The organism is Kaistella chaponensis (assembly GCF_900156725.1).
Classification (GTDB): Bacteria; Bacteroidota; Bacteroidia; order Flavobacteriales; family Weeksellaceae; genus Kaistella; species Kaistella chaponensis.
Genome location: NZ_FTOI01000004.1, coordinates 230,687 through 278,231, shown reverse-complemented (window position 1 = coordinate 278,231; position 47,545 = coordinate 230,687). Strand labels below are relative to the sequence as shown.

Genomic DNA, 47,545 nt, shown 5'->3' with positions numbered 1-47,545 from the left:
TTTTAATGAAAGGAAGAGCATTTAATTCTGAATCAAGCCTTGAGTTTTACTCTGAGCGGAACATAGTTTAATTAAATGCTTTTCTCTTTCTAAATTTAATAATTTTATCGATTACAAATCTAAAGGAACGGAGCTCTTTTTGCCTGGCTGAATTTTCTTGTCGAAAACTACACTTCGAAGGCAAAAAAGCGGGAGTGGAAGGCGGTCCCGATAATCCCGAAAGCTTTCGGGATCGGGATTGGCGCCCAAAAAAGACGCTAAATACGCTGCAAAATCATTTGTGCGGAAAGAAGCATCGCAACCACTGAAATCCCGATGATCCAATATTTTTGTTGAAATTGTAGGAATTTTGATAGGAAAAACAATACAGCAATAACCAATATAACGACGGTAATCTGGCCCAATTCTAAGCCGATATTGAATCCTAAAAGTGGTACTGTGATATTTTGTTCAGAAGCCATCGCCATTCTCGCGGTATTGGCAAATCCCATCCCATGAATTAAGCCAAAAAAAAGGGCCAAAACGTAATTGATTTTCATGAGCTTGTTTTGATTTTTGCGTAACAAAATATTATCAACTGCAGTGAGTATTATGGTCACAGGAATTAGAATTTCGACCAAGGTTGAAGAAAGCCTGAAAACATCGAGAACACTCAAAGCCAGCGTAAAAGAGTGACCGAGGGTAAAAGCAGTAATTAACAGCAAAATTTTCTGCCAATCACGATAAAAATAAACCGCGACTAAAACCAATATAAATAACTGATGATCGAGCGCGTCTAATGAAATAATATGTTCCCAACCGAGGTTTAGGTAAAAGAGGAAATCTTGCATGGTAATCAAATTTTAAGAGGAGCGATAATACAAAATTTATTTTAACTTTGTTTAAAATTGACAAGATGAATCTTACGATAGAAATAGAAAATAAAGAAGATTTGCCCTTCATTACAAAACTTCTGGAAAGTTTGAAAGGAGTGAAAATTTTGGATAAAAATTATTCTACTGATATTGATGATTCCCTTCCTAAGAATGTTCAGGAAGCGCTGGAAAAATATGCCGCAAACTTAACTGAAGAGGATTGCATTTCAAAAGAGGAATTTTTTCAATTCATTGATGATGAGATATGCAAGTTAGACTCTCAAAAATAGCAAAAAGCACACTTCAACATCAGATCAACTTTCTGGAAATGATCTGGACGCAAAAAGAAATTATCGTTTTTCTAAAAGATGTTAAACGTGTAATTAGTGACTTAGAAAACGAAAAACACAGGCAATACCCGAAGTCTTTTCTAAATACGAGAAGCGCTTTAATTGGAAAAAATCATGTAAGAATGTATTTCAGAAAAGAAAATAAAGATTTAATTACCATTCTACTTTTCTTTGATATGCGACAAGACCCCCAAAAAATTATTGATTTATTGAAATGAAAAAATTAATTTATATCCTATTTCTTTGCTCCTTTTTCTTTGCTCTTTGCTCCTTCAAAATCCACCCATATCATGTTGGTTCTGTAGAGTTTAACTACAATTCAAAATCGAAAACTTTTGAAATTTCGGGGAAGTTTTTTTTGGATGATCTGGAGAATGCTTTAAAAGAAAAATTTGGAAAAGCCGTTCATTTTAATGATCCAAAATATAAAACGGAGATCAATGAACTTTTAAGAAAATATGCGGAAGATTATCTGAAAATGAAATCGGACAACAAATTTCTGAAAATTAATTTCGTCGGTTTTGAAGAAGACAGCGAAGCGGTGAATATTTATCTGGAATCCGAGTCTGTAAATGCGCCAAAAAAGGTGGAAGTTGCAGTAAGTTTTCTCTATAATTTATTTGATGATCAAATGAATATCATTCACCTCATCGTAGATGGGAAAAGACAAAGCGACCGGTTAAATTATCCAAATCGGTATTTGTACAAAAATTTCTAAAACCGCTTACTCACTTCTTTTACGTGATGATAAAGATCTGGAAAGAACGAATCGAAATACTGTTTCAACTGTGGCTTATTATTCAGAAAAATGGTAAAAACAGCAAGATCTTTTTCTAAATATTTCGCTTTATTTAAAACGTTTTGCATGGAATATTTAATTCCAAAATCTTCCTTATAGTTATAGAGCCAATTGTCTTTTTCCATTGAATTGACCATTCGCAGGAGTTTTTCGGGGAGAAATTCTTCGTATTTCCTGAGGACTATATATACTTTTTCTGCGTGATTTCTTAAAACATCCTCAGACAAAGAATTCGCGAGAAAATAATCCATCGAAACATCAACAAAAGCGCCAGAATACAATCTTACAAGCGGACTGAAAATCTTTTTTGCTGCCTGAATTTCTGGATGAGCATCGGTAAAAGTGTCCACTTCACGATGCAAAGTGATTCCTTGTTGCATTCCTTCTGGAAAGGAAAACCGGTCTCTGTTTGGAATAACATCTTCTAAAAACTGACCGACAATTTGTTCCTCTGAAAAAGCAAGATAAGAATGCGCTAAATAATTCATAGAAATTTAGTGTAAATCATTCAATTCAAGAATAATTTTAAGATTTGTTTTCAAGGTAGAAATCTGATTATCAGTAATTTTTCCTATTTTTTTAATCAATCTTTTATTATCAATAGCACGAATTTGATCAATTAAAATATCAGAAATTTTGTCCAACTGATTCACTTCAGAATTCAATCGCAAACGCAGTAATTGTGAGTTTTGAAGATTTGTAGTAATTGGACAAATAATTGTTGACGGATGACCAATCTCGTTGAGAATATCGGTTTGCAAAATTACAACAGGACGAATTTTTCCTGTTTCTGCACCAATTTGAGGATTCAGATCTGCAAACCATATTTCATATTGGTAAATCATCTTCAAATGCTTCAAATTCTTTTAAAACCTTCATAGATTCTTCTCTTACAAGCAGTGATTCTTTTTGCAATTGTTTCTTTAAAGCCTCTCTCTGCTGCATTTTATTATAGAAATCAATCGCTTCGTTAATGTAACGATTTCTTGCTTTTTTCTTTGTCTTAATGATATTTTCCGTGTCTTGAAAAATAGCATCATCTATTTTTAATGAGATTGTTTTCATATTCAAGAAGTATATACTACAAAGATATACAAAATTAAAATGTATTATCAAAACAAACATTCATGAAAATCCTCGATTTTGCTCACTTCTACAATTACAATTCCGTATTTTTTCTTCGGGATTTTATTCAGATTGGAAACAAAAATCTTTTCGTAACCCAATTTTTCGGCTTCAGAAATCCTTTGTTCAATTTGTGGAATCGGACGAATTTCTCCGCTCAAACCAATTTCTCCCGCAAAACAAAAATGTTCAGAAATGGCAATATCTTCATTCGAGGACAAAATTGATGCAACCACCGCTAAATCCAAAGCAGGATCGCCTGTTTTTATTCCGCCCGTAATATTCAGGAAAACGTCTTTTGCACCTAATTGAAATCCGGCTCTTTTTTCTAAAACCGCCAAAAGCATATTCAGCCTTTTCGAATCGAAACCGGTGCAACTTCTTTGCGGCGTTCCATAAACGGCAGAACTTACCAAAGCTTGAATTTCGATCAACATCGGGCGGTTTCCTTCTAAAGTTACGGCCACAGAATTCCCGGAAAGTTCCTCGAATTTTTTGGTGATCAGGATTTCGGATGGGTTTTTAATTTCTTTCAAACCTTGCGAAACCATCTCATAAATACCAATTTCTGCCGTGGAACCAAAACGGTTTTTACTGGCTCTCAACAATCGAAAAAGATGATTTCGGTCGCCATCAAAATTTAAAACCACATCGACCATGTGTTCCAAAATTTTTGGTCCTGCAATTTGTCCGTCCTTCGTAATGTGACCGACCAAAAAAACGGGCGTATTGGTTTCTTTTGCGTATTTAATGATTTCATTGGAACATTCCCGAATCTGAGAAACTGTTCCCGGTGAACTTTCTATCAGTTGACTTTGCAGCGTTTGAATGGAATCAACAATTAAAAAATCAGGCTGTAATTTTTTGGCTTCGTGAAGGATTTTTTCCACGGAAGTTTCGGTAAAAAGAAAACAGTTGGGATTTTGAAGTTCTGTCAATCGATCGGCGCGCATTTTTATCTGCGAAGCACTTTCCTCGCCCGAAACATAAAGAATTTTCTTCTTCATTTTCAAAGCCAATTGCAATAAAAGGGTAGATTTTCCAATTCCTGGTTCGCCGCCGATTAAAGTCACGGAACCTAAAACAATTCCACCGCCAAGAACTCGGTTTAATTCTTCGGAAGGACTTACAATTCGTGGTTCTTCGAAGGTTTCAACCTCGATAATATTGATGATATGCTGCTTGGATTTGTCGGTATAACTTTTCGTGGGAGATTTTTCTACAATTTCCTCCACCAAAGTATTCCATTCCCCACAATTTTTGCACTGACCGAGCCACTGCGGATATTGCGACCCACAGTTTTGACAGAAATATGCCGTTTTCACTTTTGCCATGCTGCGAATTTCCTGAAAAAAATTGATAATTGGTCAATCAATTTACATCAAAATCCTCAAAATGACTTTTTAAATCAAGGTAAATTTTTTCAGCCTCTTTGTTTCCTTCTTTTGCGAGTTTCTTCACGTTCTCAAAATAAGCTCTGGATTGTCTGTACAAACTTTCATTTAAAACCAATTTCATATCTTCAAGTGATTGTAATATTTTAGGAATTTTAAGTTTTAAGTTTTGAAATAATTCAATTTCTTCCGGAGATTTAATGGGTTTATGACTTAATTCTTCTACAAAATTGCAAATCTGTATAAAATTCGTTTCCAATTTTTGACGATCTTCGGGTTTAAAATTTCTAATTTTCTTGAGGGTTTCTTGGAACTTTTCTTCAAACTCTCGGGTAAATTTGTCATCGTAATTCATCTTTTTGTTTTTTGTTAAAATAAATTTAGGAATATTTTAAATACTATTTATACATAATTAAAAAAAATGATAAGATTTAAACTTCATTGGATTGTAAGTTTTGTCTAAAGTGAAATCTCATTCAAAGTTTCAAATTTCTCAAACATTCAAACTTTTCAATTCAAAAAAACTCAAATACTCAAGAACTCAAACACTCAAATACTCAAAAACTCAAACTCATTGGAGATTTGATCGAAATTTTTTTTCTAAGCGGAATCTTCTAGCCCTGATTGCAGCGGCATCCTTTTTTGACGAGGAACGAGGAGAAAAAGATATAGCGGAAAGCAGGTTCCCGGCTCCTAAAAATATTTGACCAATCAATTGTTGCCTTGTCTTACAAAATCCATTAACTTTGCACAAACCTAAACTAATGAGTAAAAAGAACACGAAATACATCTTCGTAACCGGCGGTGTAACATCTTCTTTAGGCAAAGGAATTGTCTCGGCTTCATTGGGCTTACTGCTCAAATCGAGAGGATTTAATGTCACCATCCAAAAACTTGACCCTTACATTAATATTGATCCGGGAACGCTAAATCCTTATGAACACGGCGAATGTTACGTGACAGAAGATGGCGCAGAAACGGATTTGGATTTGGGACATTACGAAAGATTTCTGGATTCTAAGACTTCCCAAAATAATAATGTAACGACCGGTAAAATTTACCAAACGGTTATTGAAAAAGAAAGAAAGGGAGATTTCTTGGGGAAAACCGTACAGGTAATTCCGCACATCACCAACGAAATTAAGCGCAGAATAAAAATTCTGGCAAAACAAAACTACGATATCATCATCACCGAAATTGGTGGAACCGTAGGAGATATTGAATCGCTTCCTTATATAGAAAGCGTGCGACAATTGAAATGGGAACTCGGCGAACATAACTCGATGGTGATTCATCTAACCTTGCTTCCTTATTTGGCTTCGAGTGGAGAATTGAAAACGAAACCTTCTCAACATTCAGTTCGTCAATTGATGGAAAGTGGAATTCAAGCCGATGTTTTGGTTTGCAGAACGGAGCATCACATTCCAAAAGAGCAGCGTGTAAAACTAGCGCAGTTCTGTAATGTGGCTTTAGAAAATGTGATTGAATGTAAAGATTTGGAAACGATTTATGAAGTTCCGCTTTATTTGCAAAAACAGGATTTCGATGATGTGGTTTTGAAAACATTAAACCTGAAATCAGACAAAGAAGCCGATTTAAAAGACTGGAAAAGTTTCCTTAAAAAATACAAGAACCCGAAGAAATCCGTAGAAATCGCATTGGTTGGGAAATATGTTTCGCTTCAGGATTCCTACAAATCTATTGCAGAAGCCTTTATTCATGCAGGTGCAGATCTGGAAACCGAAGTGAAAGTTCGTTGGGTTTATAGTGGCGACCTCGATGCAACTACGATCGGAGAAACGCTGAGTGGTATCGACGGAATTTTAATCGCTCCTGGATTTGGCGATCGCGGAATCGAAGGGAAAATTGAAGCTGCAAAATACGCGCGTGAAAACAAGATTCCATTATTGGGAATTTGTCTTGGTATGCAGATCATGACGATCGAATTTGCAAGAAATGTATTAGGTTATAAAAAAGCCAACTCCATGGAATTCGACACTTCCACGCCGGCTCCTGTGATTTCTTTGATGGAGGATCAGAAAAATGTGGTTGAAAAAGGTGGAACAATGCGATTAGGTGCCTGGAAATGCACTTTGAAAACAGGGTCGAAACTCAATGAAATTTATGGCACCAAAAATATTTCAGAAAGACACCGTCACCGATACGAATTTAATTCAGAGTTCAGAGATGAATTCGAGAAAAACGGCTTGATTCCAACCGGTTTCAATCCCGAAACGGAATTGGTAGAAACTTTAGAATTAAAAGACCATCCGCTTTATATCGGCGTTCAATATCATCCGGAATACAAAAGCACTGTAGCATCGCCTCATCCGCTGTTTAAAGCTTTAATTAAAGCTTGTTCCCAAAAGTAAAATAAAAAGAGATAAAAGACCCCGTGTTTTTTATCTCTTTCATTTTAAAAGGATTGCGAAATAATTCTTCATTGCGAAAAAAATCTGTATTTTTGCACCCAAAATTAAAAGGATAAAAACCAATAAATTCGGATCCTTAAATTTTAAAATAATTTAAAAATGCAGCAAAATAACGGTTTAGATAAAAATCAATTGATCAGTTTCGCCCTTTTCTCTATGATTCTGATTGGCGCAATGTTTTATTTCCAAAACAAACAAGCCAAAGAACAACAGTTGAAAGACGCCCAAAACAAAACCGCTGTTAGTCAGAAAGTTGCGGCAAACAATGCAAAACCTGCGATTGTTACCAATTTGAATGACAGTGTAAAAACAGCATCGATTCAGCAAATTGAGTTGAAAAACAAAGAGTTGACGTTAGGAATCTCTACGTTGGGTGGTCAAATTTCTAAAGTTCAGTTGAATGAATATAAAGCGTACAACAAAAAAACAGATGTTAATGACAAACCACTTTTGGTTTTTGATAAAAACAATTCCAGTTATGGTTTTCAATTTAAAGACAAAACGGGGAAGATTTTTAATACCAAAGATCTAGTTTTTTCTCCAGTGCAAAACGGGAATTCTGTTACCATGCAGACTTCTGTTAATGGAGCTGTTATTCAGTTTATTTATACTTTGCTGAACAAATACACTGTTGATTTTAATGTAAAAACACAAGGTTTAAGTCAGTTGGTTGCTGATCAGAAAGCTGAATTTGTTTGGGATTATAATGTTCGCGGAATGGAAAAAGGCCGCTCCCAAGAACAAACCCATTCCGAATTCAACTATGCTTTTGATGATTACAACAGCTTTGATTACGACGGAAGAACCACGATGGAAGAACCAAAGGAAAAGCTGAACTGGCTTGCTGTAAAACAGCAGTTTTTCACGGCAGTCATTGAGCCACAGAAAGGTTTCAAAAACTCAAAAGGTTCGCAGGACATGATTGAAGAAGGCGAATTTTTGAAAAAATTTAATTTTAATGGTCAAGTTGATTTAGCCAACAATGAACTCAATGAAGATTTCAAATGGTATTTTATGCCTTTGGATTTACCCATGTTGAAATCATATGATAAAAATTTCGATGAATTATTGCCTTTAGGTTGGTCATTTATTGGTTCACTTAACAGATGGTTTTTCATCCCGATGTACAACTTAATCACAAGTTGGGGATTAGCTGCAGGTTGGGTAATTTTCTTAATGACAATTATCGTAAAAATTATTTTGTCGCCAGTAATGTTCAAGCAACATAAATTAAGTGCGATGATGAAGGTAATTCGCCCGGAAATTGATGCAGTCAACGAAAAATACAAAGGCGCAGATGCCATGAAAAAACAGCAAGAAACAATGGCTGTTTATCGAAAAGCAGGAGTAAATCAGATGGCGGGTTGTTTACCAGGATTAATTCAGGTTCCAATTTTCTATGCACTTTTCCGCTTCTTCCCCAATATGATTGATTTGAGAGGCAAGAGTTTTTGGTTTGCAAAAGATTTAACTGCTTATGATGATGTGATCAAACTTCCATTTAATGTTCCTTTTTTAGGAGAACACTTGAGTATTTTCGCGATTGCATGTACCGTGGTGATTCTTATCTACACCGTGATGACTGCCGGAAATATGCAGCAACCAACGCAAGAAGGAATGCCAAATATGAAAGTATTGATGTACATCTTCCCGATTACGTTCCTGTTTTTCTTGAATACTTCAGCTTCGGGACTTTCTTGGTATTATTTTGTTTCGAATGCGATTAATATTTTGATCATCCTCGTCATCAAATACTGGATTTTGGATGAGAAGAAAATTCACGCTCAAATTCAACAGAATAAAACCAAAGGCCCAAAACCTGAAGGTAAATTCCAAAAGAGAATGCGCGAGATGATGGAAAAAGCGCAAGAACAACAAAAAGTTCAAAATGCAGGCAAAAAGAAATAAAAATTTTTTATTCAAATAAATGAAAAAACGGAAGCTAGTCTTCCGTTTTTTTATGGGTTTATTTCAATACATCTATTGAACACGAAATTTTTTGCAGCAAAGCAGAATCACCGATAAAATGGATGTTGTAGCCATTTTATAAATCTTAACTAGATCGCTTCATTTTAGATCTCAGTATATTTTTAATAAGAAAACGCTTTTAAGATGAAAGATAAAATACAAACCATAACAACGTTAAATATTAAGTTTAGTTAACACAATTTTTTTAATTTTTTCACGATAATATGCCAATGAACCGTTTTACTGATTATACGAACAATCTTCTGAATTGATAGAAATCCCATAATCTACACTTTATGTTACAAGCTGACTATCATAGAGTTTAAAATAAAGAACAGACTTTTTGTTATTTAATTTGTCAATGACACAGATACGGTTTCCTGCATCAGGATGGAAGGGAATTTCTTTGTTTAGATTAATAAAACGTCGCACTTTTGCGCTCATGAAAAAATTTAATTTGTTATAAAGAAATTAACAACAAGCGTATTGGCTGTGGTTTTGAGTTCAACATTTGCATTAGTAAGTGCGCAACAAAAAACAGATACAGTGAAAACCAAAAATATCGAAGAGGTCATTATTACTGGCGCACTGGGTATTAAAAGAAAAGCTGATGCAGTTACTAATGCACAGCAAGTTGTAGGTGCTAAAGAACTTACCCAAGCTTCGTCTCCGAATGCTGTACAGGAGATTACCTGAAAAGTTTCGGGTTTACAAATCTCGCAAACTGATAATAGTGTTGGTGCAAGTAGCAGAATCGTTATCAGAGGTAATAAATCGATCTCTAGTAATAATCAGGCTTTAGTTGTAATCGACAATGTTATTTCAACAGCGGATATTCTGACCCAGATTCCACCAGAAATCATTGAAAATGTAAATGTTATTAAAGGTTTACAGGGATCTGCACTTTATGGGCAACAAGGAGCGAATGGAGTTATTTTAGTCACCACTAAACGAGGATCAAAATCGGAAAAAACTCAATTTACCTTAACATCATCGGTGGAGGTAACTGAGGCATTTAAATTCCCATTGATTCAGAAGAGATATGGTAAAGGTTATCCTGGTGAACCAGGCTTTACTGCGGGTGACGTAGATTACAATGGTACCACTTATGTTCCTTTTGAAAATACTTCATGGGGACCTGATTACAACGATCCACTTATTTCTGGACAATATGTTCCGTCTGGATTGCCACAAGCTAATAATGTTCCGTTATTTGAAAAGTATGCACCGGTAAAAGATCATTTTTCTAAATTTTTCAAGAATGGTGTTGTTTATCAAAATGGTTTAACAGTTAATTCCGGTGGAAGCGATTCTTATGCTTTACTATCCATAAACAGATTGGAAAATAATTTTGTAATCCAAGATGATAAATTAACACAAAACAGTTTCTTGATTAAAGCCGGTAAGAAATTAAATAATTTAAGAATTGACGGACAAATAAACTACATCAGTAGAATTACAAGTGAAACCGATTCTAATTTATATGATGACATGCTGCAAAAGCCGTCATCTAATGATATTAGAGTATATAAAAACTCTGGAATCGAGGGTTTTTTATCAGCTTTCAGTATCAATCCTTATTATACTGTTGATCACACACGATTTGAGACCAACAATGACTACTTATCTGGAATACTTTCTTTACAATATGATTTCAACAAGCATATTAACTTGTCTTACACAGGAAATCTGAGTATTAAAAATACGCGTTCAGACAATCATAATGATGGATTTGTTGCAAAACAAGTATATACTGATAGTGGTGAAACAGTAGATGGTGGAACTTTACAAGATTATAGTGGTACAGCTAATTTCGATTCTTACTACATCAATTGAATCATCAACACCCGAAATTATTACGGTGATTTGTTGTTAAACTTTGATTATGATCTTACGGAAGACATCAATTTCAAATTAAATTTGGGTAATAACATTCAAGATAGCTACAGAACTGCAAGATCTATGGGATGTTCAGGATTAGCTGTTCCAGGATGGTATGACATTCGGAATGTATCAAATGTCATTCAGGCGAGTAACACCAATGGAGCACAATTGTATGATAATTTAGGATTTGAAAACAACACCATTAGACAAAGATCTATTGCTGGATTTGCTAATTTAGATTTATCCTTTAGAGATTATCTTTATTTAAATTCAAGCTTTAGAATCGAGGAAAGTTCGGTTTTATCTACCACCTTCGACGGGGAAGTCCACAATAAATCTTACCCTTATTATTCTATAGGAGTATCATTTATACCAACAAAAGCTTTTAGTTTTTTTAATGATACTTTCGTTAATTTCATAAAAATTGCACCGAGTTACACCAGAGGAGGAAACACTTCGGCTATTTCGCCTTATGAAACCTCTGAGGTAGGAATTATTCCTTCAGGATATCCGTACAACACCATTTCTGGATATGGAATTAACCCTTCGCAGACCAATAGAAATATTAAACCAGAATTTGTTAGCACAGCTGATCTCAATGTACAGCTTGGATTCTTGAAGGATAGAATTACTTTGGAAGGATTTGTTTATCAATCTGATACCGAAAATTTAATTACCAATGCAAATGTATCTAATACTTCGGGTTTAAATACCTTGAGAGACAATGTTGGTAAAACGAGAATGAGAGGATTTGAAGTTGATTTGGGTCTTACACCTATTAAATCTGCAGGCATTGTTTGGAACATCCGAGCATCTTACGCGATGTCTCGATCCAAAGTGTTAGAATTACCAGAAGGAGTCGCTGAAGTAAATATTTATACACCATACACCAATCGTGGAATTGGAGTATATGCAGTTTTAGGTGAAGATTTTCCGATTTTAAAAGGAACTACTTTTCAAAGAGATGATCAGGGAAGAATTATAGTTGATTCGAATGGAACCCCACTTTTAAGCACAGAACTTACTAATTTGGGCAGAGTAACACCTGATTATACTTTAACATTGAATACCTCAGTGAAATTCAAAGGATTCACACTTTCTGGTTCAATGGACTACCGAAAAGGAGGTGTATTTTCCACTCTTACCAAATCCCTTCTTACCTTTACAGGTGCTGCAGAAGAAACAGGAGATTTCGATAGAAGCCAAGGCTACATCGTACCGAATTCTGTTCAATTGGTCAACGGAGGTTATGTTACCAACTCAACACCAGTGGGTGGATCTGCAAGTTACGCGAATGTTGCCAATTATTTCACCTCTTCAACATTGCAGTCTTTGGGAGAACCAACGGTTATCGATGCTACTGCTTTTAAAGTAAGAGAAATTTCATTATCCTACGATATTCCTAAAAATGTTTTAGCAACAACTTTTGTTAACAGCTTAACAATCGGATTATATTCCAGAAATCCATTCATCGTATATGCGAAGGAAAACAGAAATTATTCTGATCCTGAAACCGCATTAAGTAATGGTAATGGATTCGGTATTGCGGGAACGGGACAATATCCTACTCAAAGATCTTTTGGAGTAAATCTAAAAGCTAGTTTTTAATTTTAAATTATTAATATTATGAAAAACAGAACAATAAAAAATGTTTTTTTAACACTGATTGTATTTGGTTCGGCAATATCTTGTAATGATTATCTAGATATTAATTCAGACCCTATAATATAAGTATCAATAATGTTAATCCAAATGAACTTCTCCCAGTAGGTATTACTGCTAATTATAGAGTTCAGGCACGAGATGTAAATCAGTTTGCCAATGTGATAATGAACATGACTGCAGGTAATTCCATCGTTTATGGTGGACCTTTTACCGACTATTATGTACCCAATATCAACAATACATTTTTTAATGGAATTTGGGATGGTTTGTACAGAGCTACCGCAAATCTCGATAAAATTGTAACCTACAATGACCCTACGAATAAATATGTAAAACAAAAAGCAATTGCCAAGATTGTAAAAGCAAATTACATTCAAATCTTAACGGATTTTTATGGAGACATGCCCCATTCGGAAGCCTTTAAAGGACAAAACAATTTGGCACCAAAATATGATAAAGGCGAAGACATTTATAAAGCTTCCTACGCAGAACTAGAAAATGCGAAAGCATTGATCGATTCAGGTGCAAGAGACGAAGTAGGCGCTGTAGACATTGTTTTTGGTGGAGATAGGGCTAAATGGAAAGCTTTTGCAAATACGCTACAACTAAGATATTTGCTAAGAATGAGCAATGTTACCGGAGATATGGCTACTTTCAGAGACCAAAAATTAGCCTTATTGAGTGGTGCAACTTTCATCGATGAAGACGTCCTAGAAAATCCTGGTTATTCTTCAAACAATGATGCTCAGCAAAATCCTTACACCAACTATTATTTGTATACCGGTTCAGGATCTAGAGGTTCTGCTTACGCAATTAACGTAGCATCCGAAAATGCTGCAATTATTTTAAACGGTAATCCTGATGGCGATACCAGAGGTGCTTACCAAAAATTTAACAATATTGTGGATTTGAGAAGACCAAGAATGTTTACTTTGATCGGTGGGAAAGTTTCGGGGATCAGACAAGGAAATACTCCAGGACAACCGGGAGTTCCTAGTGCCGCAAGTAGATTTACCTTTGGAATCAATATTGGGAAAGGTACTCCAACTTCAACTGAAGAATACATTGATTTAGCCTCCGCAAAATCTGGCTGTATCATGACAAGAGCAGAATCGAAATTTTTGCAAGCTGAAGCAGCATTAAGATATCCATCCTTATTTTCCAGTGCGTTATCTAATTTTAATGAGGGTATTGCGGCATCATTTGACACGTACGGATCAGCTCCAAACCTTGCAGACCAATACATTGCTACAATTGCAGCAGTTCCTGGTTTAGGATTTGCAGGTTCTACCACCAATAAGATTGATGCAATCATGACTCAAAAATGGATCGCTTTAGCAGGTAGAAATCCTGAACAATCATTTTTCGACTATTCCAGAACCGGATTTCCGGTAACCTTGTCAGCGACAACAGCATCAAAACCAAAGCCTAACCGACTAATGTATCCGTTGTCTGAAATTATTGCGAATTCAGGAAATGTTCCTAAAATCGGTACAGAAGATGTGTTTTCAAAAAATCAATACACGCCATTCTGGAACAGAAATTAATTTAATTTTTCTTCAATCTTAAAAACCACTCTTCTGAGTGGTTTTTTTATGCTTAAAACGGAGAAATATTTTAATGAAAGCAAATCACTGCCGACGAATGAACTTTAGCTTTAAGATCTATCAAGCTTCTTCATCTAAAAAATTAGGTATAGAATAATCAAGCCTAAAAGAACGCCTGTGATGAATGGTTGGTCCAACCGTATTCAGAGCCTCGCGATGCTTTTTGGTTGCATATCCCATATTTTTGTTCCACCCATATTCCGGGAAATCTTCATGCAAATCAATCATCAGTTGATCTCTGTAATTTTTTGCCAAAATAGAAGCACAAGCAATAGAAAGCACTTTTGAATCTCCTTTAATGATGCATTCATGAGGAATCGAGTGATATGGATGAAACTTATTTCCATCCACCAGAATCAATTCTGGGCGAACAGTCAATTTATCAATGGCAGCGTGCATTGCATAAATACTTGCATTCAAAATATTGTGCTCATCAATAAAAGACGGGGATTTTTCAGCAATAGCAAATTCTTTAACATTAGTCCTAATATACTGATCCAAATCCATGCGAGTCTTAAATGTTAATTTTTTGGAATCATTAACCAAATTTTGCTTAAAATTCTCGTCGAGAATCACAGCTGCCGCGACTACTGGACCACACAAACATCCTCTGCCAACTTCGTCGCAACCTACCTCTATGTAGCGCTTGGACCAACTTTTAATTAATGTCATTTCGGTAAACTTATGAAGAGCACGTTAATTTTTCTGCTTCAAAATTATAAATTATTTAAGAATTATTTAACAAAAAGTTTGGTTATATAAAGAAAGTTTTGCACTTTTGTGACATTGAAAAAATTTAATTTGATATGAAGAAACTAACAACAACTGTTTTAGCAGTAGTTTTGACCTCATCATTTGCTTTGGTAAATGCACAAAAGAGAGACACTGCTAGAACACAGGATATCGAAGGCGTAGTAGTAACTGCCCTTGGTATTAAAAGAGAGAAAAAATCTCTGGGTTACGCAACTCAAGAGGTAAAAGGGGAAGACATTAATAAAAACCCTACCACTAACTTTTTGAATAACTTATCGGGGCAGGTATCTGGTTTGGACATTAGACAAAGTACCAACTTTGGAGGTTCAATCAATATTACTTCCCGGGGATTTAAATCTTTAACAGGAAATAACCAAATGTTATTCGTAGTTGATGGGATTCCTATTGTTAACACTAATGTTAATGGAGGAAATCAGCTAAGCGGTGGATATGGTTATGACTATGGAAATGCCGCATCTGACATTGATCCAAATAATATTGAAAATATTAACATTTTGAAAGGTGCCGCGGCTGCAGCGCTATACGGATCAAGAGGACAAAATGGTGTGATTCTTATTACCACTAAAAAAGGTAAAAAAAATAAGAAAGGTTTAGGAATTGAGTTTTCAAGTTCAGTTACCGTTAGTTCAATTGACAAATCTACATTTGCAGAATATCAAAGTGAATACGGTCAAGGTTACAATGGTGAAAATAGTTTTAACGGTTACGGTCAAGTTAACGGCGGGTTATCGGCGCCTTTTGGTGATGACGCATCGTACGGACCCCGATATGACCCCAATCTATTGGTATATCAATGGAGCTCCGCTATTCCTGAATCGTCTAATTATAAAAAGGCAACACCTTGGGTAAAAGCGAAAAATGGTCCCCTTGCATTTTTTAATACTGCATTTAATTATACAAATAGTATTTCATTGAGTGGAGGAAACGAGAACGGCACATTTAGACTGAACTATACTAATAATGACGCAACCGATATTTTACCAAATAGTTCATTGATTAAAAATAGTTTCAGTGGTAATGCATCCTATAAGTTAACTGATAAAGTAACGGCTAATTTTTCCGCAAACTACACTACCCAAAAAACTGTTGGTAGAAACGGTACGGGTTACAATGGTAATATTGTTTCTAATTTTAGACAATGGTGGCCTACCAATGTAGATCTTTTAGAATTAAGAGACATTTATAATCAAACGCAGAAAAATTATACATGGAATTTGCGCAGCGCTACGAACACAGCTCCCGCATTTTGGAATAATCCATATTTTGAAAGATACAGAAATTATCAAAACGATAATAGAGACCATTTCAGCGGAATTGCAAGTGTAAATTATGAAGCGACCAAAGATTTAAACTTTCTTGTTAGAGCTGGATTTGATAACTATGTGTTAACCACAGAAGAGCGGGTTGCAAACGGATCTTACCCGGCACGAATAGGATTGGCAACAACGGCTAATCAATCATCAGGTTATGCTGTAAGTAACTATAAAGTTGGAGAAAATAATTTAGACCTTATCGCAACATATAAAAAAGACATTAGTGATAAATTTAATGTTACTGCTTTGCTTGGTACAAACTTAAATTATCAAACTCTTTATCAAATTTCCCAATCCACTTCAGGAGGCTTAAAAATCCCTAACCTATTTACCATATCCAATTCTGTTGCAGCTCCCGCATTACCGATAATGTTTGATACTTCTAAGCAAACAGTGGGAATATTCGGACAAGCATCTTTGGGTTATGATGATACATTTTTTATAGATGGAACAATACGACGAGATCAATCAACAGCGTTACGAGATGATCGAAACAGTTACTATTATCCGTCTGTTTCCGCCAGTGTTGTATTCTCCAATTTACTAAAGCAGGATTGGTTAAGTTTTGGTAAAATCCGCGCGGCTTATTCCAGGGTTGGCTCTGACACAGGACCAAATAACCTTCTAAATCAGTATAATGCAGGGGTACCTTTCGGAGCAAATACAACTTACTCCTACAATACAGGGGCGAAAAATGATGAAATCACTCCTCAATTTCTAAAAAGCACAGAATTTGGCCTTGAGACAATGTTTTTTAAAAGAAGACTTGGGCTTGATGCAACCTGGTTTAGAAATGATGCGTATAACCAAATTTTACCTTTGCCTGTTTCAAGTACTTCAGGAGTTTTAACTAAGCTTAGTAATGCCGGAAACCTAAGAACAGAAGGTTTTGAGTTAACAGCAACCCTAGTACCAATTAAAACCGGTAATTTTTCTTGGACAATGAACGCAAACTGGTCTAATCCAATTTCTAAAATTACTGAGATAAGTGAAAAGACAAATAATATTCTTCTTGCGTCATTACAGGGGAATGTAAGTATTAACGCACCACTTGGCGAAAAATATGGTCAGATTTGGGGATCTGATTATGTTTACGCACCGGACGGTCAAAAAATAATTGATGAGACTACGGGGGCTTATAAGGTTTCTACAACTTTCACGAATAATTTAGGAAGCTATCAAGCGGACTGGTTTGGAGGTTTAAAGAACACTTTTACCTACAAGGATCTTAGCCTTAGTTTCTTAATTGACGTCAAACAAGGTGGGAAAATATTTTCGCTTGATCAGTTTTACGGATCCGGAACAGGACTATATCCTGATTCAGTAGGTTTAAATGATTTAGGTAATCCAATACGAAACGCGGTGTATAATACCCCCGGAGACCCCACTTCAGGAACAGTTTCAACACCTCTTGGGGGTGTAATTTTACCAGGGGTTATTCAAGGTCCAGGTGGAACGTATATTGCAAATAATGTAAGATTAGACAAATCCAATTCTAGCCAAATTCTGAGCACTGATCTTCCTACTTCAGCATTCATCTACGATGCGAGTTATGTCAAATTAAGAGAAGCATCCATTACATACAACCTTCCAAAAGATTTATTAGGTTTAGATTTTATTCAGGGAATGTCTGTAAGCGTAATTGGTAGCAATCTTTGGATTATTCATAAAAATTTACCATTTGCTGATCCAGAAGCTGGTTTGTCTTCAGGAAACGTTCAAGGTTATCAAACGGGGCCTATGCCTACAACAAGAAACATTTCTTTTAATGTTAAAGTAAATTTCTAAATTTCAAAAAAATGAAAAAAATATTTTTACCGATCCTAGCCGGTCTGCTAGTGATAGGGTGCACAAGGGACAATATTAATACTGACAGCAATTCAGCATACACTACAATTCCTTCAACATTAATTCCCTTTGCACAGAAACAATTGAGCGATTACATTAATACTCCAAATGTAAATCGAAATAATTCAAGATTATTAATGCAGTATTGGACTGAAACAATCTACACTCAAGAAAGTAATTACGATTATGCGTCGAGAAGCGTTTCCGATCAAATTTATTCAAATAATTATGTGTCGGTTCTAAACAATCTTGTAAAAGCAAAAGGATTAATTAATCAATACGATCCAACTCTTGCTGAGGCTGCCAACTGGCCGAAAATTAAAGCAAATCAGCTTGCGATTATTGACATAATGATGGTTTATACTTTTCAAAATTTAGTTGATACTTTTGGAAACATCCCATATTCTGAGGCACTTAAACTTGATGAAACGTTAACTCCGAAATATGATGATGCAGCAACGATTTATGCAGACCTTATATCACGTTTAGATACTGATGTAAACACATTAACAGTTATTCCCGGTCTAAGTGCTACAACGTCTTCAGGTTCTGGTGCATCAGGTTTTGGTGCAGCAGACTTATACTATTTGGGAAATGTTACCAAATGGAAAAAATTCGGAGCGTCGGTAATGTTAAAAGCCGGAATAGCCTTAGCTGATAGTAACCCAACTTTGGCTCAAACTACAGTTAATAAAGCTATCGGGTATGGTGTTATAACTGCTGCTGCAGATAACTGTCAACTGGTTTATTTAGCTTCACCAAATTATAATCCTTTATATACGGAATTGGTCGCAAGTGGACGGACAGATTTTGTTGCAGGTAGTCCATTTATGGATTTCTTGAAAGCAAATAATGATACCAGAATCACTAAATTCTACCAGCCAAATGCTGATGGTGTGTACTTATCATCACCAATCGGTGCACCCGCTTCACAGACACCTGGAGGATTAGATGCGCTATCATTGCCTGGAACTTTCGCAATGACTACTACGACTCCAGGTGTATTGTTAAATGTTACAGAAGTTAACTTTTATTTAGCTGAAGCCGCGGCAAGATGGAATATTGGAACAGCTGCCACTTATTACAATGCAGCCATTACGTCCTCGTTTACCGAATGGGGATTACCAGGTGATGCAGCTGCATATATCGCTGCGCATCCATATAATCCTGCCAATTGGAAAAAATCGATTGGTGAGCAGGCTTGGGTTGCGATGTATAATCAACCACTTACTTCATGGAATTTTTATAGAAGATTGGATTACCCAGTTTTAACTCCAGCGATTTACGCCGTTCCCGCTTCAGATGGTAAAGTGCCGGTAAGAATGGTATATTCCAATAGAGAAATATCTACCAATAGTGCAAATGTTGCCGCAGCAGCAGCAGCAATAGGAGGAGATAAAATGTCAACCAAACTATTCTGGGATAAATTCTAAGAATAATTCAAAGAATTAATCTAAACCACTCTTCGGAGTGGTTTTTTTATTTCCGTATATTTGTCATTCAAAACAATACAATGAATATTAAGGATATCATCGAAAGTAAAGTTTCGGAAATCATTCAGTCTCTCTATCAGATCAATGATGTAAATCAAACCAATAATATACACCTTGAAGTACAGCAAAACAAAACCGGTTTCGAAGGTGATTTTACCATCGTGACTTTTCCTTTGGTTAAAATCCTGAAAAAAAGCCCGGATTTAATTGCAGTTGAATTGGGAGATGCACTTTCAACACAGTCCGACTTTGTCGAAAGCTATAAAGTCGTGAAGGGATTTCTTAATCTGACCATCAAAGATAACTTCTTCCTAGAAAATTTTTATTCCGTACAAGAAAATTTTGAATTAATAGAACCAAAAAATGAAACGGTAATGGTGGAATATTCCTCCCCAAACACCAACAAACCTCTTCATTTAGGCCATATCAGAAATAATTTACTCGGGTTTTCTGTTGCTCAAATATTAAAGGAAGACGGTTTCGATGTTATCAAAACCCAAATTATCAACGACCGTGGAATTCACATCTGCAAATCAATGCTTGCATGGCAGAAATCAGGAAAAAACGAAACACCGGAATCCACCAATTTAAAAGGAGATAAACTCGTAGGAAACTATTACGTAGCCTTCGATAAAGAATATAAAAAAGAAATTGCAGAACTTGTTGCACAAGGTTCGGAAGAAGAAACTGCAAAAAAACAAGCACCCATTATTTTAGAAGCTCAGAAAATACTCCTCGATTGGGAAAAAGGCGATGAAACAGTAAGAAATCTTTGGGCAGAAATGAACACTTGGGTTTATACCGGATTTGCAGAAACGTACAAACGATTAGGTGTAGATTTCGATCAGGTTCAGTATGAAAGCAACACTTATCTTCTTGGAAAAGACTTAATTCAGCAGGGTTTAATCGGTGGGATTCTGTACAGAAAAGAAGACGGATCCGTATGGTGCGATTTAACCGAAGAAGGTTTAGACCAAAAATTACTGCTCCGCGGAGACGGAACTTCAGTTTATATGACGCAGGATTTGGGAACAGCAGTACAGAGATTTCAAGAAAATAAGATCCAGAAGTTAATTTACACCGTTGGAAATGAACAAGATTATCACTTCGAAGTTTTAATCAAAATTCTCCGAAAATTAGGGTATTCTTGGGCAGAAAATCTCTACCATCTTTCTTATGGCATGGTTGAGCTTCCAGAGGGTAAAATGAAATCACGAGAAGGAACTGTAGTCGATGCCGATGATCTCATGCAGGAAATGTACGAAACCGCAAAAGACAAAGCGCAGGAACTTGGTAAACTTGAAACCCTCTCCGAAGAAGATAAAGAAAAATCATACGAAACAGTTGGGATTGGAGCATTAAAATATTTTATGCTCAAAGTAGATCCACGCAAAAAAATGCTTTTCAACCCTGCAGAAAGTATTGATTTTTCTGGCAATACAGGACCATTTATTCAATACACGTACGCCAGAATCCAGTCTCTTTTAAATAAAGCCACCAATACCGCCGAAAAAGTTTCAGCATACGAAATCAACGCGTCGGAAAAAGAATTGGTGATGAACCTTTCTAATTTCAAAGCAGTTATTTCACGAGCTGCAGAAACACTTTCACCGGCTTTGATCGCGAATTATATTTACGAAGTAGTGAAATCTTACAACTCTTTTTACCAAAATAATCCTATTTTGAATCAAGAGGATGAAAACGCGAAAAATTTCCGATTAGAACTTTCTGAACTTACGGGTAAAACGATTAAAAAAGGCTTACTCTTATTAGGAATTGGAACCGTTGACAGAATGTAATGAATATTGATTTTTCTAAAGACCTCTCTATTAAATCACTTTTTCCTCAAACTGAATTTGAAGAAAAAGTGATTTCTTTTTTAAAGGAATGGTATTCGGACTCTAAAACAGTTTCCGTACAGACTTCCGGCTCTACAGGAACGCCAAAAATTTTCGAAATCGAAAAAGATAGAATGTTGCATTCCGCAAAAATGACGTGCGATATTTTACGACTTCAAAAAGGCGATTCTGCCCTACTCTGTCTTCCTATCGAATACATTTCCGGAAAAATGATGGTGGTAAGAGCAATCGAAAGAAGTTTAAAATTAGTAATAAAAACACCTACTTCCACTCCACTTTCCGGCCTCAATGAAGAGATTGATTTCTGCGCCATGTCGCCACTTCAGGTTGAAAATTCTTTAGACCAAATTCATTTCATAAAAAACATCATTATTGGCGGAGCTGCAGTTTCCGAAAACTTAAAGAAAAAAATCACTCAAACACTCAAACATTCAATCACTCAAACACTGGTCTACGAAACCTACGGAATGTCGGAAACACTTTCTCACATTGCCTTAAAGGAGATTTTTCCTGTTTCGGAAGCTTATTTCAAAGTTTTAGGAGACGTAGAAATCTCCTTAGACGAAAGAAAATGCCTTCAGATTTTTGCGCCCAAACTCAATCCAGAACGCCTTCAAACAAATGATCTCGTCGAATTGAAAAACGAAAGAGAATTTCGGTTTTTAGGCAGAATAGATCACGTAATAAATTCTGCAGGTTTAAAAATTTATCCCGAAGAATTAGAATCTTTGGTCAAAAAAGAAATCTCAAATGAGTTGATCTTTTTAGGGATCAAAGATGAAAGATTCGGACAAAAATTGATTTTAGTAATTGAAGGTGCAAAAACCGAAATGCTAGAAAATAAACTTTCAACGATCATTTATCCTTCCAAAAATCATCATCCCAAAGAAATACTTTTCCTCGAAAAATTTCCAAGAATTCCAAATGGAAAAATCGACCGTCGGAAATTAAACGAAACCGTTGATCATAAGAACTAACAAATAGTGAACACTCTATTTAAAAGGTTGAGCCAACTGATAGCAAGTCTTTGATCTTTCATCTCTTTTGACAACGCCGAACTTACGTTTCTTTTCTCTACAAAGCATTGAAAATCGTTTAAACACATTCTTCTTGCTCTTTCCTTTGCGCTTGACTTCATTATCATTATTCTTTTATCTTTGTTCTTTACGCTTCCACTATGAAAGATTTCACCAAAGAACTGACGTACAAAACTTCCCGCTCTTCCGGCGCAGGCGGACAAAACGTGAATAAGGTGGAAACTTCGGTCACCGTGATGTGGAACGTGGCAGAAAGCGAATGTTTTTCGATTGAAGGGAAAGAAATGATTTCCGCCAAACTAAAGAACCGCATCAATGCCGAAGGAATTCTGCAATTAACCGTTTCTGAAAGCAGAACGCAACTGCAAAATAAGAAGATCGCGACAGACAAAATTTTAGAAATTGTAAAAAAATCGCTGTTCATTCCAAAAGCCAGAAAAGCGACAAAACCCTCCCGATCAAAAGTCGAAAAACGCATCAAAGCCAAAAAAGAACTCTCGCAAAAGAAAGAAAACCGAAAGTTTAGAGGGGAATAAATTAAACTTAGCCGAAATTGAAAATGGGGTGTCGAAAATTCCAAAATGATATATTTCCAAAATACCCAACAGGGAAATGTAACCACCAATTGGACAATCCGCAGGAAAACTAGAAAATTTAGGCTTTGTATAACTTACAGTTTTGGTAGTGAAAAAAGAAAATAGTGAAGGCAGTGGATTTTGGTGATGAGTTGGGGAGGTTGTGATTGCTAAAAGTAAAAAAATAGCCAAACTGGATTTTCAGTTTGGCTATTTTTAAAAGTCTGCAGTTTTTGTAACTTCAAAATTCTACTTTTTAATTTTGACCCCTTTTTTTTCTTGAAGAACTTCAAGTATTGGAGCATTTTTAATATTGTCTGGAATTATGGGATTATCTTCTGCTGTAATTACAACTTTCTCAAAATCATGTATTCCAATCTCCCATGCATTAATAATTTTTAATTCTGTTTTGAGAATTCCTAATTCTAAATATGGAATGATATTAAAGTTTTTATCAATAGCCGCTGGGGCAAATATATATTTTTTAAATCTTTCATAACCATAGACGATATTGTTGAGATTTGTATTATTAGTGGGTTCCATTCTATGGAATCGTGATAACAAAGAGACTACGTTGCCTTCGCTCAATAATTTTTTATCCACGTTTTTACTAATAAAAATTTTGTACCAATTGGGATTGTTTTTATCTATTCCTTTTATAATTGTGATTGAAATAATTTCATTTACATCTTCAGTTCCAAATTTTCCAATCCATTCTTTAAATATTTCTTGACCATATTTACCATTTTCAAATGATATCAATAAGCCGAATGGGATGTTCTCTGAAGCGAAGCATCCAAAAGCCTTCCACTTAGCTTTGTCCCAAAATTCATTATTTATTATTGTTTCAGCTTTAATTTTTTTGTGAGAACTAATTTTAAAGTTTGGCTCTTCTTCTTGAACTTCTTTGGTAGGTAACTTTTGTAATTGCTTTTCTACTAAAATTGGAGATTCTGTTCTTAAAAGATTAAATTCTGAAACTTTGTTATTTATCCAATCTTTCAAAAAGAATTTTGGACTCTTAGTTAAAATATTAGTTAGGAAATTATGATGTTGTAAGATTAAAGATAATCGTTCATGAACTTCGTCTTTTTCAAATAAGTTATTTAAAAATTGTTGGGTATCTTTCAGAAGGTAGTTTCCTCCAATAAAAAGAGGAAGTAGTTCATCTACAAGATCTTTAAAATTATTTCCATTAAATATGATTGAATCTTGTATATGTATCTTAAAATTATTTTTATTGACAATTTCCACTTTGAAATTATTCACTTGCTCGTCATAATCAATAGATATATTTATATTTTCAGACATTGGAAAAGCCTCTTCGAATGAAGTTGCAAGGAATGATTCAAAATATGCAAGTATATTTTCTGCTAATATTAATAATTGTGAATTTTGTGAAAATGTAATTTTTACTTGCGTTCCAAGAATTTGACTTTCAAGTGATACATTTTCACTATTTAAAAAATTCGTTTTATAAGCAATTTGTTGTACAAAAGGTTGATTAGCAAATTTATTAAAGTAATTCGGTAAATTTTCTTTTGTTAATGAAGTTTCCGTTTCATCTATGTTTATCAAATCAACATTTCCTAATAAATACAACGAAGCATCTTCACAAAACCAAAATTCATTCATTTTAAAGATATCGGGTAAAAATTTCAAATTATGAAAATCTTTAAAATTCATGTTTAACAATCTAATCGATAAAAATGCATCTGACATATTTTCAGGTGGAAATTTGGAAAGATTATTATTTTCAACTTCTTCAACTTCAATATCTGCTTCTTGGAAGTATCTCTTTAAAACAATATACAGTTCATTCCAACATAACAATACAGGAATTCTTCCTATTATAACTTCATTACTAAGAATTTTTTCAACCCCTTTTAAAAATTTGCGATTCAAATTTCCAGTTGTATACCAATTATTTGCAAAAATGTTAGTAGCAGAAACTAAAGCATTATAAGAGGCCCAATAAAGGTCTAGCTTTGAATAAGCATCGCTTAAAAGCAATAAACAATAATAAAACTCCATTTGAGTTTCATCTTTAGCAAGCTTTCTTGATGCTTTACCAAAATATATAACGCTTTCTTTATTAAGATTATTCTCTAATTTAGTAACGCCTCTATTTAAATACGTTTGACCCGATGTCAATTCAGATATTCTCGTTGCTTCTATTTCTGCAATTACATCAATTAAATTATCGTATTCCTTGTTGTCAGGAAGAATTTTGTCAAAAACATCAACGATATCTTTTAATTGTTCAAAAGCTATATCCAAATGGTTTTTACTTAATTCAAAGTAATTTCTGAGTTTTATTAATTCGTCAGATGCAGATATTCCGCTTTCTATATTTATTCTAATGTAAATGAATGACAAATGAAATTTTGCAAGCAGAGCAGTTGATGGTTTATCTATATTTTCAGCGCATTCATTTAAAAATGTTATAAAATCTTCATCTTCTGTATCAGTATTGATTTCAAGTATTTTTTTCGCTTCTTCAACACATGATATAGTTTTAAGAATGTTATATAGGTTCATATAAAATTCCAAATTATTTAGATTAGGCTCAATTCGGACTAACTCTTTTACAATTAAGAATTCATCATGGAACAACTTATAGTCGTCGTACCAATTAATTAAAGTCCAAGCAAATTGATAATGAACTCTAATTTTTAATTGAATATTATTAAGTTTATTTGCAAAATTTAAAGCACGTTGAAACCTCCCAGTAACTTCTGCTCGTGGAAGTTCTAGCATCCGTGAAATTATAGCACTTTCAAGGCAGTCTTCAATTAATTGAAAATCAATTTCAAAAAATCGATTTGTAGAATTGATTTGATTCTCTAATTCCTCAAGTTCCTTAAATCTTTCTGTATCTCTGGAACCAATATTTTTTTCTTGTAAATAAGTTCTTGATAGATTTAATGATTCTATTACATCATTTAAAAGCTTATTACTATAAACTTTTTCAAGTATCCATTCAGCATCTAAAATAGTTAATTCAATATTATTGTCAATCTTCGTTTGGTCTTGAATTTCTTTTTTATTCTTGCTAGATATTTTTTGATTGGAAAAAAAGAATATTTTGGTGTACCCTCTATTTGTCTCAATAATATTTTTGATATCAGATTTTACTTTTGGTTTCCAGTCTTTTTTTGCACTTATTGCGAAGGCCCAATTTTCATTTTTATTCCATTTATTGTCAGCAACAAACCATCTATCCGAAATAAAGTTTGAAACTGGATAAGTTTCTGAATCTGTTTTTCCATCACCACCTCCAGTTGGTCCTACTTGAGGAATCAAATTTGGAGATATTAACTTTTCCGCCAGTCTTGTACATAGAGTTTCAAAATTATCATGTTTTTGATTAGTAGAGATTTTACTTAGTTCAAAATCTAACTGTTCTCTAGGCAAAATGACTTTTGCGATAATTTTTGAATCAGAAAAGTATTCAGGCCTTATATGTCTGTAAAATTGCGAAGGGGTCGGAAGCTTTCTTTCACTCATTTTGATAATTTTGTTAAGTTGGAATAACGCATAACGTTTCGCAGCTTTTTCGATCTTTTTAACTATAATCTTTGTTCGTAGTAAAAATTTAATTCAATGCTAAAATTTTCTATGAAAAAATTCCGAACCGCTAAAATTAATATCTTTTTAGTAGTGGTTTTTTTATATCCAAGTGTCATTTACACCAGATATACATATTTTAAAACTTAAGTTGTTCTTTTCTCTTAAAAATTCAATTATTTCAAGCAAACCGCTTTTTTCAGCAAATGGTGAAATGTAAACTTCCTCTATTAATTCATCTAAATCAACTTTAATATTTTTCGATGTAGCTGTGTTGTCATTTTCTATTTGCGCAATGCATCTTACTTCGGATTCAAATTCATAATAATTATTTTTCGTCAGAAATGTGTAGAAAGTATTTCCTGTTCTATAAGTAGGTTTGTTATCATCGTAATATCTTACTTCTCCTATGTATATATTCTCTTCGGCGTCTTTTACTGAGTTTTTTAACCTATCCAAATTCGTTTTGATTGCAATTCCTAATTTTTCTTTCGCGTACATTTTCCAAAATGCAAAAGATTCCGTTGAGTTAGCATTCCAAGATAAAATCAAAGTCTTTTTCCTTAATCTGTTTTCTATAAATTCTTTATAATTTTGGGCAAATTTGTTTTTTCGTCCAAGTAGTTCATCTTCTTTGAGCATCAAATCAAAAATTTTCTGCGGAATTTTTCCTTCGTGTTGATCTCCCATCATTTCTACATTTGGGAAATACAATTCTGAACTGTTTAGTAACTTTAAAAACTTCCAAAAATCCATATATCTCCATAATGGTAAGTCTTTAGCTCTTTCAATAATAAATTCGGGGTGTTCGATATACATATTTTTTCTTTAAAATTACGGCTAGTTTTTGAGAGGTGTTAAAAACCATCATATACACAAATATAAGGCAAGATAAGCATGACATTGACACCAATTAACCAAAAATAGCGAAATAGATTTAATAAAAATTACGGAAAACCGTAAAGAGAGCAACTTCCTCCCCCTCCAAAAGAAAAACCACCCGAAATTATAGCCCCGATTGAAGGGAAAATCCTTTTTCTTTTTTTTCTAAAAAAAAAGAAAAAGATTGGAATGAAAGCGGGACCGGTTTTCGAACAAAAGCCAAACCTTCTTGCTCCTAAAAAACCACCCCGTCAAAATTCTGCGAATTTTGCCACCCCTCCATAAGAGGGGAATAAAAATTCTTATCTTTGCTGAAATCAAAAATTATGAGCAAACCGATCACGGAATTTATAGAAAAATATTACCTGCATTTTAACTCTGCAGCTTTAGTGGACGCCTCAAAAGGGTATGTTGCGCACCTGAAAGATGGCGGAAAAATGATGATTACTTTGGCTGGAGCAATGTCTACGGCAGAAATCGGAAAGATTTTGGCAGAAATGATTCGTCAGGATAAAGTGGATATTATTTCCTGCACCGGTGCGAATTTGGAGGAAGATTTGATGAATTTGGTAGCGCATTCGCATTACGAAAGAGTGCCACATTACCGCGATTTAACGGCGCAAGACGAGTGGGCTTTGCTAGAAAGAGGCTTGAATCGTGTGACCGATACATGTATTCCGGAAGAGGAAGCGTTCAGACGATTGCAAAAACATATCGTGGAAATCTGGAAAGATGCAGAAGCGAAAGGCGAACGTTATTTTCCGCACGAATATATGTACAAAATGCTTTTATCAGGCGTTTTGGAGCAGTATTATGAAATCCCGAGAGAGAATTCCTGGATGTTGGCTGCAGCAGAAAAAAACCTGCCGATTGTGGTTCCAGGTTGGGAAGATTCTACCATGGGGAATATTTTCAGCAGTTACTGTATCAAAGGCGAATTGCAAGCTTCTACCGTGAAATCTGGGATTGAATACATGATGTTTTTGGCAGATTGGTATCCTAAAAATTCGGGTGGAAAAGGCGTAGGATTCTTCCAGGTTGGTGGTGGAATCGCGGGAGATTTCCCAATTTGTGTGGTTCCGATGTTGTATCAGGATATGGAAATGACAGATATTCCATTTTGGTCATATTTCTGTCAGATCTCAGATTCTACGACATCTTACGGATCATATTCCGGCGCAGTTCCGAATGAGAAAATCACGTGGGGAAAACTAGACATCACTACACCGAAGTTTATCGTTGAAAGTGACGCGACCATTTGTGCGCCGTTGATGTTCTCTTATATTTTGGAGAATTCTTAAAGAAAATAAAGTCTTAAATACCATTCAATCGCCTCATTTTTTGGGGCGATTTTTTTTGGATCAAGTCGGTTTCGTTTCTGCCACTTTCGGTCCCGCTCTCCGCTCTATCTTCCCGTTTCGGGAAGGATGCCGCTGCAATCGCGACTAATCCCAATAACTATCGGGAGAGTTGACGCTTTTTCAAAAGTTAAAATCCAAAAAAGTTTTTACAACCCATGTTCTTGCATTGTAAAACATATTTCTCCCTTATAAAATCTATTTCTTGCTTTGTAAAACCTGATTCTTGCAATGTAAAACCTAATTCTTGTGATGTAAAACAATATTCTTGCGTATGTAAACAATATTCTTCCGTATGTAAACTATATTCTTGCCTCTGTAAACTATATTCTTGCCTCTGTAAAGTATATTCTTGCGTCTGTAAACTATATTCTTCCGTATGTAAACTATATTCTTGCCTTTGTAAACTATATTCTTCCGTATGTAAACTATATTCTTGCGTATGTAAACTATATTCTTGCCTTTGTAAACAATATTCTCGCGTATGTAAATAATATTCTTGCGTATGTAAACTATATTCTTGCCTTTGCAAACAATATTCTTATCTTGGAAAACTATATTCTCCCATCCCAAAACAACACAAAAACAAGATGAATCCACTATTTCAACAACAAGTCTGGGAAATCACCAAATTAATACCGAAAGGTCGCATCTCCTCTTACGGCGCGATTGCAAAAGCTATAGGTTTTCCCAATCATTCCCGCCACGTGGGAAAAGCCATGGGCGGTTGTCCGAAAAATGTTCCTGCACACCGCGTGATCTCCAGTTCAGGAACATTGTCGGTTCCGGAATTTCAGCAAAGACTGGAAGCCGAAGGAATTGAAGTAGAAAATTTCCGAATCAAAAATTTCAAAACGCTTTTCTGGAATCCTTTAGAGGAATTGTAAGATTACAAAGCACAAACTCGCAAACAAACCAGAGTATAGCGCTTTATGCGCAGCACTTTGAAACAAAAAAAAACGGGAACACAAGACGGAAAAATCTCCCAAAAAATAATTGATCGACCTTCGACATGGTCAAATTTCTGTCAAAAAAAAATCGACAAAACTACTATTCTGCCGATTTATTCATTTAAAAAAAACCTTGTCAAGATCAACTCTCAACAAGGTTTTACTATTTCCAATAAAGCATACAACACTAAAGCCTATCCTCTTTACTCTTTGTTTTTTTCTCTTTATTCTTTACTCTTTGTTCTTTTCTCTTTACTCTTTGTTCTTTTCTCTATATCCTATTTACTCAACTGCTGATAACTTCTCTGAATAAATTCCGTCAAGTCTTTTCCTTTCAACAAATTCTGAGATAATTTCGCTAAATCCAACGCGTATTTAATTTTAGACTTTTTCTCCTCTGCATTTTCATTTTTAAGGATTTCCGCAGCCAACTCACTGTTAGAATTTACCACCAAATTATACATTTCCGGGAAACCGCTCATTCCGAACATTCCGCCACCGCCACCGGTTGCCTGCATGTCTTTCATTCTGCGCATAAATTCCGGTTGTGTGATCATAAATGGCGCTTCAGAACTTTCCAAATCTTCCACCTGAACGCTGAATTTCTTGTCGTTTACCGCTTCTTCGATAGTTGTCTTCAACGATACTTTTTCCTCTTCATTTAATTTAGAGATTGGTGTATCGTCTTTTTTAATCAAATTATTCACGTGATCTGCATCAACTCTTGCAAAAGAAATTTTCTCTTTTGAAGTTTCCAGTTTTTGAATAAGATGCGGAACAATCGGTGAATCTAAAAGTAAAACTTCATAGCCTTTGTCTTTCGCAGACTGAATGTAACTGTGCTGTTCATCGGCATTTGTTGCGTACAAAATCACAAAGTTTCCGTCTTTGTCGGTTTGCATTGGTTTTACTTTTTCTTCCAGTTCAGACCACAAGTAATATTTGCCATCGGTTGTTGGGTACAATGCAAATTTGTCTGATTTATCAAAGAATTTATCTTCAGAGATCATTCCGTATTCGATCACGATTTTAATGTCGTTCCATTTTTTCTCGTAATCATCGCGGTTTTCATTGAATAAAGAAACCATTTTGTCGGCCACTTTTTTCGTGATGTAAGAAGAAATTTTCTTCACCGCACCGTCTGCTTGAAGATAAGATCTAGAAACATTCAACGGAATATCCGGAGAATCGATCACTCCACGCAACAACATTAAGAAATCTGGCACAATTCCTTTCACCTCATCGGTTACATACACCTGATTTTGGTAAAGTTGAATTTTATCTTTTTCAATGTTTAATCCGTTCGTCAATTTCGGGAAATAAAGAATTCCAGTTAAATTAAATGGATAATCCACATTCAAATGAATATTAAACAAAGGCTCCTCAAACTGCATCGGATACAATTCGTGGTAGAATTCCTTATAATCTGCGTCAGAAAGTTCACTCGGCGTTTTCGTCCATGCCGGAGCTGGATTATTGATGATGTTATCAACTTCAGTAGTTTCCGCAACCGCATCTTCTGCAGCATCTTCTGCTAAAGGTAAAGTTTCGGTTTTTGTTCCAAATTTAATCGGAACAGGCATGAATTTGTTGTATTTCGTCAATAATTCACGAATTTTAGATTCCTCTAAAAACTCCGTAGAATCTTCTGCAATATGAAGCACGATTTCGGTTCCACGATCGGTTTTATCAGTCGTTTCTTCTAAAGTAAATTCCGGACTACCATCGCAAATCCATCGAACTGCGGGTTCATCTTTGTACGATTTGGTAATAATTTCTACTTTTTCAGCCACCATAAAAGCGGAGTAAAACCCAAGACCAAAATGACCAATTATTCCAGAATCTTTGGCAGAATCTTTATATTTTTCTAGAAATTCTTCCGCCCCAGAAAAGGCAACTTGGTTGATGTATTTTTCAACTTCTTCGCCCGTCATTCCGATTCCCTGATCGATGATGGTTAAGGTTTTCGCTTCCTTATCAATTTTAACTTCAATTTTCGGTTGTCCGTAATCGGTTTTAATTTCGCCAATGCTCGTCAAATGTTTCAGCTTCAAAGTCGCATCTGTCGCATTAGAAATCAGTTCACGTAAAAATATCTCGTGATCGCTGTATAAAAACTTCTTGATTAACGGAAAAATATTTTCCACCGATACATTAATATTTCCTTTTGTCATGTTAATTGATTTTTAAATTATGCAGTTGAGTTCTCAAATAAAACACCAATCTGCGCAAAGTGACAGATTGTCAATTTTTTTTTTGGGCAATTCCCTCGCCGCAGCTTTCCCATTTCTCGGGTCGGGCTATACACTGCAACTCCTCAAGCCATTTCTTTCCCAACGCTTTTTCCGGGGTTTCCGTTTCTATCCCTATTGCAGAGTGGAAATTAAAATAAAAGTAAGATTTTTAAAGAAAAAAAGACAGCATTTTATGCTGTCTTTAATTCGATCAATACCTGAGAATAAATCGCTAATTTAAAATCTCATCCTTATTATCTACTCATTTTCTATCGTGCAGATTAGGCATCTTTTTTATTCTTAATCTCTTCCCGGATTTTAGCTTCCAATTCATCTGCAAGTTCAGGATTGTCTTTCAACATATCTCTTACTGCATCACGACCTTGACCTAGCTTTGTATCAGCATAACTGAACCAAGAACCGCTTTTCTTCACAATTCCCATATCAACTGCCGCATCCAGAATTTCGCCTGTTTTAGAAACACCCTCTCCGTACATAATATCAAATTCAGCAATTTTAAACGGTGGTGCAACTTTGTTTTTTACAATCTTTACTTTAACACGGCTTCCTACCGCTTCATCACCTGTTTTAATCGGCGCGCTTGCTTTTCTGATATCAATTCTTACTGAAGCATAAAACTTCAACGCATTTCCACCCGTTGTCGTTTCTGGGTTTCCGAACATTACGCCAATTTTTTCTCTTAACTGGTTAATGAAAATTACCGTACATTTTGTTTTAGAAATAGTTCCTGTTAGTTTTCTTAATGCTTGCGACATTAGTCGTGCATGAAGCCCCATTTTAGAGTCTCCCATTTCGCCTTCAATCTCAGCTTTTGGTGTCAAAGCTGCAACCGAATCGATTACAACAATATCTACCGCACCGGAACGGATCAAATTATCGGCAATTTCTAAAGCTTGTTCTCCATTATCTGGCTGTGAAATAATGAGATCATCCAGATTAATCCCCAACTTTGATGCATAATGACGGTCGAATGCGTGCTCTGCATCAATAAACGCAGCGATTCCGCCCGTTTTCTGTGCCTCTGCAATCGCATGTAAAGTTAAAGTAGTTTTACCAGAAGATTCAGGTCCATAAATTTCTATGACTCTTCCTCTTGGGTACCCACCAACTCCTAATGCTAAATCTAATCCTAAAGATCCAGAAGGGATCACCTCAATAGAAGTATCTGCAGATGCATCTCCTAAAGTCATTACAGTTCCTTTACCGTAGGTTTTATCTAGTTTTTCAAGCACCAAAGCCAATGCTTTTTTCTTATCTTCAATACTGCTCATTTGTAAATATTTATTTGTTCAAAAATACAGAATTTATATGAGAAGAGAAACATGATAAAATCAATAAAATACATTTTAGGATAAATTTTTGAAAAATAATTGTTCAGTACAAAATTTTTTTTTAGATTTGCACCACCAAAATAAAGACAGACCCATGGTGTAACGGTAGCACTCCGGTTTTTGGTACCGTCAGTTGGGGTTCGAATCCCTGTGGGTCTACAAACAACTACTGTAAATCAGTAATTTAACATTATCGGGGACTAAAGTTCCCGATTTTTCTTTTTGCTAGAATTTAATAATCCATTTCTCTATAGTATTTCAAACTTTTGATCTCGGTAGATTTAATTTTACATTATTTAGATATATTATCAAATTAAATCTCCACCCAGCGCTTAAAGAGTTACTTTGAAAAAATAAAACATAATACATTTTCGATTTTCAACTTTTTAATCTAAATTTTCACATAATATACACATTGATATAAATTAATTCTTTATCTATTTCTATTCTGACTGAAATACTGCAAAGTTCGGTGTAATTGACCACCTAGATTCGGTTTAAAGTGACCATGTAAATTCGGTTTAAATTGACCACCTCTTTTTTGTGGCAAAAACGACTGTTTTTCATGTGCTAATTTGTATTCAAATATCATTAATTTTCGGCTTTATTTATTCCTCTTTTTTTGCGCATTGATTCACCCTTCAGTTCAAGGCGGTGAGATTGGTGGATCAACCGGTCTAAAATAGCATCGGCAATGGTTTTTTCGCCGATGATTTCATAACAACCCGCAACCGGGATTTGCGAAGTTACAATGATGGAACCGTTATTATGACGGTCTTCAATGAGTTCTAAAAGAGTTATTCTGTTTTGACTGTCTAATGTCTGGAGGCCAAAATCATCCAATATAATCACCTCCTGGCGTTGTATTTTGGCAAGTTCCCGGAGATAAGAGCCATCTGCTTTTGCCATTTTTAATTTACCAAACAATTTATTGGTGTTAAAATAACTGACCTTAAAACCTTCTATACACGCCTGATAACCAAGTGCAGTGCCTAAATAGCTTTTGCCTACGCCCGTACTTCCGGTGATCAGTATGTTTTCATTCTTTTCTACAAATTCGCATCCCGCTAAGCGCAGCACCAGATTGCGGTCCAAGTTTCGGGATTCATCGAAGTTAATATTTTCGATATTTGATTTGTAATGGAATCGTGCGTTCTTGATGCTTCTTTCGATGCGCCTGTTGTGCCGTTCATCCCATTCTGCATCGATCAGCATCGAGATAAACTCATCGAGCGTGTAATGATCTGTTTTGCCACTTTCAATAGCGGTTTTAAACGCATGATACATGCCGCAAAGCTTCATTTGCTTCATTTTGGTCACGGTAGGTTCGTTCATGATTTTTAAAATTTAATTTGGTTTAATGATGGTTTAATTGAAAATGATAATTTTGCTAATTACTAATTGCTAATTGTAATACTGTTTTCCACGGATATTCCCATGGATTGGAAGTTGTTGTTCCAACTCTGATTTTTGCTCAAAATCAATTTGGTCTAAATTGTTTTCTAAAATTTTCTGGATGGTTTTAAAGCTGTAAATTTTAAAGTCAAGCGCACGTTTGCAGGCATTGACCAATCGCTCCCTGCCTACCTTTTTTTCGAAGTTTAATATTCCCATACAACTTTTATAAGCTTGTTCAGGATGATTCCGGCTCTCAATAATTTGGATGATATATTCACCAACGACGGGATCAATTTCAGTTGCCCAATCGATAAACCGCGAAGGACTCCAATCGGACACAAACTGATGCGTACTGGCTAAATGTTCAGCATTGGTGGTGTATCCATAAGGTTTGTAATTGCGCATATGAATGGCAATTCTGTTGTATTTGTGGAAGATTTCTACAGCGGATGACGTATATAAAAGTTTGATTTTTTTCTTCAGATACTGATACGGAACGCTGTAATAATTTTTGTCCTGACTCAAAAGAACGTGACCATTCTGCATCACCGTTGCATGCGACTGGTATTTGAGCTCAAAACGCGCTTCGGGAAGTGGACGCAGTTTTTCTTTTTCGTCTTCTAAAAACAATTCTTTGCGGGAGTAAGGACGTGCGGTGAGTTTGCGATCGTTGTGCGTCTTTAACAGATCCCAAATTTGATGGTTTAATTCTGCTAATGAATAGAATGAGTTTTCTTTTAAACGGGCATAAATCCTGCGGTACAAGATCTTCACAGCGCCTTCTACCAAAGATTTATCTCTCTGCTTATAAGCTCTGGCAGGTAAAATGGTGGTTCCATAATGATCGGCAAGATCGGCGAAGGTTTCATTAATGGTGGGTTCAAAACGGCTGCTTTTGATGACCGCAGATTTTAAATTATCAGGAACAATTGCCGCAGGAACGCCCTGAAAAAAATGCATCGCATCTTCTACCGAACGTACAAAATCTTCCTTTTGCTGGCTCATTGAGGATTCTGCATACGTATACTGGCTCGCTCCCAGGATGGCCACAAAAAACTGTACGCTTTTAATTTCGCCACTCTTTTTATCAGTAATAGATAGGGTTTTGCCAGCATAATCCACATACATTTTATCACCAGCTTTGTGATTCATGTGCATCACAGGATTCACCCGCTTTGCCCATATCTTGTAGTGATGCCGGAATTGGGTGATCTGAAAACCATCGGGATGCAAAGCGATATATTGTTCCCAAGTGCTATAAATAGTGACTCCTACCTTTTTTAATTCCCGTTCCATCACCGGAAAATAATCGTACAAAGTCTGTAATTTGGGACTCACCGATTCCTCAGTAGTATGAGAAAACAAAAGTTCAAGTTCTGCGTCTGTCTTTTCGTTAATGATCTCAAAACTTAATCCAAGGACTTCAAATAATGAAATATACTTCCTTAAGGTGTTTCTGGAAAGCGATAAGTAATTGCTGATGAATAACTTACTTTTTCCGTTGCTATAAAATTTAAGGACTTTTCTAATTTTACTCATGTCGGTTGTTTTATTGGCCATAATCCGTATTTTTTATACGAATTTATGACGCTAACAACATGAAAAAATCAATCGTTTTTACCTGAAAAAATCAACCCAAATCCAGGTGGTCAATTTGCTCCGAATCTTGGTGATCACTTTCCTCCGAATCAGGTGGTCAATTTACTCCGAATTGGGTGGTCAATTTGACCGTTTTTTCCACCTTTTATTACTTTTTAACTAGAAACAATGATATTTTACTGTTTTAACTAAAATATTTTTATTTTACTTGCATGATTAACTCCATTTTGTGACACTGTTACAAAGTAAGTTCCCGCGGGAAGGTTTAAATGAGATAATGATAAAATCTCATTTCTAGTTTTTGTATTATTTAAGGTTTGATATATCATCTTGCCTGTTGCATCAAAAATTTTAATACTAACAATTCCTTTCTCTTTTGTACAAAAACGTATTTTGGGATTCATACCACTTTCAGTCGCCATATTTTTAATGTGACATTGATCAAAACTATTATTTGAAGTTGCTAATCTTTCTTGTGAATAAATTTCAGTTAGATTTAAATATTCTTCATTAAAACCCCCTGTACAAAAAAGTTTCCAAACTCCATCTATAAAAATTGACGTTGCGTTACCCGTATTCCATGGTGTAGGTTTTGAGGGTAATTCTGTCCATGTATTTAACTGAGGATCATAAAAATAATTTTCACTGCTTACTGTATTGAATGTATTATCTGTAGTACCACCAATCAAAATTAAACCATCCTTCCACGGTTTCATTTCAAAAAAAGTTCGTGTTTCTCCGGGGAAAGGCGCTCCAGAACTCCAGTTAATTAGTGCTCGGTTATTTTGATCAATCTCTCCAATCCACACATTATTCCAAAAAGTTGGTGAAAAGGTTCCATTAGATCCACCTACGTAAATAAGTTTATTTCCAACCACTGAAAGTGCTCCGTAAGCTAATGCCGTTCCCGGAGAAGGAACACTAGTTGCAGCTCTCCATTTATTTGTATTAACATTGTACACAAAAGATTTTTCGCCACTATAACTTCCTACCGTATAAATTAAGCTATCCTGGTATGGTACAGCGTCACCGTCAGTATAAGGATTTGGAGTATCTGCAACTTGGCTCCATAAATTCGTTGGAATGCTGTATTTATAAACCTTTTTTGTCACTGTTCCAGGAGTAGTAACCATACCACCGATAATATAAATGTTATCTCCTAATTTTGCACTAGATGATCCTAAAATCGGAGTCGGGAGGTTTGCTAATGCGTCCCAAGTTCCAGCAGAAAAATTATACCTATAACTCTTATTAGATATTAATTCCTGATCATCTCTCCCACCAAAAACATAGGCATAACCATTTCCATTTTCTATATGACTTTCCGTATTTCCAGCACGAATTTTTTGAGGAATGTCGGAGCCTGTTGTCCATTGTGCAGAAATAAAAACAACGCAGCAAAACTGCAGCACTAATAAATAAAGTAATCGTCTCATTTTTTTTTCTTAAAAATACAACGACAATTGCCATCAGAAGCACTTCACCTGCAAACTGACGATTTAAGTCTATAAACTACCAATCTTCCAATAGGATCAGAATCATTTTTACACATTTTAATACAACTGTTGTTAATAGCTCCAAAAGTGTTGTTTGTACGTGATATTTTTTTGTACAGTATGAAACTAATATTTTTGAAACGTTGAAATAATACAGATTTTTTTGGTGATAAATATTTTTTTTGGGAATACACAAATCTTACTTAGGTAGAAAGGACAGTTGTTCTGATTGAACTATTTTAAAACTTAAGAACCAATTGACTATATCAGAAATTAATTTTAAATCTATTTCAATCATTATAAACCCAAATTTTTAGATAATAAAAGGCTTTCGTATTAATTCTTGTAAGATAACTGTATAATTTAAAATTTTTTCTATGTCAAAATTTTTGTTTATTTCTTCACTCTTTAGCTTCGGTCTCTTAATGGCAGAAAATCAATTACCGACTACATACCCCTTAAAACCACATATTAACAATTCCATCGTGAAGAATTGTAATTATCTTGGGGTTAAAGAAAAACCTTTTGACACTAGTACAAAGTTTATCTATGCCGAATTAATATACCAAAGAATTTATGCAGAGAGTAAATTTTTTGTAAATGGAAAAAATGTAAGTGAGTCATCTAAAAAATCTGTAGCTCAGGCTAAATATAGTGATGAAGCATTAGATATTTTAGGAGCTGATGGCTGGGAACTTACGGCAGCGTATAAGAGAGAAATAAACTCCGGATCGGAGTATTTTTTTTACCTGAAAAAAAAGATAGAGTAAAATGGATAAATATGCTTCTGCAGAAGAATTTTTAACTTTTGACCTTAACATAACATGAGTTTCCTTTATTTTTAAACAGTGTAATCTTCCCCAAAAACAGGAACAGTTAAAATTAGAGTTTTTAGTTACAGTTAAACTTTTATCTGTGAGATCACAAATTTTTGGGTAAGCGTATCCGAAGGCAAACGCCGCCAGTAATGCCATAATTATTATAGAATAACCCGTGATTTTTGCAGCAGTTTTATTTTTCATATCTAGTAATTTGTAAATTTTGTGAGTGGATTATTTGCAATCGTTGTAATAAAATTATAGTATGGTTAATAATGTTTAAAATTTTTCCAAATTATTACCTCTTAAAATAATGTATGCAACCATCAAATTGGGAACCCAGCTCAACCACGCAACAATTCGATAAGCATCATTAAAATTTCCCAAAATGCCTATCAGTATTGGAAGCCAAATTCTTAAAGTAACAGCACTAAAGCACGCAGCGTAACTAAAAATCATAAACTTTTCGTGCATTTGCACATTACCAATTTTAATAGATTTGAAACCCAATATAGTAGTGCTTAACCAAGTGACGCCTAAAGAGAAAAAACCAAGAGCACTTATTATTCCGCCAGTTGCGTAAAATGAAATAACAAGTCCACAAATGCCACTTATTAAAACAGAAACCAGATATATCTTTCCAATTGCTCGGTGTAATTTCATATTTTTCAGTAGTAACCTGTTACTAAACTGCAACCATCCAACTAATAGAGCAAGCCCACCGAAAATGATATGTCCATAAAATGCAATGTTCCAAAAATTGTTACTTAAAAGTTCTGCAGACTTCGAGGATAATAACCCAAATTTCCTATCTACAAAAAAATAAATAATTGGATACAGACCAACAAGTGTTGCTAAAATTCCAACTATGATCAAATTAATTTTTTTCATTTTCAAATAATTGATGGGTTATTTACTTACTACTTGCAATTTTATTTACCATGTGATTTATGGCATCCCTAATAACTTTTGGCTGTTCCTGGTTGATATAATGACCACTATTTGGAACTAAAATCTGTTTGCTATCACTTGAAAGGAGTAGAAAATCATTTTGCATCTTATTCCAGGAAGTTAACATCTCCTCTTTTAATTTTTCATCTTTAATAAATGAATCATAGCGTTTTTTATCCGCAGCAGTTAATATATAAAGAGGAATAGATCCAAAAGATTTTATTTTTGATGCTTGTTTTTTAATGGAACTCATCTGATCTTGCTCTTCCAAAACTGCATTTGCACTTTTGTATAGTAAAGCAGGCATGATCGAATTCTGATATTCATATTGTTTCTCGTTTGCAAACATATTCTTGAACATTAAACGAGCGATTCCAAAAGTATTTGCAAATTTTAAAAGTCCACTTGGTAGTCCTTGGTTTGTCATTTTGAATAGTTCTGGCGACAAATATTTTTTATCATCGGGACATTGACTATCCACAAATATTACACCTGCAACATCTTTCGGATATTTATCGATAAAAAAACGAGTAAGCGTTCCTCCAAATGAATGTCCTACAATTATATAAGGTTTTGGAGCGTTCGCTTTTTCTAGCACATGATGTAAGTCTGCCGCAATTTCCTCACCTGATTTCGGTTTATCTCCTCTTTCACTCCATAAAATACCCGCTCTGTCATAGGAAATACTTGTGAATGTAGTAGGTAATTCTTTTTGCACGTTATACCATTGAAGATGTCCTGCTGGATCAAATGCAGTTTCAAAAACTACAGTTGGACCCCCACTTCCTGTTTTGTAATAATGAAGGCGGTGATTTGCAACTTTTACAAAGCTTCCGGTTGCTTTAATTTTTTCGGCTTCATTTCTCGATTTCCATTCGAAGACAAATCCAATTGATAATGAAATGGCGACTACTGCAATGATCGCTGAGCCAATTCTTTTGAGCCATTTGACGAAGGTTCTCATAATTTTGCTTTTAAATATTGATATTATGAATTAAAGTAATTTTATAATATCTGCTCCAATTTTTTTTAAATTTCAAACAAAACCTTTCATTACTCTAACCGATTTAAATTGACCTTCTAAGGTGGACCACGGTTTTCCTTCTTCGGTCATGGTTACGATTGATATCGCTGTAGGGTCTATAATTCTTCCATTACATCAATATATTTTCACTTATTGAATGGTATAAGAATACTCAGCCGTTTCTCCCAATCGGAAATAGCCGAAAATTAGATCTTTTGGATCTGTTTCATTTTTAATATTTCCCTTCACCAATGTTGGTGTAACTTGAAAAGGGCCATTATTTGAACCTGAAGAAGCATTGAGCAGTAACTTCATATAATTATGATAACTTTCAGAAATGCCATAGAGTCTAAATTTTAAAATACTACCTGCGATCAAGTCAGGATGAGTATATATTCCAGACATAACATTGCCTTGGTAAAATTGATCATTTGTTATCTGATAATCAGGCAGCAACGCAACATTTGCAATTGTTTGAAGTAGATAAAAATCATTTGTGACAGGGAAATCATTAAAATTGATTTTTACGCCAATCTCATCATTGTTGAGTCCTAAATTATTTTCCTGTTCAATTGTAGCAATATCAGGAGTAGGAAGCAAGCGTTCTGTTGCAGTGTAGGTTTTACCTCCAGAAATAATAGTCAAAGTATAAGTTTCTCCAAGTACGGGTTGAAAGTTTTCGCAGGTATACCTCCCGGAGTTTGAATCTGAACTTGGCTCTTCTATAAAATTGAAAATTGTATTTGAACTATTTTTAATAGTAACGGTAGCGTTGGAAACCTTTGGCATTACATTTTGATAATATCCAGTAGATCTGGTAAGCTTAATGGTCTGAGTATTTCCTGATGTTCCTTTCACCCAGTTAATATTTGCGTCTACTACAAGACGTTCTGGAGCAGTATCTAAGTCTATGTTGACGACTTTTTCACAGCTCATTAGTAAAAATAATGTTGCAATAATTAATATAATTTTCATTTGAATTGATTTAAAATTTGAAATTGTATGAAATGCCCGGAATGATTCCGAAAATAGAAAACTTAACTGCTTCGGTCTCTCCTGTGTCTATATTTTGTCTGAAGTTAACAGATGCTGCATTTTGTCTATTATAAATATTATAAATACTGAAAACCCATTCGCCGCGCCATCCTTTTTGTTTATTTGGTTTAGGAACATACGTTGCAGAAACATCCAGACGATGAAATGTTGGCAGCGTGCTTTCATTTCTATTTCCAAAACTTGGAATAATAATGCCTTGATACTCATATTGGCCATTAGGATAAGTGGTAGGTTGTCCCGTTTGTAAGGTGAAAATTGAGCCTAAATTCCATTTTTCACTTAATTGATACATTCCTGTAACCGATAAATTGTGTAATTTATCATAACTTCTTCTATACCAATCCCCATTATTTATTCCCGGTTCATTCGGTGATCTTCCAGGGGTTTGCTGTTCACTTCTAGAAAGCGTGTAAGATATCCATCCCTGTAATTTACCTGTGTTTTTGCGGAGTAGAAATTCTATTCCATAAGCCCGGCTTCTACCATTGAGTATAATTTGTTCTAGGTTATTATTGCCAACCAACTCGGATCCATCAATATAATTTACAGTGTTGGTGGCTTTTTTGTAGAATGTTTCGATCTCAACAGAATATTTGTCGTCTTTAAAATTTCGAAAATATCCTACTGCAAACTGATCAAGTAATTGAGGTTTGAAAAAATCATCACTGGGAGACCAAATATCAAGCGGAGTTGGAGAACTGGTATTAGAAATTAAATGAAGATATTGCGCCATCCTGTTGTAACTTCCTTTAATGGATTGGTTTTCATTTAAAGAATAAGAAATAGAAACTCTAGGTTCAAAATTTCCAAATTGTGCAATCACTTCATTGGATTTGTAACTTTTTATACCGGTAGGAATTGCTTTTTCATATATCCCAAATTCTTCGTTAAAAACTACTGCTTGATTGTTATCGTAAATGCTCACATTCTGGGGTCCAAATCTACAGAACAGACTATATCGCAAACCGGAATTAACTGTTATAGCCTCTGATAATTTTTGATCCACATCAAAGTATAAGTCCGATTCTATGGCTCTTTTTTTATCTAACTGCCTCTCGTTAATTCCAGATTCAGCGTCGATTGGTGTAATCTTTCCAGGATTAAATTCAAAATATTGCGTGTTTAAACCATATGTTAATTTTGTAGAATTACCCAAATAGTGCTTAAAATCATACTTCAGATTGAAATTTTTAATACCGCTGTCCCAATTAAACCCGAAGTAATCTAATTTTAAACCATAATAGTAGTCACTGTAGATGAGGGACAAATTGGAAAATAATTTGTCGGAAAATAAATGGTTCCATCTGACATTAGCAATGGTGTTTCCATAAGTATTTACAAAACCACCATTTATATCAAATACGTCTCGTCCAAAATAGCCGGATACAAATAATTTGTTGTTTTTGTTTATTTCAAAATTAGCTTTAGTGTTTAGATCGTAGAAATAAGCCGAATTTTTATTATCAGATAACTTCAAAAATAAGTGTCCATAAGAACCTCTTCCTGCTAAAAGGAAGGAACTTTTATTTTTTACAATTGGGCCTTCTGCCATTAATCTGGCGGAAATTAAACCCAAACCTCCCGAAAACCTGTAATTTTCTTTATTGCCTTCCTTTTGGTAAATATCTAGCACAGAAGAGAGTCTACCACCGTAACGTGCTGGAATTCCACCCTTATACAGTTTTAAATCTTTTATGGCATCCGAATTAAATACTGAAAATAATCCGAACAAATGTGATGTATTATAAACAGTAGCTTCATCTAAAAGCACTAAATTTTGATCAGCAGATCCGCCGCGAACATTAAAACCGGACTGTCCTTCACCACCGTTTGTAACTCCAGGAAGTTGTAAAATTGATTTTATGATATCCACTTCACCAAAAACAACCGGCATTTTTTTGATTGTTTGCAGATTGAGTTTATTCGTGCTCATCTCCGCTTTTTTTATTTCGGATCTTTTATTATCTCCTGTAAGAATGATCTCTTCAATATTTTTAACGTCGTCCGTTAGTGAAATATCTTTGTTTAAACTGGAAGTAAATTCTAAAGTTTCTGAATAGGTTTGAAATCCCTGATAACTAGATTGAATTGTATATTTCCCAGGAGGAATTGTTAGGGAATAAAATCCATATCCATTTGTACTTGTACCTATTTTGAGTTCTGGGATATAAATATTGACCCCGATTAATGTTTCTGTTGTTTTGTCATCTTTTACTGTGCCACTAATTGTTATTTTATCTTGCGCCTTTATTACGCTTGATATTGCTATAAAACCCAGGAAGATTATTATTTTTAAGTTCATTTTTAATTAGTTAGTTAATTTTTAATTTTTTGTTATTTATTTTAAGTTCAGGATTATTGAAAACTTCTCACTGATCAATTTGCTTGAAAAAAGATGCTCTGTAAGTACTTGAAATTGGAATAATTTTTTCTACCAATCTGATTCTATTTCTTTCGATACATTCTATTTTATTTAAAGCAACCATGTAGGATTTGTGAACTCGGCATACTATGTTTGATGGAATAATTTGCTCTAATTCACTAAAATTCTGTAAAGTCATGATCCTTTTATTAGTCAAGTGAATTCTTCTGTAATCTCTCATCCCTTCAATGAAAATAATATCTGAGATGGTTATTTTTTCCAGTCTATTTTCAGTTTTTACGAAAATATTCTCCTTTACAACATTGTAGGTAGGTTTAGAAAGATTCTGTACAGATTTGGTAACTGCTTTTAAAAATCGATCAAATGAATATGGTTTTAATAAATAATCAGAAACATTTAGTTCATAGCCTTTCATCGCATATTCTTGATATGCCGTTGTTATAATGACCTGGCTTTGTATCTTGGTACCTTCCAACAGTTCGATCCCCGATAATTCGTCCATATTAATGTCTAAAAATAAAAGATCGACCTCATTATTTTGTAGATAAGCATGTCCCTCAAGGGAATTGTCAAAACTTGCCCGCACTTCTAAAAAAGGGATTTTTCCAGCAAAATCAATTGCTCTTTCTAAAGCAAGAGGTTCATCTTCTATAATTATACAGGTGAAATTACGCATGGGTAGGAATTGTTAAGGTTACACTATATAAATCGACTACAATTGAAACATTTAATTTGTAGCTTCGCTCATAAATTAAATCTAATCGCTTTTTGATGAGTTGATTTCCCAATCCATTATTTGCGGACTCCTTTTTTGCATCAGGATTAAATTGGTTTATACAAACAAAGGTGATAGTGTCTTTGCTGATCATCAGTGAGATACTTATTGCATTCCTTATTTTTTTATTCGTGGCATATTTAAAGGCATTCTCAATAAATGGAATAAAAATCATCGGTGGAATAAGAAAATTATTTGATTTCCCGATTACAGAAAAACTGATGAAACTCGCATTAGAAGTTCTGATTTTTTGCAGCTCAATATATTTTTCGATGTACAATAATTCTTTTGCAAGAAAAATTTTCTCAGTTTTGGTTTCGTATAACATGAAACGCATTATTTCTGATAATTTATTTAAATAATTAGATGCCGCCGTCGCATTTTTAGAAATCAAAACATCAATATTATTAATTGTATTAAACAAAAAATGAGGGTCAAGTTGGGATTTAACTAAGGCTAATTCTATTTCATTATTTTTAAGAGATAATTCTTCTTTCATATTAATTTCATCAATCCACGTGATAAACCCTTGCATTAGTAATGCAACTATTCCTGTAATGGTAGAAATTACGGTAGAAAAAAAGGTAATTCCCACAAATGAGCTCATCGTAGAACCTTTCTCGCAATAAGTGTCCAGGAAAAAGTAAAGCAACACATAGCCTAAAAATCCTGTGGTGAGGGAAATGAGCAAGGAAAAGCAAATAGATTGTGCATATTTTTTCTTGATGATGTATTGCCTAAACACAAAGTGGTAATAGCCATAAAAAGCAACAAAAGAAGGAATTAGCGCTAAAAAAATAATAAGTTGCAGTGTATGAAGGAAACGTTCACTAGAAATATTATCCTCGCCGCCATTATAAACTGCAATAATGATCAGCGCCAAAAATAGGTAGCACAACCAAAATCCAATATGCAGGAATAAAAAAAGATATTTTTTCACGATTTATTTATTAATGATCTGGTACAAAGTTTCGCTTTCTCTTCCGCTTAAAAAAATACATTCTGCGAATAGTACTTTTTTGTCTGCAAATCGTAAGGTTTCATCTTTATGCGACTTTTAGATCTATATTGTACATTCACAGATTGTTAATCAGCTGCCTTACAATTTCAGTGATAACCCAACATTTCCGCCAATCCACATCCATAATTTACCTTTGCTCCACTCATCAGTATACATGGAATACGGAATTTTTAAAGTCCCATATTCTCCGTCCAATTTTTCCTCGGTGAGATAGATGTTAAAAGACGGCCCAATTATGAATGATAATTTTTCCGATAGTTTATGTTGATAATTGAAGTCCACTTTGTTGAGCATATTCAGACTACCTTTCCAACTCTTATTTAATGAAATATGACTGCTGGAAAAATCAATGCTTAATTTCTGCTTTTCTGATAGTCGAAAATTTCTTCCGAAACCTAAACCAGCAGTGTATATCGTATTACTATTGGATGTAGCGTAACCTATTTTATAAATAGTGTAGAATTTTTCGACGCCCATTTTGTAATTCACGTTACCATAAATAAATTCGCCACCCGTAATTTCTACTTCATACAATCCACCTTTCACTATGTTGATTATCCCAATAGGAATTCCCTGGTCTGCATCTCCTAAAATATTAATAACGCCGAACTGAATGCCATTCAATTTTTTTGTAAAATTAAATACGCCCATCTGAAATCCTTTAAAATTTCCTTGTTGTACATTCACTGTTCCCAGCTGAAATCCGTTTGACTCTCCTTTATTATAATTGAGAACAGAGCCGATCTCAACCCCATTAAAACCTCCATTTATACCGTAAATAATGTTAAAAGAAAACTTATTAGTGTATTCAATTGCATTTTTTCCATTCGTTCCAAGCGGATAAGCAAACGTGATCTGTGCTTTGCGTGTTTTGGTACTATCTTTAACTTGTGCAGAAAAATTGGTACATATAACCAGGAAGATAATTACGAGTTTTAATTTTGACATTTTCTATTTTTATTTGATGCAAAATTAGCAGAGACATTTTCAGAAAACGACTTATTGGATAAGATGATACGTGCTTTTTCTAATTTACAAATCGTTGTAGTTCAGTAATTTATTAAATAAACATCTCCTCAACAGGAAGATAAGTCTCAATCTGCTGCATTGATATCTTGTAATAATCACTTGGGGTAAGCTGAGTATACTTTTTAAAATTTCTATTAAAGGAAGCTTTAGAATTAAAACCACAATCAAAAGCCAACGCAACCAAAGTGTATTGCTTACTTTCTTTTTGTTTCAGGCGGAAAATAAATTCTTGGATTCTTCGCTCATTTATTAAATCGTAAAAACTTTTTCCACATTGGGAATTAATTACTTGTGAAAGATGATTTGGGTGTACTCCTAATAAGACCGCCAAATCGGTGAGCTTAAGTTCTGGATTGAGGTAAGGTTGCTTTTCATTCAAAACTTTTATTAAAGCGGCATGAATTTCTAGAATATTTTCAACATTTAAGCTTGATTTGGAATATCTGGGTGTTTCTGCATCGCGATTATTTTCCTCGCAAATATCGGAATGAGGTTCTTCTTCTTCTTCTTCTGATGGGAATGAATTTGCCCTAAAAATCTGAACTTGTTTGGTACCAAAATAACTCATCCAAATAATGAATAGGGATACTGCGCCGAAAATGAAGCGATCATCCTGGACAAATAAAATGATAATCCAAACAATAGCCATTCCAATAATGAGGTATAGTAACC

39 protein-coding genes, 1 tRNA gene and 1 pseudogene (1 of these 41 only partly in view) are annotated in these 47,545 nt (G+C 34.7%); 19 read left to right on the top strand and 22 right to left on the bottom strand.

Going from position 1 to position 47,545, the window contains the following annotated elements; translation table 11 throughout:
• Positions 1–257: 257 nt before the first annotated feature.
• The gene (locus BW932_RS06345; protein ID WP_076386532.1) at positions 258–830 is read right to left on the bottom strand and encodes a HupE/UreJ family protein; all 573 of its coding nucleotides are present in this window, start codon (positions 828–830) and stop codon (positions 258–260) included.
• Positions 831–895: 65 nt separating this feature from the next.
• Here BW932_RS06345 and BW932_RS06340 point away from each other — a divergent pair, with 65 nt between their 5' ends.
• The 3 genes from BW932_RS06340 to BW932_RS06330 are packed head-to-tail and all read left to right on the top strand — an operon-like array spanning position 896 to position 1,922.
• Positions 896–1,144 carry a hypothetical protein gene (locus tag BW932_RS06340; protein ID WP_076386530.1) on the top strand — a complete coding sequence of 83 codons (249 nt, stop codon included), beginning with the start codon at positions 896–898 and terminating at the stop codon, positions 1,142–1,144.
• Between the two features lie 38 nt (positions 1,145–1,182).
• Complete coding sequence (locus BW932_RS06335) at positions 1,183–1,422, top strand: hypothetical protein (RefSeq protein WP_143745514.1); 240 nt, start codon at positions 1,183–1,185, stop codon at positions 1,420–1,422.
• Positions 1,419–1,922: a DUF6702 family protein gene (locus BW932_RS06330; protein ID WP_076386526.1), complete on the top strand. Its 504-nt coding sequence runs from the start codon at positions 1,419–1,421 to the stop codon at positions 1,920–1,922. Before BW932_RS06335 ends, BW932_RS06330 begins: the two co-directional genes overlap by 4 nt.
• On the opposite strand, the gene BW932_RS06325 is transcribed toward BW932_RS06330, so the two are convergent.
• From BW932_RS06325 to BW932_RS06305, 5 genes are read right to left on the bottom strand one after another with little or no spacing between them, the layout of a single operon-like run.
• A complete protein-coding gene (locus BW932_RS06325; protein WP_076386524.1) occupies positions 1,919–2,491 on the bottom strand; it encodes an acyl carrier protein phosphodiesterase in 573 nt (190 codons plus the stop codon). The genes BW932_RS06330 and BW932_RS06325 overlap by 4 nt on opposite strands.
• 6 nt (positions 2,492–2,497) lie before the next feature.
• The gene (locus BW932_RS06320; RefSeq protein ID WP_076386522.1) at positions 2,498–2,848 is read right to left on the bottom strand and encodes a type II toxin-antitoxin system PemK/MazF family toxin; all 351 of its coding nucleotides are present in this window, start codon (positions 2,846–2,848) and stop codon (positions 2,498–2,500) included.
• A complete protein-coding gene (locus BW932_RS06315; protein WP_076386520.1) occupies positions 2,832–3,068 on the bottom strand; it encodes a hypothetical protein in 237 nt (78 codons plus the stop codon). Before BW932_RS06315 ends, BW932_RS06320 begins: the two co-directional genes overlap by 17 nt.
• 47 nt (positions 3,069–3,115) lie before the next feature.
• The gene (gene radA / locus BW932_RS06310) at positions 3,116–4,462 is read right to left on the bottom strand and encodes a DNA repair protein RadA (protein WP_076386518.1); all 1,347 of its coding nucleotides are present in this window, start codon (positions 4,460–4,462) and stop codon (positions 3,116–3,118) included.
• Between the two features lie 37 nt (positions 4,463–4,499).
• Complete coding sequence (locus tag BW932_RS06305) at positions 4,500–4,877, bottom strand: hypothetical protein (RefSeq protein ID WP_076386516.1); 378 nt, start codon at positions 4,875–4,877, stop codon at positions 4,500–4,502.
• Positions 4,878–5,286: 409 nt separating this feature from the next.
• Between BW932_RS06305 and BW932_RS06295 the strand changes: the two genes are divergently transcribed.
• The 7 genes and pseudogenes from BW932_RS06295 (at position 5,287) to BW932_RS06280 (ending at position 14,018) form a co-directional block, all read left to right on the top strand.
• Positions 5,287–6,894 (top strand): CTP synthase, encoded by a 1,608-nt coding sequence (locus tag BW932_RS06295; protein WP_076386512.1) that lies wholly within the window; start codon positions 5,287–5,289, stop codon positions 6,892–6,894.
• Positions 6,895–7,053: 159 nt separating this feature from the next.
• The gene (gene yidC / locus BW932_RS06290; protein WP_076386510.1) at positions 7,054–8,862 is read left to right on the top strand and encodes a membrane protein insertase YidC; all 1,809 of its coding nucleotides are present in this window, start codon (positions 7,054–7,056) and stop codon (positions 8,860–8,862) included.
• A gap of 606 nt (positions 8,863–9,468) precedes the next feature.
• Entirely contained in the window at positions 9,469–9,618 is a 150-nt protein-coding gene (locus BW932_RS14385; RefSeq protein WP_245820668.1) for a hypothetical protein, read from the top strand.
• A gap of 15 nt (positions 9,619–9,633) precedes the next feature.
• Positions 9,634–9,843 (top strand): annotated as a pseudogene (locus BW932_RS14445) (TonB-dependent receptor plug domain-containing protein); the annotation flags it as partial.
• 105 nt (positions 9,844–9,948) lie between these two features.
• Positions 9,949–10,758, top strand: coding sequence for a hypothetical protein (locus BW932_RS14375; protein ID WP_245820666.1), 810 nt, complete (start codon positions 9,949–9,951; stop codon positions 10,756–10,758).
• 84 nt (positions 10,759–10,842) lie between these two features.
• The gene (locus tag BW932_RS14370) at positions 10,843–12,414 is read left to right on the top strand and encodes an outer membrane beta-barrel protein (RefSeq protein WP_245820664.1); all 1,572 of its coding nucleotides are present in this window, start codon (positions 10,843–10,845) and stop codon (positions 12,412–12,414) included.
• Positions 12,415–12,533: 119 nt separating this feature from the next.
• The gene (locus BW932_RS06280; protein ID WP_159436421.1) at positions 12,534–14,018 is read left to right on the top strand and encodes a SusD/RagB family nutrient-binding outer membrane lipoprotein; all 1,485 of its coding nucleotides are present in this window, start codon (positions 12,534–12,536) and stop codon (positions 14,016–14,018) included.
• Between the two features lie 120 nt (positions 14,019–14,138).
• Here BW932_RS06280 and BW932_RS06275 read toward each other — a convergent pair whose 3' ends face one another.
• The gene (locus BW932_RS06275; protein ID WP_076386508.1) at positions 14,139–14,750 is read right to left on the bottom strand and encodes a ribonuclease HII; all 612 of its coding nucleotides are present in this window, start codon (positions 14,748–14,750) and stop codon (positions 14,139–14,141) included.
• A gap of 134 nt (positions 14,751–14,884) precedes the next feature.
• Between BW932_RS06275 and BW932_RS06270 the strand changes: the two genes are divergently transcribed.
• The 5 genes from BW932_RS06270 (at position 14,885) to arfB (ending at position 22,938) form a co-directional block, all read left to right on the top strand.
• Positions 14,885–17,953, top strand: coding sequence for a SusC/RagA family TonB-linked outer membrane protein (locus tag BW932_RS06270; RefSeq protein ID WP_076386506.1), 3,069 nt, complete (start codon positions 14,885–14,887; stop codon positions 17,951–17,953).
• Between the two features lie 11 nt (positions 17,954–17,964).
• The gene (locus tag BW932_RS06265; RefSeq protein WP_076386504.1) at positions 17,965–19,446 is read left to right on the top strand and encodes a SusD/RagB family nutrient-binding outer membrane lipoprotein; all 1,482 of its coding nucleotides are present in this window, start codon (positions 17,965–17,967) and stop codon (positions 19,444–19,446) included.
• 80 nt (positions 19,447–19,526) lie between these two features.
• Positions 19,527–21,305 (top strand): arginine--tRNA ligase, encoded by a 1,779-nt coding sequence (gene argS / locus BW932_RS06260; protein ID WP_076386502.1) that lies wholly within the window; start codon positions 19,527–19,529, stop codon positions 21,303–21,305.
• The gene (locus tag BW932_RS06255) at positions 21,305–22,342 is read left to right on the top strand and encodes an AMP-binding protein (RefSeq protein ID WP_076386500.1); all 1,038 of its coding nucleotides are present in this window, start codon (positions 21,305–21,307) and stop codon (positions 22,340–22,342) included. The genes argS and BW932_RS06255 overlap by 1 nt, the downstream gene beginning before the upstream one ends.
• Before the next feature lie 200 nt (positions 22,343–22,542).
• Entirely contained in the window at positions 22,543–22,938 is a 396-nt protein-coding gene (arfB, locus tag BW932_RS06250; protein WP_076386498.1) for an alternative ribosome rescue aminoacyl-tRNA hydrolase ArfB, read from the top strand.
• Positions 22,939–23,226: 288 nt separating this feature from the next.
• Here the strand turns inward: arfB and BW932_RS06245 are convergent, their stop codons facing one another.
• Positions 23,227–26,487 carry a hypothetical protein gene (locus tag BW932_RS06245; protein WP_076386496.1) on the bottom strand — a complete coding sequence of 1,087 codons (3,261 nt, stop codon included), beginning with the start codon at positions 26,485–26,487 and terminating at the stop codon, positions 23,227–23,229.
• A 162-nt stretch (positions 26,488–26,649) separates the two neighbouring features.
• Positions 26,650–27,366: a hypothetical protein gene (locus BW932_RS06240; RefSeq protein WP_076386494.1), complete on the bottom strand. Its 717-nt coding sequence runs from the start codon at positions 27,364–27,366 to the stop codon at positions 26,650–26,652.
• A gap of 389 nt (positions 27,367–27,755) precedes the next feature.
• Here BW932_RS06240 and BW932_RS06235 point away from each other — a divergent pair, with 389 nt between their 5' ends.
• Positions 27,756–28,730, top strand: a complete 975-nt coding sequence (locus tag BW932_RS06235) for a deoxyhypusine synthase family protein (protein ID WP_076386492.1) — start codon at positions 27,756–27,758, stop codon at positions 28,728–28,730.
• A gap of 647 nt (positions 28,731–29,377) precedes the next feature.
• Positions 29,378–29,674 (top strand): MGMT family protein, encoded by a 297-nt coding sequence (locus BW932_RS06225; protein ID WP_076386489.1) that lies wholly within the window; start codon positions 29,378–29,380, stop codon positions 29,672–29,674.
• A 341-nt stretch (positions 29,675–30,015) separates the two neighbouring features.
• On the opposite strand, the gene htpG is transcribed toward BW932_RS06225, so the two are convergent.
• Both htpG and recA read right to left on the bottom strand, forming a co-directional pair.
• Positions 30,016–31,911: a molecular chaperone HtpG gene (gene htpG / locus BW932_RS06220; protein WP_076386487.1), complete on the bottom strand. Its 1,896-nt coding sequence runs from the start codon at positions 31,909–31,911 to the stop codon at positions 30,016–30,018.
• A gap of 341 nt (positions 31,912–32,252) precedes the next feature.
• On the bottom strand, positions 32,253–33,263 hold the full coding sequence (gene recA / locus BW932_RS06215) for a recombinase RecA (protein ID WP_076386485.1): 1,011 nt from the start codon (positions 33,261–33,263) through the stop codon (positions 32,253–32,255).
• A gap of 148 nt (positions 33,264–33,411) precedes the next feature.
• On the opposite strand from recA, the gene BW932_RS06210 reads away from it, so the two are divergent.
• Positions 33,412–33,482 (top strand) — tRNA-Gln (locus BW932_RS06210).
• Positions 33,483–33,914: 432 nt separating this feature from the next.
• Here the strand turns inward: BW932_RS06210 and istB are convergent.
• From istB to BW932_RS06195, 3 genes are all read right to left on the bottom strand, one after another.
• Positions 33,915–34,658 (bottom strand): IS21-like element helper ATPase IstB, encoded by a 744-nt coding sequence (gene istB, locus BW932_RS06205; protein WP_076386483.1) that lies wholly within the window; start codon positions 34,656–34,658, stop codon positions 33,915–33,917.
• Positions 34,659–34,727: 69 nt separating this feature from the next.
• The gene (istA, locus tag BW932_RS06200; RefSeq protein ID WP_076386481.1) at positions 34,728–36,281 is read right to left on the bottom strand and encodes an IS21 family transposase; all 1,554 of its coding nucleotides are present in this window, start codon (positions 36,279–36,281) and stop codon (positions 34,728–34,730) included.
• A gap of 227 nt (positions 36,282–36,508) precedes the next feature.
• Complete coding sequence (locus tag BW932_RS06195) at positions 36,509–37,756, bottom strand: Kelch repeat-containing protein (RefSeq protein ID WP_076386479.1); 1,248 nt, start codon at positions 37,754–37,756, stop codon at positions 36,509–36,511.
• Positions 37,757–38,193: 437 nt separating this feature from the next.
• Here BW932_RS06195 and BW932_RS06190 point away from each other — a divergent pair, with 437 nt between their 5' ends.
• Entirely contained in the window at positions 38,194–38,586 is a 393-nt protein-coding gene (locus tag BW932_RS06190) for a hypothetical protein (protein ID WP_143745512.1), read from the top strand.
• 327 nt (positions 38,587–38,913) lie between these two features.
• Here the strand turns inward: BW932_RS06190 and BW932_RS06185 are convergent, their stop codons facing one another.
• The 8 genes from BW932_RS06185 to BW932_RS06150 form a co-directional block, all read right to left on the bottom strand.
• A complete protein-coding gene (locus tag BW932_RS06185; protein WP_076386475.1) occupies positions 38,914–39,525 on the bottom strand; it encodes a DUF2306 domain-containing protein in 612 nt (203 codons plus the stop codon).
• A gap of 22 nt (positions 39,526–39,547) precedes the next feature.
• On the bottom strand, positions 39,548–40,549 hold the full coding sequence (locus BW932_RS06180; protein WP_076386473.1) for an alpha/beta hydrolase: 1,002 nt from the start codon (positions 40,547–40,549) through the stop codon (positions 39,548–39,550).
• Between the two features lie 210 nt (positions 40,550–40,759).
• A complete protein-coding gene (locus BW932_RS06175) occupies positions 40,760–41,584 on the bottom strand; it encodes a DUF4249 domain-containing protein (RefSeq protein ID WP_076386471.1) in 825 nt (274 codons plus the stop codon).
• Between the two features lie 10 nt (positions 41,585–41,594).
• Entirely contained in the window at positions 41,595–43,967 is a 2,373-nt protein-coding gene (locus tag BW932_RS06170; protein WP_076386469.1) for a TonB-dependent receptor, read from the bottom strand.
• A 67-nt stretch (positions 43,968–44,034) separates the two neighbouring features.
• On the bottom strand, positions 44,035–44,724 hold the full coding sequence (locus BW932_RS06165) for a LytR/AlgR family response regulator transcription factor (protein WP_076386467.1): 690 nt from the start codon (positions 44,722–44,724) through the stop codon (positions 44,035–44,037).
• Positions 44,717–45,763 carry a sensor histidine kinase gene (locus BW932_RS06160; RefSeq protein ID WP_076386465.1) on the bottom strand — a complete coding sequence of 349 codons (1,047 nt, stop codon included), beginning with the start codon at positions 45,761–45,763 and terminating at the stop codon, positions 44,717–44,719. Before BW932_RS06160 ends, BW932_RS06165 begins: the two co-directional genes overlap by 8 nt.
• A 159-nt stretch (positions 45,764–45,922) precedes the next feature.
• Positions 45,923–46,792 (bottom strand): hypothetical protein, encoded by an 870-nt coding sequence (locus BW932_RS06155; protein ID WP_076386463.1) that lies wholly within the window; start codon positions 46,790–46,792, stop codon positions 45,923–45,925.
• A gap of 112 nt (positions 46,793–46,904) precedes the next feature.
• Positions 46,905–47,545: the 3' portion of a helix-turn-helix domain-containing protein gene (locus BW932_RS06150; RefSeq protein ID WP_076386461.1), read on the bottom strand. It continues 523 nt past the right edge of the window; the window shows 641 of its 1,164 coding nt (coding positions 524–1,164); its start codon lies off the right edge, out of view — the gene reads right to left on this strand; the stop codon is at positions 46,905–46,907.

What these genes read in the sequence shown, in the direction of transcription:
- BW932_RS06345 (WP_076386532.1), bottom strand. Translation starts at nt 830, where the DNA reads ATGCAAGATTTCCTCTTTTACCTAAACCTCGGTTGGGAACATATTATT.
- BW932_RS06340 (WP_076386530.1), top strand. Translation starts at nt 896, where the DNA reads ATGAATCTTACGATAGAAATAGAAAATAAAGAAGATTTGCCCTTCATT.
- BW932_RS06335 (WP_143745514.1), top strand. Translation starts at nt 1,183, where the DNA reads ATGATCTGGACGCAAAAAGAAATTATCGTTTTTCTAAAAGATGTTAAA.
- BW932_RS06330 (WP_076386526.1), top strand. Translation starts at nt 1,419, where the DNA reads ATGAAAAAATTAATTTATATCCTATTTCTTTGCTCCTTTTTCTTTGCT.
- BW932_RS06325 (WP_076386524.1), bottom strand. Translation starts at nt 2,491, where the DNA reads ATGAATTATTTAGCGCATTCTTATCTTGCTTTTTCAGAGGAACAAATT.
- BW932_RS06320 (WP_076386522.1), bottom strand. Translation starts at nt 2,848, where the DNA reads ATGATTTACCAATATGAAATATGGTTTGCAGATCTGAATCCTCAAATT.
- BW932_RS06315 (WP_076386520.1), bottom strand. Translation starts at nt 3,068, where the DNA reads ATGAAAACAATCTCATTAAAAATAGATGATGCTATTTTTCAAGACACG.
- radA (WP_076386518.1), bottom strand. Translation starts at nt 4,462, where the DNA reads ATGGCAAAAGTGAAAACGGCATATTTCTGTCAAAACTGTGGGTCGCAA.
- BW932_RS06305 (WP_076386516.1), bottom strand. Translation starts at nt 4,877, where the DNA reads ATGAATTACGATGACAAATTTACCCGAGAGTTTGAAGAAAAGTTCCAA.
- BW932_RS06295 (WP_076386512.1), top strand. Translation starts at nt 5,287, where the DNA reads ATGAGTAAAAAGAACACGAAATACATCTTCGTAACCGGCGGTGTAACA.
- yidC (WP_076386510.1), top strand. Translation starts at nt 7,054, where the DNA reads ATGCAGCAAAATAACGGTTTAGATAAAAATCAATTGATCAGTTTCGCC.
- BW932_RS06275 (WP_076386508.1), bottom strand. Translation starts at nt 14,750, where the DNA reads ATGACATTAATTAAAAGTTGGTCCAAGCGCTACATAGAGGTAGGTTGC.
- BW932_RS06270 (WP_076386506.1), top strand. Translation starts at nt 14,885, where the DNA reads ATGAAGAAACTAACAACAACTGTTTTAGCAGTAGTTTTGACCTCATCA.
- BW932_RS06265 (WP_076386504.1), top strand. Translation starts at nt 17,965, where the DNA reads ATGAAAAAAATATTTTTACCGATCCTAGCCGGTCTGCTAGTGATAGGG.
- argS (WP_076386502.1), top strand. Translation starts at nt 19,527, where the DNA reads ATGAATATTAAGGATATCATCGAAAGTAAAGTTTCGGAAATCATTCAG.
- BW932_RS06255 (WP_076386500.1), top strand. Translation starts at nt 21,305, where the DNA reads ATGAATATTGATTTTTCTAAAGACCTCTCTATTAAATCACTTTTTCCT.
- arfB (WP_076386498.1), top strand. Translation starts at nt 22,543, where the DNA reads ATGAAAGATTTCACCAAAGAACTGACGTACAAAACTTCCCGCTCTTCC.
- BW932_RS06245 (WP_076386496.1), bottom strand. Translation starts at nt 26,487, where the DNA reads ATGAGTGAAAGAAAGCTTCCGACCCCTTCGCAATTTTACAGACATATA.
- BW932_RS06240 (WP_076386494.1), bottom strand. Translation starts at nt 27,366, where the DNA reads ATGTATATCGAACACCCCGAATTTATTATTGAAAGAGCTAAAGACTTA.
- BW932_RS06235 (WP_076386492.1), top strand. Translation starts at nt 27,756, where the DNA reads ATGAGCAAACCGATCACGGAATTTATAGAAAAATATTACCTGCATTTT.
- BW932_RS06225 (WP_076386489.1), top strand. Translation starts at nt 29,378, where the DNA reads ATGAATCCACTATTTCAACAACAAGTCTGGGAAATCACCAAATTAATA.
- htpG (WP_076386487.1), bottom strand. Translation starts at nt 31,911, where the DNA reads ATGACAAAAGGAAATATTAATGTATCGGTGGAAAATATTTTTCCGTTA.
- recA (WP_076386485.1), bottom strand. Translation starts at nt 33,263, where the DNA reads ATGAGCAGTATTGAAGATAAGAAAAAAGCATTGGCTTTGGTGCTTGAA.
- istB (WP_076386483.1), bottom strand. Translation starts at nt 34,658, where the DNA reads ATGAACGAACCTACCGTGACCAAAATGAAGCAAATGAAGCTTTGCGGC.
- istA (WP_076386481.1), bottom strand. Translation starts at nt 36,281, where the DNA reads ATGGCCAATAAAACAACCGACATGAGTAAAATTAGAAAAGTCCTTAAA.
- BW932_RS06195 (WP_076386479.1), bottom strand. Translation starts at nt 37,756, where the DNA reads ATGAGACGATTACTTTATTTATTAGTGCTGCAGTTTTGCTGCGTTGTT.
- BW932_RS06190 (WP_143745512.1), top strand. Translation starts at nt 38,194, where the DNA reads ATGTCAAAATTTTTGTTTATTTCTTCACTCTTTAGCTTCGGTCTCTTA.
- BW932_RS06185 (WP_076386475.1), bottom strand. Translation starts at nt 39,525, where the DNA reads ATGAAAAAAATTAATTTGATCATAGTTGGAATTTTAGCAACACTTGTT.
- BW932_RS06180 (WP_076386473.1), bottom strand. Translation starts at nt 40,549, where the DNA reads ATGAGAACCTTCGTCAAATGGCTCAAAAGAATTGGCTCAGCGATCATT.
- BW932_RS06175 (WP_076386471.1), bottom strand. Translation starts at nt 41,584, where the DNA reads ATGAAAATTATATTAATTATTGCAACATTATTTTTACTAATGAGCTGT.
- BW932_RS06170 (WP_076386469.1), bottom strand. Translation starts at nt 43,967, where the DNA reads ATGAACTTAAAAATAATAATCTTCCTGGGTTTTATAGCAATATCAAGC.
- BW932_RS06165 (WP_076386467.1), bottom strand. Translation starts at nt 44,724, where the DNA reads ATGCGTAATTTCACCTGTATAATTATAGAAGATGAACCTCTTGCTTTA.
- BW932_RS06155 (WP_076386463.1), bottom strand. Translation starts at nt 46,792, where the DNA reads ATGTCAAAATTAAAACTCGTAATTATCTTCCTGGTTATATGTACCAAT.